The 57,671-nt window shown below is 53.9% G+C and carries 54 protein-coding genes (1 of these 54 running past the window's edge); 29 read left to right on the top strand and 25 right to left on the bottom strand.

Translation table 11 applies throughout. The features are described 5' to 3' along the window. From pdhA to OEZ10_02260, 11 genes are all read left to right on the top strand, one after another. Positions 1–140, top strand: the final stretch of a protein-coding gene (pdhA, locus tag OEZ10_02310; GenBank protein MDH5631808.1) for a pyruvate dehydrogenase (acetyl-transferring) E1 component subunit alpha. The gene continues 874 nt to the left of window position 1, outside the view; only the last 140 of its 1,014 coding nucleotides appear in the window; its start codon lies beyond the left edge, outside the window; it ends in the stop codon at positions 138–140. A gap of 17 nt (positions 141–157) precedes the next feature. Next, on the top strand, positions 158–1,138 hold the full coding sequence (locus tag OEZ10_02305) for an alpha-ketoacid dehydrogenase subunit beta (GenBank protein MDH5631807.1): 981 nt from the start codon (positions 158–160) through the stop codon (positions 1,136–1,138). A gap of 52 nt (positions 1,139–1,190) precedes the next feature. Continuing rightward, complete coding sequence (locus OEZ10_02300; protein MDH5631806.1) at positions 1,191–4,247, top strand: FAD-dependent oxidoreductase; 3,057 nt, start codon at positions 1,191–1,193, stop codon at positions 4,245–4,247. Between the two features lie 1,228 nt (positions 4,248–5,475). Beyond that, positions 5,476–6,057: a hypothetical protein gene (locus OEZ10_02295; protein MDH5631805.1), complete on the top strand. Its 582-nt coding sequence runs from the start codon at positions 5,476–5,478 to the stop codon at positions 6,055–6,057. Between the two features lie 786 nt (positions 6,058–6,843). Then, complete coding sequence (locus OEZ10_02290) at positions 6,844–7,044, top strand: cold-shock protein (protein ID MDH5631804.1); 201 nt, start codon at positions 6,844–6,846, stop codon at positions 7,042–7,044. 82 nt (positions 7,045–7,126) lie between these two features. Beyond that, positions 7,127–7,396, top strand: coding sequence for an RNA-binding protein (locus OEZ10_02285; protein MDH5631803.1), 270 nt, complete (start codon positions 7,127–7,129; stop codon positions 7,394–7,396). A gap of 31 nt (positions 7,397–7,427) precedes the next feature. Continuing rightward, positions 7,428–7,670 carry a hypothetical protein gene (locus tag OEZ10_02280; protein MDH5631802.1) on the top strand — a complete coding sequence of 81 codons (243 nt, stop codon included), beginning with the start codon at positions 7,428–7,430 and terminating at the stop codon, positions 7,668–7,670. Positions 7,671–8,262: 592 nt separating this feature from the next. Continuing rightward, the gene (locus tag OEZ10_02275) at positions 8,263–9,342 is read left to right on the top strand and encodes a beta-eliminating lyase-related protein (protein ID MDH5631801.1); all 1,080 of its coding nucleotides are present in this window, start codon (positions 8,263–8,265) and stop codon (positions 9,340–9,342) included. Positions 9,343–9,657: 315 nt separating this feature from the next. Beyond that, complete coding sequence (locus tag OEZ10_02270; protein ID MDH5631800.1) at positions 9,658–11,700, top strand: hypothetical protein; 2,043 nt, start codon at positions 9,658–9,660, stop codon at positions 11,698–11,700. A gap of 256 nt (positions 11,701–11,956) precedes the next feature. Beyond that, a complete protein-coding gene (locus tag OEZ10_02265) occupies positions 11,957–12,400 on the top strand; it encodes a hypothetical protein (GenBank protein MDH5631799.1) in 444 nt (147 codons plus the stop codon). An 8-nt stretch (positions 12,401–12,408) separates the two neighbouring features. Beyond that, complete coding sequence (locus OEZ10_02260; GenBank protein MDH5631798.1) at positions 12,409–13,020, top strand: TetR/AcrR family transcriptional regulator; 612 nt, start codon at positions 12,409–12,411, stop codon at positions 13,018–13,020. 82 nt (positions 13,021–13,102) lie between these two features. Here the strand turns inward: OEZ10_02260 and OEZ10_02255 are convergent, their stop codons facing one another. Together OEZ10_02255 and OEZ10_02250 are read right to left on the bottom strand one after the other, a co-directional pair. After that, positions 13,103–14,665 (bottom strand): HAMP domain-containing histidine kinase, encoded by a 1,563-nt coding sequence (locus OEZ10_02255; GenBank protein ID MDH5631797.1) that lies wholly within the window; start codon positions 14,663–14,665, stop codon positions 13,103–13,105. A 167-nt stretch (positions 14,666–14,832) separates the two neighbouring features. Further along, positions 14,833–15,708: an AEC family transporter gene (locus OEZ10_02250; GenBank protein ID MDH5631796.1), complete on the bottom strand. Its 876-nt coding sequence runs from the start codon at positions 15,706–15,708 to the stop codon at positions 14,833–14,835. 163 nt (positions 15,709–15,871) lie between these two features. Between OEZ10_02250 and OEZ10_02245 the strand changes: the two genes are divergently transcribed. From OEZ10_02245 to OEZ10_02225, 5 genes are all read left to right on the top strand, one after another. Next, on the top strand, positions 15,872–16,273 hold the full coding sequence (locus OEZ10_02245) for a DUF2784 domain-containing protein (GenBank protein ID MDH5631795.1): 402 nt from the start codon (positions 15,872–15,874) through the stop codon (positions 16,271–16,273). A 22-nt stretch (positions 16,274–16,295) separates the two neighbouring features. Beyond that, the gene (locus OEZ10_02240; GenBank protein ID MDH5631794.1) at positions 16,296–16,892 is read left to right on the top strand and encodes a hypothetical protein; all 597 of its coding nucleotides are present in this window, start codon (positions 16,296–16,298) and stop codon (positions 16,890–16,892) included. Positions 16,893–16,985: 93 nt separating this feature from the next. After that, positions 16,986–18,254: a hypothetical protein gene (locus OEZ10_02235; protein ID MDH5631793.1), complete on the top strand. Its 1,269-nt coding sequence runs from the start codon at positions 16,986–16,988 to the stop codon at positions 18,252–18,254. Then, on the top strand, positions 18,254–18,868 hold the full coding sequence (locus OEZ10_02230) for a DUF2238 domain-containing protein (GenBank protein MDH5631792.1): 615 nt from the start codon (positions 18,254–18,256) through the stop codon (positions 18,866–18,868). Before OEZ10_02235 ends, OEZ10_02230 begins: the two co-directional genes overlap by 1 nt. 192 nt (positions 18,869–19,060) lie before the next feature. Further along, positions 19,061–21,094, top strand: coding sequence for an EAL domain-containing protein (locus tag OEZ10_02225; protein ID MDH5631791.1), 2,034 nt, complete (start codon positions 19,061–19,063; stop codon positions 21,092–21,094). On the opposite strand, the gene OEZ10_02220 is transcribed toward OEZ10_02225, so the two are convergent. The 5 genes from OEZ10_02220 to OEZ10_02200 all read right to left on the bottom strand — a co-directional run bounded on the left by OEZ10_02220 (position 21,087) and on the right by OEZ10_02200 (position 28,039). After that, the gene (locus tag OEZ10_02220) at positions 21,087–21,698 is read right to left on the bottom strand and encodes a hypothetical protein (GenBank protein ID MDH5631790.1); all 612 of its coding nucleotides are present in this window, start codon (positions 21,696–21,698) and stop codon (positions 21,087–21,089) included. The two genes, OEZ10_02225 and OEZ10_02220, sit on opposite strands and share 8 nt — an antisense overlap. After that, positions 21,695–22,870: an exo-alpha-sialidase gene (locus tag OEZ10_02215; protein ID MDH5631789.1), complete on the bottom strand. Its 1,176-nt coding sequence runs from the start codon at positions 22,868–22,870 to the stop codon at positions 21,695–21,697. Before OEZ10_02215 ends, OEZ10_02220 begins: the two co-directional genes overlap by 4 nt. Beyond that, positions 22,871–24,916, bottom strand: coding sequence for a sulfatase-like hydrolase/transferase (locus OEZ10_02210; protein MDH5631788.1), 2,046 nt, complete (start codon positions 24,914–24,916; stop codon positions 22,871–22,873). Between the two features lie 183 nt (positions 24,917–25,099). Then, positions 25,100–26,560: a cobalamin-dependent protein gene (locus OEZ10_02205; protein MDH5631787.1), complete on the bottom strand. Its 1,461-nt coding sequence runs from the start codon at positions 26,558–26,560 to the stop codon at positions 25,100–25,102. A 12-nt stretch (positions 26,561–26,572) separates the two neighbouring features. Continuing rightward, positions 26,573–28,039 carry a UbiD family decarboxylase gene (locus tag OEZ10_02200; GenBank protein ID MDH5631786.1) on the bottom strand — a complete coding sequence of 489 codons (1,467 nt, stop codon included), beginning with the start codon at positions 28,037–28,039 and terminating at the stop codon, positions 26,573–26,575. Between OEZ10_02200 and OEZ10_02195 the strand changes: the two genes are divergently transcribed. After that, the gene (locus tag OEZ10_02195; protein ID MDH5631785.1) at positions 28,038–28,673 is read left to right on the top strand and encodes an SCP2 sterol-binding domain-containing protein; all 636 of its coding nucleotides are present in this window, start codon (positions 28,038–28,040) and stop codon (positions 28,671–28,673) included. The genes OEZ10_02200 and OEZ10_02195 overlap by 2 nt on opposite strands. Before the next feature lie 36 nt (positions 28,674–28,709). Here the strand turns inward: OEZ10_02195 and OEZ10_02190 are convergent, their stop codons facing one another. From OEZ10_02190 to OEZ10_02180, 3 genes are read right to left on the bottom strand one after another with little or no spacing between them, the layout of a single operon-like run. Further along, the gene (locus OEZ10_02190) at positions 28,710–29,630 is read right to left on the bottom strand and encodes a U32 family peptidase (protein ID MDH5631784.1); all 921 of its coding nucleotides are present in this window, start codon (positions 29,628–29,630) and stop codon (positions 28,710–28,712) included. Positions 29,631–29,640: 10 nt separating this feature from the next. Further along, positions 29,641–30,651: a U32 family peptidase gene (locus OEZ10_02185; GenBank protein ID MDH5631783.1), complete on the bottom strand. Its 1,011-nt coding sequence runs from the start codon at positions 30,649–30,651 to the stop codon at positions 29,641–29,643. Next, positions 30,648–31,592, bottom strand: a complete 945-nt coding sequence (locus OEZ10_02180; GenBank protein ID MDH5631782.1) for a TIGR01212 family radical SAM protein — start codon at positions 31,590–31,592, stop codon at positions 30,648–30,650. The genes OEZ10_02185 and OEZ10_02180 overlap by 4 nt, the downstream gene beginning before the upstream one ends. 321 nt (positions 31,593–31,913) lie before the next feature. Here OEZ10_02180 and OEZ10_02175 point away from each other — a divergent pair, with 321 nt between their 5' ends. The 7 genes from OEZ10_02175 (at position 31,914) to OEZ10_02145 (ending at position 37,691) form a co-directional block, all read left to right on the top strand. Continuing rightward, on the top strand, positions 31,914–32,987 hold the full coding sequence (locus OEZ10_02175) for an OmpA family protein (GenBank protein MDH5631781.1): 1,074 nt from the start codon (positions 31,914–31,916) through the stop codon (positions 32,985–32,987). 89 nt (positions 32,988–33,076) lie between these two features. Further along, positions 33,077–34,300 (top strand): argininosuccinate synthase, encoded by a 1,224-nt coding sequence (locus OEZ10_02170; protein ID MDH5631780.1) that lies wholly within the window; start codon positions 33,077–33,079, stop codon positions 34,298–34,300. Between the two features lie 3 nt (positions 34,301–34,303). Continuing rightward, complete coding sequence (gloA, locus tag OEZ10_02165) at positions 34,304–34,699, top strand: lactoylglutathione lyase (protein MDH5631779.1); 396 nt, start codon at positions 34,304–34,306, stop codon at positions 34,697–34,699. Positions 34,700–34,701: 2 nt separating this feature from the next. Next, positions 34,702–34,929, top strand: coding sequence for an RND transporter (locus OEZ10_02160; protein ID MDH5631778.1), 228 nt, complete (start codon positions 34,702–34,704; stop codon positions 34,927–34,929). After that, positions 34,893–35,633 carry a TIGR04283 family arsenosugar biosynthesis glycosyltransferase gene (locus OEZ10_02155; protein MDH5631777.1) on the top strand — a complete coding sequence of 247 codons (741 nt, stop codon included), beginning with the start codon at positions 34,893–34,895 and terminating at the stop codon, positions 35,631–35,633. Before OEZ10_02160 ends, OEZ10_02155 begins: the two co-directional genes overlap by 37 nt. Next, positions 35,623–36,285, top strand: a complete 663-nt coding sequence (locus OEZ10_02150) for a TIGR04282 family arsenosugar biosynthesis glycosyltransferase (protein ID MDH5631776.1) — start codon at positions 35,623–35,625, stop codon at positions 36,283–36,285. Before OEZ10_02155 ends, OEZ10_02150 begins: the two co-directional genes overlap by 11 nt. Before the next feature lie 65 nt (positions 36,286–36,350). Beyond that, positions 36,351–37,691, top strand: coding sequence for a sigma 54-interacting transcriptional regulator (locus OEZ10_02145; protein MDH5631775.1), 1,341 nt, complete (start codon positions 36,351–36,353; stop codon positions 37,689–37,691). 56 nt (positions 37,692–37,747) lie between these two features. Here OEZ10_02145 and OEZ10_02140 read toward each other — a convergent pair whose 3' ends face one another. The 11 genes from OEZ10_02140 to OEZ10_02090 form a co-directional block, all read right to left on the bottom strand. Then, positions 37,748–38,404 (bottom strand): rhodanese-like domain-containing protein, encoded by a 657-nt coding sequence (locus tag OEZ10_02140; protein MDH5631774.1) that lies wholly within the window; start codon positions 38,402–38,404, stop codon positions 37,748–37,750. Between the two features lie 58 nt (positions 38,405–38,462). Next, a complete protein-coding gene (locus OEZ10_02135; protein ID MDH5631773.1) occupies positions 38,463–38,684 on the bottom strand; it encodes a hypothetical protein in 222 nt (73 codons plus the stop codon). Between the two features lie 238 nt (positions 38,685–38,922). Next, positions 38,923–39,897, bottom strand: a complete 975-nt coding sequence (arsS, locus tag OEZ10_02130) for an arsenosugar biosynthesis radical SAM protein ArsS (protein MDH5631772.1) — start codon at positions 39,895–39,897, stop codon at positions 38,923–38,925. Positions 39,898–39,906: 9 nt separating this feature from the next. Beyond that, positions 39,907–40,512 carry a DoxX family protein gene (locus OEZ10_02125; GenBank protein MDH5631771.1) on the bottom strand — a complete coding sequence of 202 codons (606 nt, stop codon included), beginning with the start codon at positions 40,510–40,512 and terminating at the stop codon, positions 39,907–39,909. 133 nt (positions 40,513–40,645) lie between these two features. Further along, positions 40,646–42,178, bottom strand: a complete 1,533-nt coding sequence (locus OEZ10_02120; protein MDH5631770.1) for an FMN-binding glutamate synthase family protein — start codon at positions 42,176–42,178, stop codon at positions 40,646–40,648. 45 nt (positions 42,179–42,223) lie between these two features. Beyond that, positions 42,224–42,988: a putative DNA-binding domain-containing protein gene (locus tag OEZ10_02115; GenBank protein ID MDH5631769.1), complete on the bottom strand. Its 765-nt coding sequence runs from the start codon at positions 42,986–42,988 to the stop codon at positions 42,224–42,226. Continuing rightward, on the bottom strand, positions 42,975–43,823 hold the full coding sequence (locus OEZ10_02110) for a DUF692 domain-containing protein (protein MDH5631768.1): 849 nt from the start codon (positions 43,821–43,823) through the stop codon (positions 42,975–42,977). The genes OEZ10_02115 and OEZ10_02110 overlap by 14 nt, the downstream gene beginning before the upstream one ends. A gap of 5 nt (positions 43,824–43,828) precedes the next feature. Next, positions 43,829–44,176, bottom strand: coding sequence for a hypothetical protein (locus OEZ10_02105; protein ID MDH5631767.1), 348 nt, complete (start codon positions 44,174–44,176; stop codon positions 43,829–43,831). A 268-nt stretch (positions 44,177–44,444) separates the two neighbouring features. After that, positions 44,445–45,557 (bottom strand): FIST C-terminal domain-containing protein, encoded by a 1,113-nt coding sequence (locus OEZ10_02100; GenBank protein MDH5631766.1) that lies wholly within the window; start codon positions 45,555–45,557, stop codon positions 44,445–44,447. Beyond that, the gene (gene nth, locus OEZ10_02095) at positions 45,554–46,189 is read right to left on the bottom strand and encodes an endonuclease III (protein ID MDH5631765.1); all 636 of its coding nucleotides are present in this window, start codon (positions 46,187–46,189) and stop codon (positions 45,554–45,556) included. The genes OEZ10_02100 and nth overlap by 4 nt, the downstream gene beginning before the upstream one ends. Continuing rightward, positions 46,186–46,800 carry an RnfABCDGE type electron transport complex subunit B gene (locus OEZ10_02090; GenBank protein MDH5631764.1) on the bottom strand — a complete coding sequence of 205 codons (615 nt, stop codon included), beginning with the start codon at positions 46,798–46,800 and terminating at the stop codon, positions 46,186–46,188. The genes nth and OEZ10_02090 overlap by 4 nt, the downstream gene beginning before the upstream one ends. 161 nt (positions 46,801–46,961) lie before the next feature. Between OEZ10_02090 and OEZ10_02085 the strand changes: the two genes are divergently transcribed. Further along, a complete protein-coding gene (locus tag OEZ10_02085) occupies positions 46,962–48,251 on the top strand; it encodes an adenylate/guanylate cyclase domain-containing protein (protein ID MDH5631763.1) in 1,290 nt (429 codons plus the stop codon). A gap of 24 nt (positions 48,252–48,275) precedes the next feature. Here OEZ10_02085 and OEZ10_02080 read toward each other — a convergent pair whose 3' ends face one another. Next, positions 48,276–51,299 carry an EAL domain-containing protein gene (locus OEZ10_02080; GenBank protein ID MDH5631762.1) on the bottom strand — a complete coding sequence of 1,008 codons (3,024 nt, stop codon included), beginning with the start codon at positions 51,297–51,299 and terminating at the stop codon, positions 48,276–48,278. A gap of 219 nt (positions 51,300–51,518) precedes the next feature. Then, complete coding sequence (gene metG, locus OEZ10_02075; GenBank protein MDH5631761.1) at positions 51,519–53,576, bottom strand: methionine--tRNA ligase; 2,058 nt, start codon at positions 53,574–53,576, stop codon at positions 51,519–51,521. A gap of 269 nt (positions 53,577–53,845) precedes the next feature. On the opposite strand from metG, the gene apbC reads away from it, so the two are divergent. After that, complete coding sequence (apbC, locus tag OEZ10_02070; GenBank protein MDH5631760.1) at positions 53,846–54,937, top strand: iron-sulfur cluster carrier protein ApbC; 1,092 nt, start codon at positions 53,846–53,848, stop codon at positions 54,935–54,937. Between the two features lie 113 nt (positions 54,938–55,050). On the opposite strand, the gene OEZ10_02065 is transcribed toward apbC, so the two are convergent. After that, positions 55,051–55,233 carry a hypothetical protein gene (locus OEZ10_02065; GenBank protein MDH5631759.1) on the bottom strand — a complete coding sequence of 61 codons (183 nt, stop codon included), beginning with the start codon at positions 55,231–55,233 and terminating at the stop codon, positions 55,051–55,053. Positions 55,234–55,485: 252 nt separating this feature from the next. Further along, positions 55,486–56,034: a hypothetical protein gene (locus tag OEZ10_02060; GenBank protein ID MDH5631758.1), complete on the bottom strand. Its 549-nt coding sequence runs from the start codon at positions 56,032–56,034 to the stop codon at positions 55,486–55,488. A 188-nt stretch (positions 56,035–56,222) separates the two neighbouring features. Between OEZ10_02060 and dcd the strand changes: the two genes are divergently transcribed. From dcd to OEZ10_02045, 3 genes are all read left to right on the top strand, one after another. Further along, a complete protein-coding gene (gene dcd, locus OEZ10_02055) occupies positions 56,223–56,789 on the top strand; it encodes a dCTP deaminase (protein ID MDH5631757.1) in 567 nt (188 codons plus the stop codon). Between the two features lie 13 nt (positions 56,790–56,802). Then, on the top strand, positions 56,803–57,003 hold the full coding sequence (locus OEZ10_02050) for a hypothetical protein (protein MDH5631756.1): 201 nt from the start codon (positions 56,803–56,805) through the stop codon (positions 57,001–57,003). 484 nt (positions 57,004–57,487) lie between these two features. Continuing rightward, positions 57,488–57,671, top strand: a 184-nt coding sequence (locus OEZ10_02045; GenBank protein ID MDH5631755.1) for a transposase, incomplete at its 3' end; no start/stop codon positions are given.

Raw genomic sequence — 57,671 nt, 5'->3', positions numbered from 1 at the left:
AAAAGGAAATCGACAACGAAATCGAAAACGATATCGTCAAGTTTGCCGAGGAAAGTCCGGAACCGAAGGTTGAAGAACTGGATCGTTACGTACTTGATGATAACCCCGATCCGCGCTGGATCGGCCCGCTGCAACAGTAAGGACGGGAGATATAAATATGGCAGAAACAGCATACTGGGAAGCGATCCGTCGTGCCCATGACGAGGAAATGGCAAACGACAAGATGGTCATTGCCATGGGTGAGGATATCGGCGTTGCCGGCGGTACCTACAAAGCCACTTCTGGCCTGTGGGAGAAGTACGGCGCCGACCGCATTATCGATACACCGATTTCCGAAAACTCCTATACCGGTATCGGTATCGGCGCTTCCATGATTGGTATGCGCCCGATCATTGAAATCATGTCTATTAACTTTGCGCTGCTGGCGCTTGATACCATTGTTAACGCCGCCGCCAAGATTCGCTATATGTCCGGCGGCCAATTGCAGTGCCCGATCGTATTGCGCACCCCTGGCGGTACAGCGCACCAGCTGGCGGCACAGCATTCTGCACGACTGGCGCGCATGTTCATGTCCACCTCCGGCCTGCGTGTGGTGACACCACGTGGCCCGCTGGATGCCTATGGCATGCTCAAGTCAGCCGTACGCTCCAATGACCCGGTCATCATCATCGAGCATGAGCGCATGTATAACCTGAAGGAAGAGATTCCTGATGAAGAATTTTTCCGTCCGCTGGAAGGCGCGGAGATCGTGCGTGAAGGTACCGACATTACGTTGATTGGTTACAACTATTCGGTTCACCTGTGCCTGGAAGCGGCCAAGCGTCTGGAAGCGGACGGGATCAGCGCCGAAGTCCTGGACCTGCGCTCACTGAAGCCGCTTGATCGCGAAACCATTCGCCGTTCCGTAGAAAAGACCCATCGTTTCCTGGTTGCTGAAGAAGACGAAGCACCGGTGGGCGTGGGTGCGGAAATCATGGCAACTGTGATCGAAGACTGTTTCTATGCACTGGACGCACAGCCTGTGCGTATCCATGCTGCCGACGTTCCTGTCCCGTTCAATGCCAAGCTGGAAAAAGCCGCCATTCCCGATGCGGATGACGTCTACCAGGGTGCATTAAAGGTAATGGGCAAGATTTAGTAGCCGGTTGTTTGCTAACTGCTAACTAAACTGAAAGGTTGTGAGTCAGAAAATGGCAGATGAATACATTATAAAGATGCCGCAGCTCTCCGATACGATGGAAGAAGGTACCGTCGTAAGCTGGGAGAAGCAGGTCGGCGATTACATTGAGCGTGGCACGGTTGTCGCCACTGTCGAAACTGACAAGGCCATCATGGATGTCGAGGTGTTCCGCGAGGGCTATCTCTCCGGCCCGCTGGCAGCCGAGGGCGACGTGATCCCGGTTGGTGGCGCCATGGCCAAGCTGGTGGCATCGTCTGATGCTGTTATTGAGGGCGGTAATGTACCGGTGGCGGCGGCCGAACCGGAAGTGTCCGAACCGGTAGCAGAAGAGCAGGGTGCGCCGACAGAAGGCGCCTATGCCATCAAGATGCCGCAGCTTTCTGACACCATGACCGAAGGTACCCTGGTCAGCTGGGAAAAGAGTATCGGTGATTTTGTTGAGCGTGGCACGGTTGTCGCCACGGTGGAAACCGACAAGGCGGTTATGGACGCTGAAGTGTTCCGTGAAGGCTACCTGTCTGGTCCTTTGCTGGAAGTTGATAGCGTAGTGCCTGTTGGCGAGCCTATTGCCTATCTTGTCGAGAACAAGGACCAGGTGGTAGACAGTTCCAAGACAGGCGCTTCCGCTCCAACCCCGGTTGCCCCGACCGCCAAGCCCAAGTCCGAGCCCCATGGCACGGCCAAACCCAAGACCCGTATTCCGGCCATGCCACACGGCGCTTCACCGGCACCGCGTCCACGTAAAGGCAAGGCGACACCCTACGCACGGCAACTGGCCGGTGCCCACGGTATTGACCTGAACGGCCTTGCCGGTAGCGGCCCTGGCGGCGTGATTGTCGCCGCTGACGTCATGAACAGCAGCATCCAGAAGGGTTCTACCAAGCGTATTCTGCAGGTGGCCGGTGAAGGTCGACCGATGACCGCCATGGAAAAAGCGGTATCGCACAACATGGAATACTCACTGTCCATGCCGCTGTTCCGCGTTACCGTCAATATTGACGAGTCGGCACTGAAGACAGAATCCAAGGCCAAGGGTGTATCGTTGACCGTTGCCCTGGCCAAGGCATCCGCCCTGGCTATCGAACAGTTCCCGGGCGTTAACTCCGTGTACCAGCACGAGGACCGCATCGTCGAGCGCGACCAGATCGATGTGGGTATTGCCGTATCCACTGAAGGCATGGGCCTGGTGGTGCCGGTACTGCGTGATGTATTGAACAAGGACCTCGGCCAGTTGAGCGCTGACTGGGCTGACCTGGTTGATCGTGCCCGCGCACGTCGCCTGAAGCCTGATGAGTATTCCAACCCTACGTTCACCATTTCCAACATGGGTATGCTCGGCGTGGCGCAGTTTGATGCGATCCCGACACCGGGTACATCAGCGATTTTTGCTATTGCCAGCGCCGGCCCGCAAGGCATGCCGGTTACCATGACGGCTGACCATCGTATTATCAACGGTGCCGACGCGGCCAAGTTCCTGGGTGTGTTCAGGCAAATTGTTGAGCAGCCGGTATGGCTCAGCGGCCAGGCCCCGGTATTGGCAGTTACCAAGGCGCCAGCGCCGAAGGCAGCAGCAGCTGTTTCTGCGCCCGCTATTGCCCCGGTTGAAATACCAAAAGGTAGCTGGGATTACGATGTTGTTGTTATCGGCGGCGGTCCGGGCGGTGAAGACTGCGCCCGCGATCTTGCCCAGCATGGCAAGAAAGTGGCCATGATTAACGACGCGCCGTTCCCCGGCGGTGAGTGCCTGTGGCGCGGCTGTATCCCGTCCAAGGCCTGGCGTGCCGGCGCTGATCGTGTACGCGATCGTGCCCATGACTCGCACCTGGGTGTGCAGGGGACCAACAAACCGACCCTGTCCTGGGCGAAGCTGGAAAAGACCCGCAAGTCTGTTCTCGAAACTCGTGGCGACATGGCCCTCAAGACTGACAAGGGTGTGAAGATTGACGTCATCCAGGGCTTTGCCCGGTTTGAATCGGATCATTCAGTTTTTGTTGATACCGGCGGCAATTCTGATGATCCGCATGCTCGCGCGATTCCCGGTGATGGCAAGAAAGGCAAGTCCGTAACGTTCGGTGTCGCGGTTATTGCCACCGGTGCGCCACCGTTTGTGCCGCCTATCGATGGCCACGACAACAAGGGCGTGCTCACATCTGATACCGTCTGGTCGCTGAAGAATGCGCCCAAGCGTCTCGGTGTCATAGGTGCCGGCGCGATTGGTCTTGAGATGGCGCAGATCTTTTCCGATCTCGGTGCCAAGGTCACGGTACTGGAAGCGGCTGATCGGCCACTGAAAGAAGTGGAGCCGGAAATTGCCAAGAACCTGACCGCGCTGCTCAACGAAGAAAAGAACCTGACCCTGGAAGTATCTGCCAAGGCCAAGAAGATTTCCGGCAAGCCCGGTGATATGACACTCAGTTATGAAAACGCCGAGGGCAAGACCAAGAACTTCAAGTGTGACTATGTCATTGTCGCTACTGGCAAGCGCCCGGTACTGGAACCGTTGCTGCTGGACAAGTGTGGCGTCAAGGCCGAGAACGGTGTTATCAAGGTCGATGAATATTGTCGTACCAACGTGCCGCATATCTTTGCCGTGGGCGACGTTATCGGCGGCCTGATGCTGGCCCACACGGCCGGCCAGCAGGGACGCGTTGTTGCCGATCTTCTGACCGGTCACCCGTTCCCGTATGACGATGCCAAGGATTGCGGTGTGATTTTCACCCGTCCGCAGGCCGCGTTTGTCGGTTTGTCGGTTGATCAGGCCAAGGCTCGCGGCATGAATCCCGTTGAAGTGAAAGCGCCCATGGCCATTGATGCCAAGGCCATGATCACCAACGAGACTTCAGGCATGATCAAGATCGTCGCCGACAAGGATACGCACCGTATCATCGGCGTACATTTCCTTGCTGACCATGCTGATACGCTGATCGGCGAAGGCGTGATGATGGTTGCCGGTGACATGACGCTGGAGCAGGTGGCGCGTGCCATTCATCCGCACCCGACCCAGACAGAAATGTTTGGCGACATGGCGAGGAGGCTGTTGTCCCGCCTGCGGCGGAGCAAGCGTTAACCTGACGCTAAAATGAGATCACCATCTCGAAATATACGGCCCCTTTCGTGGGCCGTTTTTTTTGATTGGCCGGAATGAAGCCGGACCATCCTGGTTGCGCGCGAGCCTGGCCGGGAAGAGACTGGTCCCGAAGCCGGAAAAAATCATAATTCCGCCTGGCGCGACTCAGAATCCCCGTCTGTTGCATCATGGCGGGGGTAAAAAAATGAAAATGTTCAGATTTTGATAGTCCCGGGGGTACAGGCTATTTGCCTGGAATGGCAAAAACAGCGTTCCCGGCAAAGATGTTGCGACGGAGTACCGCGATGGCGAGATGTAGTCGTTGACGGCATGCGGTTACTGCAAGGTGAAAAGAGAAGCATTATCCAGGGAGTGACTTGAACAAATACGATGTGGTGCTATGGCGCGCCATTCTGGATATGTGTCTCACCATGATGCCGTACAACCTGGATGCGGCCAGAAAAGAGTTTTGCCGGACTGGGCGCCTAATAAATGCAGAGACCATGGTGAACCAGGGTTAAAGATCAGGGTCAGCAAAAATATAACTGCGCTGTTACGTTTTGGTAATCAATTCGCCCGGCATAATGGTTGCCCGTAGCAATAAAGCGAGACCTGTACGACTCTTGCCAGAGCAGTGTAGCAGATTCCAGTCTTGTTATTGCAGGTATACTCATATCCGTAAATATACCCATTTGTACGCGGCACAAGTTATGAAATTATTCCGGTTGTCTGCCTAAAATTATGTATATTAAGATGATATTATGGCAACCAAAATCGATCAGGAGTACGTGGAATGACTATCCGGGAAGCATTAAATCGAAAAAAGAGAATATTTTCCGTACTTATTGATATTTGCATAATCTTGGGATTGGTCCTGCCGTTTGTTTCGGAGAATATAGTTGTTTCCGTGGCGGTCGGAGCCTGGTCTATATTCGGTATTTTCTTTTTCTTGATAATCGGTTCCTTGTTTTTTATCCGTTGCCCGGCATGCAATGGTCAATGGGGTGTTATCGCCATGTACGCGGGAAGCCCGTTCTCGGTCAAAAAGTCCCTGAAATATTGCCCGTATTGCGGGAACAATATTGATGAAGAAATTCCCGGTTCGTAAGGAATGTATCAGGTACAGGGCTTGATGATTTATATGAACCTGGAGTGGAACCAGAAAGACGTCTGGCTAATCTGGATAATTCAGAGACCGGGTTGAGCTTAAATCAGGGAGTGTTTGGTTATGAAGTCGTCGACGCCAAAGAAGGTAGCTGTACGAATTCTGGTAATTGTGACCATGAGTATCGTGTTACTGGGGTCATGTACCGGGATGGGTGTGCTGTATGTGAAAAGCCCGTATCTGGATATCAAGGATCTGGATCAGCAAGGCACACTCCCGATGTTTTTTGTTGCGTTTATGGCAAAGGAGAAATCACATACGCCGGAATTGCATGTGGTTCCATATAGAACCGACGACGCAGAGCGGTACAAAACCAAGTATCCAGACCTTGATTTCCGTGTGCCGGAAAAAGAAATGAGTTACCGGTGGGAACCGGAAGGCGAGGCCTATGCAACCGTGAAAGTATTGAAAGATAGCGGTGATTCACAGGAAGTGGAAATCTTTATGGCGGGAGACAGTGGGTTCAGTTCTGTATCAATCTACAGGGTGACTGCCGAAAATTCCGTAGTTCCTCTTAAGTCCGGTCATTCCATGATTCTGTTGTTGGTGGCGATATTTTTTGTTCCGGTCCTGGTGGTATATTTTTTACAGAAACCGGTAACCAGGGTTGTCTACAGACTTGTCGGAATACAAACAAAAATATGAAACAGTTCGGGTTCCGGAACAAGGCAGCCCGTTACCGACCACCACAGCCCGGCTGGTGCCGTATTCAATGAATGAAGGCCAATAGCTAATTTTTAAGTCGGAATCAGGTATTTTTGGAAACCCGCGTTACCAAAAACTCGCACAGCCTTGCCGCATTCTGGATAACAGCAAGCCTTGTAAATATTCTGCCAGGTGTGGACCGGGCTGATTTGCCATGTTTTTACGCCGGTTTATTGGAACAAGGCAGCAAATCAGGGCGAATTGTATCCAGTAGCGGCCGGAGTCAGTATTGCGAAATGAGTCAAGCTGAAGTTATTCAGAAGTCTTAAAGGACCATGCCACAGCGGGGAAGTGCCTTGTCCTGAACAGTTACGGGAATTATGCCCGCCCTTGGGGGGTAGCGTGTTTTAATTAGGCGGAAATGAGTGACACGAAACACGCAAAAAGGGATGGCGTCGACTGTATTACGGACACGACAACGTCAATTAAGCCTTCAACAAATCGGCTTAGTGCAGACGAATTCAAGCCGTGGATAACGGTAGCCAGTGCCCGGGTTGGCCCGGATTTTGGTAAATTTTTGTAGTTTTTCCGGTTTTTTCCCAAAACAAACCGAAAATTGTCCCGATTTGGGCTTGTCAGGCTGTCTATTGATCCAATTTTGCCGTAGAATCTCCGCCACTACATACTCTCCTGGTTCTTGTCAGAAGTTCTTCCCAATGGTTTCTCCTGCTAATAACCTCGTCAGTTTTGTATTGTGTTCAATTCAATTTTCTCAAGAGGTTTAAAATGGCAACAGGAACCGTTAAATGGTTTAACGAATCCAAGGGCTTCGGCTTTATTACCAATTCTGATGGCAGCAAGGATGTATTCGTACATTTTTCCGCTATTGCCAGCGATGGTTTCCGCACCCTGGCAGAAGGACAGCAAGTGACATTTGATGTGGAAGACGGTCCCAAGGGTCCGCAGGCTTCCAACGTCAGAGTCTGACCTGGCCCGCAGTACTACAAGGACAACCCCGCGCCTGCGGGGTTTGTTTTTTCCGGTAGGTCAATGCCAATGAGGGTTTGTTATGAAGACACTGTTTATTGGCAATCTCGCACGAGGAACCACTGAAACCGGCCTGGAAACGCTGTTCTCCGAATTTGGCAAAGTGCGCTCCGTCAAGCTGGTGAAGGATATCTTTTCCGGTGACTGCAAAGGCTTTGGTTTTGTTGAGATGGAAGGGCACGAGGCACGAAACGCCATTTCCGGCCTTGATGGAAAAATTATTGACGGAAAAACACTGCAAGTCAGGCACGAGAAACCTGGCGGCAAGGGGCGAAAGTCGGCTCGCCGGTAGACCTAATTTTCCAATTTATGGAGTCAAATGAATGGAAACCTTGAATCAGCCAGCTTCACCTGAAGAGTCGTATCACGTCCTGTCAGTAGAAAAAGCTGAGCGGCCGGCAGGAATAAAGGACGGCAACTGGTATCGTTATGAAATTGCACTGGGTCGCAATACCCTGGTAGGGAACCGCAGGGGAACGTTACAGCAGGTAACGCAGTATGCTGAAGATTGTGCGCGCAACATGAGTGAGCGCATCGCCCGAGGCAAGCGCAAAAAAACCGGTTAACAAGCAACCCGTCGACCCGTCCAGCTTTGGCGCCAAGCACCCTCCCCGGCGCAGTATATAGAGACAGAAAAACCTGCCCAGTTCCAGGCTGATTCCACGACAGGCTGGCCGGTATCAGTTCTGGCCACAGGTCTTTGCAGGTACAGGTCCTGCCGTATCGGCCTATGGCAACCGTGGTTGTCAATAACGGGCTGCGCAACCGGAAAAAAGAGTGGCGCACTCGGCAAGTCATTCCGCAATAAGTGACCCTTTCCGGATCGATAAAGAACAGATTCCCCGTGCGTACTACGTGTATCAGCAATATTTCCCCGAAGTGATGCCAACTGATGCCAGTAAAATGGCAAGTATTTTGTCAGCGCTGATGATTCAGGTTTATGCCCGGTGCGAACCGTGTATCGCACAAAGATGTTTCAGGAGCCGATTCATGGCACAGACTTTTTGGATTCCCGGAACCGTTGTAGTATTCGAACCCGGAAGTTGATACCGGTTATATGTATTGGATGTGCCCCGTGTTTTCGCCCGTTGCTGAAGCTATCCAACGCAGATACTTTTGCCGGGGAGGGCGCACAAGAAATATGGTGACATCGTAGATATGAGTGAGATATTAAAGAATTGCACTGACATACTGCCAGGCCACGGCTCAAGACTAAACGTCAAGGAGATGTTGTCATCCCTGGCTGAAGTCGTTGACGAATCTGTAGCGCCGGATGTTTACGGCGCAGGAGAATACATCAGCGAATTTGAGGCTGAAGTCGCGGGGATGTTTAACAAGGCATCGGCCGTATTTATGCCATCAGGCACCATGGCGCAACAGATCGCCTTGCGCATCTGGTGTGATCGTGCTGCTAATCTGACTGTAGCCATGCACCCGGAATCACACCCGGAAATCGCGGAGTATCTTGGCTACCAGTATCTGCACGGCCTGCGCCGTATCCAGTTCGGCGCACCGGAAGCCATGCGGCATCGTGTAATGAATTTGACTGATCTCGAAAGGCTTGGCTCAAAACCGGCTGCTGTATTGATAGAGTTGCCAATGCGCATGATTGGTGGTCAGTTGCCTGACTGGGATGAGCTGGTAGCGATGAGCCGGTGGTGTCGTGAAAGAGAGATTGCCATTCATCTTGATGGTGCGCGCATCTGGCAGTGCCAGGATTATTATGGCCGGAGCCTGGGCGAGATCGGGGAGTTGTTCGATAGCATCTATGTCTCGTTCTACAAGGATATCGGCGGCATGTGTGGCAGCATGTTGCTTGGCAATGAATCTTTTATCCAGGAAAGCCGAACCTGGCAGCGGCGTCACGGCGGCAATCTGTATACCCAGGCCCCGTTTGTTGTTTCAGCGCGGACGCGTATGCACGAGGTGTTGCCACAGATACCGGCCTGGAATGTCCGTGCGCGTGAGCTGGCGGGAATATTTTCGGCTCATGACCGGGTTATCGTGAATCCCGATCCACCGCAGGTGAATTTCTTCCAGCTCTACCTGAAAGGCGATGCAGTGACGTTGATGGAACGGCATCAACAGCTGGCTGAAGAGCAGGGCATATTCCTGTTTAACGCACTAAACCCGTCAGCAGTACCCGGTTACGCCTGCACGGAAATACATGCCTGGGAGAATGCCGCCAGGTTTGACATTACGAGGCTCGAAACTTTTCTCGATATGTTACTTGGGTAATTGTACGTGTTGTCCTGATAGTGAAACAAGACGTCTTAAAATTGAATTAAAAAAATCCATCCATCTTTTGTCTCAACTGTTAATACGAAAGTATTGCCGCCTGTTGCATTTGTCATGATGAATTATAAAACGATATATGAAACCATGTTGTTCACGTATATAGTTATCATCTCGGATATGTGATCAAGATCACTTTGCAATCAATAATCATTAACTAATATTGGTTTTGTACCCTGTGACCGGATGCCGGCGGGGTGAATCAGTGTTGCGGGTGGCATCAAAACAGACGGATCCAAAGGTGAGAGGAAATCGTGTATGAAAATCTTCATGAAGCCGGTAGCGAAAGCTGTTACATGCATGCTGGTTATGACGGTTGTTTCGGCTTGTGACGAAAACGGTAATCTTGATATTGATGTTCCTGATGTAGTGGATCTCCGGTTCCAGCAGACGCCATTGAAAAATCAGGGGGGAAAGCGTACCTGTATTACTTTCTCGGTTGTAGCAGCCATGGAGGCAGCGTACAAAGAGGCCGGCTATGGCGATCTGAATCTGGCCGAAGATTTCGTTAACCACATGGGAAAAACCATGTGGATTCATCCAAATTGGGGCAATCCTGAAGACAGGGACGGAGATGGGGTCGTTTCAGACCTTGACGGGGATGGAATTCCTGATGAGAGCCCGGCAACGCTTGGTCCGAATTTCACTGAAACACAAGTCGCGGCATTCGGCGGAGGCACCGGGTTGTATTATCTCGGCGCGCTACGGAACTGGATGAGGGTGCCGTCCGAAACGGATATGCCGTATGTTTCGGGCAACCCGGATTTAACCCCCTATTGCGCGACGTGCGGTGACTGGGCTGATCCATACTGGAAGAATCAGCGCAACGCCAGTGATTATAATCTGGATCCCGCCATTCTTCCGCGCACAGCCGTGACGGCCGGAAACTATTACTCAATCGGCTCGTTTCGAAAGCTGGCGACCGGCAATACACCGGCAGAAATTGAAGCGGCGTTATTGATGGGGCACGAGGTGGTCTGGGATTTTCTTGTTGGTGGTAACCGTACTGGCGGTGTCTGGGTTCCCGATAGCTCTACGGCATTGGACGGCCATTCAATGCTGATTGTCGGGTATGATCGATCCGACCCGGCCAACCCTTTCTTCATAGTCAAGAATAGCTGGGGAATAAACGGCGCGGGGGCGGACGGCTGGACTCGTATTTCCTACAATTATCTGAGTACCTATGGAACAAGTGGCGGTTATATCGAAACCGTTAATGTGCCCACGCAATGGCCGGAACTGGCCTTTGTCGGGAAGTGGAATTTGTCATTTGACGGACATCATGGAGAGTTGCATGTTTATCATATGCCGGGTGCATCCCGAGCATTGTTTGATGAATATCCCAGGGTAGCCGGGGTTGCGGATAAGCGTATTGGCACATTTTATGATGCTGCCGGGAATGCCTATCGCGTGAATGGCGTAATCAGCGGGAGATCGATGACCTATTACATTGACTGGGCAAATCCAAACCTGCGGTGGGACCAGTTGCAGGGAAGAAGATTTGAATACCAGAATTTCACCTACGATGATATGACCATGGCCGGCCTGCATTATGACGGCAATGCCACGGTTTGGGGCGGGTATGCCAGGCAGTCCGCTTTCTTGGCATCAGCGTATGACAGCGCCCGGCCTCTCGCTCCCGAGTCGTACCTGGGAAGCTGGCGTGTTAATTACAACGGTGAGCTGGGTACGCTGGTGCTGGACCATCGTGATGATAACCTTGTCAGCCGGGCAGGTAGCTGGGCAGCGCTGGGAGGAACATTTGTGGCAGACGCGGTGACGCCTGTAATCGTTGATGCCCGTGCAGAGGTGTCACTTGCTGACAGGAAACATGTGATTATTTCCACCGGCCAGCAAGGCGCGAACTTTCTTGATGGCATGCATCTATCATGGGAAGGCGTCATAGCAGGAAACTTGGGTACCGCGCCAGGAGGTTTTTATGCCGAGAGGATATTCGCGTTCAATTACCCGCCGTTTGCGGCAATAAGTGCGCCACTCGCAGGACAGGGCTTCGCAGCATCTTTGCAAGACACATCAGGATGGTATGCCTCGGTAAATATTGCCGGAACCGCAACTGATACTGAAGACGGACTGCTCGGCAACAAGAATTTCACCTGGACAACGTCTATCAACGGCCAGGCAGAATCAGTACTGGCTGCGTTTGCGGGAAGCCTGACGGCAAAATTGTATGCGCCGAATTGTGGCGCCAATACACATGATCTCCGCTTTTATGCCCGGGACAGCGGGGGGATGTACCATTTCGACAGTGTGTCGGTATCGGTAACCAGAACCTGTCCTTGAGTACCGATTGCCCGAATAGGCTCGCGACCGGGAACGGCGCGGGCCATTTTCTTTTTGCCGGCGGCAAAGAACTGTGCCTGTCGGCGGAACAGTTCGATAAATATTGTTTGCTACTACTCATAATATTCTGAATTATAACAATAAAATAGAGGCTGGCTGTCGCTGCTCGCGCCTGGCGTGTCGAAAGAGCGACTGGAACGATCGTTCCAAACGTGTTAGTGTCGTTTGGAACGATCGTTCCAATAAGGAGACAGGTGTGAATCTGCATTACAGTTATTTTTCTGTTCCAAATCCGCTGCATATTCTCGACAAGCTGCTGCACCCGTCTCGTTACCAGCAGCAGGTGAGCTTGCGCAATAAGCCCGTGACGGTGCGCTGGACCCGCAGGGCTGCCAGGGAGCTGGCCCGTCGTAACCAGCCGTTGCTGATAGAGTTGCAGCTCTATTTCACCTGCGTGGTAAAAAAGCGGGCGCTGTTCCATGATCCGGGCGAGATCATGGGGCTGGAGCCGATCAAGGTGAACCAGGACATTGAGTTGGCGTTTCGTACGGTTCAGGCAGCCAGTTGCGATCCGGAAGAGTTTGCCCGAAGTTTCCCGGTAAAGCAGGAATTCAGGTCTGGCGCGGCCATGAAAATGGCGCCGCGTGATGTATTGCTCGATTTTACTTCTGGTGGATGGGTTGCCGATTTTTCAATCTAGGAATTTTTATGCCTTCACAACCGCAATTCAACATTGACGAGACCCTGGCCAAGGCGGTGTGTCAGTTCTGGACGCATGGCTACCATGCCACGTCCATGAGCAATCTTGTTGATGTAATGGGCATCAACCGGGCCAGTATCTACAATACCTACGGCGACAAGCGTACATTGTTCATCCGGTCCCTTGAGCAGTATCACGTGATGCTGCGGGAGGTCAGGCTGGAGCGTCTTGCAGAACAATACGGTGCCCTGGAACGCATAACTGCATTATTCGACCTGGTTGTAGCAGATGCCGAGTCAGAAGATGTAAGGCGCGGCTGCCTGGTAATGAACACTGCGCTGGAATTGGCCGCGCATGAGCCTGATGTGCGTGAAGTGATACTATCGGCCCAGAATACCATCAAGAAGTTTTTTCGGGATTCCCTGGCTGAGGCCTGCGGCAAGCGACTGATTGCCGGGGAACTGGATGACGAGGCTCAATTTCTGTTGACCCTGCTGTCAGGATTCCTGGTGCAAGTCAGGAATTGCGAGAATCCCGGTGACATGACTGCAGTAACCGGACGTATTTCCGGCTATTTGAACAATCTTTTGCATCAATCCGGCAAAGAAGAGAGTTGTTGACGGGGCCAGCAACTCCTCTGGTTTGATGAATGACATCCTCCTGGCCGGGTTACCGTTTGCCTGACCAGGCAAGCTTCGGCTCTTATCTGGCCAGGGGTAGCGATACCCAAAAGCAGGTGCCGATACCATCTCCGGTTTCAAAGCCGATATCACCGTTATGTTCCTGGATAATGGCCTTGGCAATGTAGAGTCCGAGACCGGTGCCTTTTATAACCGGTTCGCGTTTGTGCCCTGACTGCTCAAAAGCCTTGAATAGCCGGTGACGAAAGTTTTCCGGTATGCCCATGCCGTGATCGGTAACACTGATGCGTGCGCTGGCATCGTTCTTGTCCAGATTGATAATAACTTCATCGTTGTCCTTTCCGTATTTCACTGCATTGGACAACAAGTTGGCGAGTACCTGCTCGATCCGACCCGGATCGGCATGCACGATGCAGTCCTGGCAGGAACTGGTAAAGCGCAAGTGCGCGTTGAATTTTCCGGCATAGCTCTGGTAGCTGTCCATCACATGCCTGATAACAGAACCGAGGTCGACCAGCTCCTTGTGATATTCAAGCTTGCCGGAACTTAATTTCTGCACATCAAGAAAATCATCGACAAGCTGGCTGAGATGTTCGGCGTTGTTCAGTGCCATGCGGGCCAGTTCAGTGGTTTTTCCGCTTATGCTGTCGGTAACGCCACCGGCAATAAGGCCGAGACCACCCCGTATCGCGGTCAGGGGTGTGCGTAGCTCGTGGTTGATAAGGGAAATAAATTCGTTCTTGATCTTTTCGGCTTTCATGCGTTGTTTCGCTTCGTTGTGAAGGCGGTACAGGGCGACAGCAACGAGAATGGAAAATCCCGAGAACAACAGGCCGGATTCAAAAAAGATCTTTCGTATCTGGCTGCTGAACAGGTCCTGATCGTGTAGTGAATACACATGCCACCTGCTGTTGACGACTGGAGTACTGACCAGCACCCTGTCGAGTTCTTCCCTGGGCATCCTGTAGTCATCGCGTAACCAGTTTATGCGTGAACCATCCGGCGTGACCTCTATAAGATGATCTGCAGACTTGTCCGCCAATACAAGCTTGTGCCCGGGTATCAGTCGATTCTTCAGTAATCGCCCGAGAAAGTCTGCGTGAAAACCGATTAACAACGCGCCGTTTGTGCCGTTGGTCTGCCATGGACTGGCAACATCAAAATGATAGGCGGCGGGATTGGGATGTATGCGCGTATTGTATCGCCCGGATTCAAGTGCAGCGCGCGTGTCCTGCAGGCAAACTTCCCCAATGAGTCCGTCAAAGTCGTCAATGATCGGATCAAGGTCCTGGTCCAGGATAGTGAGCGCAAAGTAATCCGGAAAATATCGCTGTGCCCGCTCATGAAGGTAGGCGATGTTTTTGGCGATGTGTGCCTCGTTTGCCGCCGCTGAGGATATCTGCCGAATATGATCCATGGTGAAAATATTCACCAGGCGTTGTTTTTCGGTTATGAACCGTTCCACTTCGGCCGCTACACCCCTGGCAACCGTTGCAGCATTCGTGGTCTGGAATTCGCGATATTGTCGGTACTGGGTATAGCCGTCGTAAATCAGCAGAAATGCGACGAGAGCCAGAAAAAATCCAAACGCCAGAACGGAAAGTCGGAAACCGCGGTCGATCATGAAGTTGTTCTTGCTAAAGCCCGGAACGGGCGTTAAGAATTCCGATGTGCATGGTTGAAGTCATATCTTACACGATGCGCAAGTGTGAAAAATGTACGAGTTTAATGAGGAAACTGGCGTGGCGCCGGCGAGGTAACCTGGCGGTACGCGGTGTTTTGCAGGGGTTTTTACAGTACTCGTGCCAGCACAATCGGTAACGTGATTACAGCCATCAGGTTGGCAATAAACACGATCGATGCGACTTTTTTGGGTTCCTGGTTATACTTCTCGGCCACCATGTAGTTCAGCACTGCGGGCGGCAGGCATGCGAACACGTACAGGCACGCTTGTTGTGTCGGATCCAGGTTCAGAAATGGACTGATCAGCCAGGCCATCGTCAGGCCGCTTGCCGGGGCCAGGATACCGGCGATAATGCCAAGACGGGCGTCACTGAAATCGGCCTGCACCATGCGTATTCCCAGGGTGAACAGCATGAGCGGAATAGCGATCTGGCCAATCATATCCACCGGCGCGGAAATGGCGCGCGGCAAAGTGATGCCCGTGAGACTCACGACTATGCCGGCGATACTGGCGAGAATCATGGGCGTACGCAATACGCGCAGAAAACCGGCCCGGTGATTCAGCAGGTACATGCCCAGGGTGAAGTGTAGCGTATTTTCCGCGAGGAACAGTATAATGGCTGCCGGCAATACATCACTGCCAAAAGCCAGTAGCAGGATCGGAATGCCCATGTTACCGCTGTTGGTGAACATCATTGGTGGTACAAAGGTCTTCCACTGCACCCGAATCAAGGGCAGGAATGGCAATACCAGCAGGCCAGAGCCCAGCACCACGGCAATGCCGGCCAGCATCAAGGCCTGGTACGAGGCAATATCAAAACCTTTCGCCGACAGCGCGGAAAAAATCAAAGCCGGGATGAATACATCCATGTTCAGCCGGTTCATGTTTTCGATATCAGTGTCAAACCTGCGGCCATAGAAGTATCCCAGTGCGGCAATCAGGAAAACCGGCAGAACTGTTTCGATAACGGGCAGCAGGGGCATTGTCCGGACAACATTGTAATAAACGTGGCGCTATTACACCCGCTTGTTCCGGTACGGTCAATGCGCTGTGGCCTGTTATTCGCGCCAGCAAAACAAGCAGGTCACAGACAGTGATTTTGGCGCTATAGTGGCGATTGGCTATCAGTACAGGAAACCCGCAGCCATGACCTGGTCTTTTCTCGCTGATGTAGTGTTGCTGTGCCATCTCGCGTTTATCCTGTTTGCAATACTGGGCGGACTACTGGCTCTTGGCTGGCATCGTGTTGCCTGGGTTCACGTACCGGCCGCCTTGTGGGCGGCAGCCATCAATCTGTTGTCGTTTCCATGCCCATTAACTGCCTGGGAGCAGCGCTTGCGTCAAATGGCCGGCGAAGCCGGCTATGGCGGCGGGTTTATGGATCACTATATCGTGCCGCTGGTATACCCGGGACCGCTTTCCGGGCGGGTTATCACGTTGATGGCGGTCGCGCTGTTGATGTGGAATGGCGTTGTTTATGGTTTTGTGGTTTATTTTGCCAGGCGCAAACGGCAATTGTGCAGTTCGCGACTGGACTCGATAAACTGAACCGGCTGGAATACACAATCGAATGATCGATACCCATATCAAGCTGATCCTGAGCGTCGTGGCAACGATCATTACACTGGTCATTTTTGTTCCCTATGTGCGATCAATCCTTCGTGGTGATGTGCGGCCCCATGTGTTTTCATGGATTATCTGGGGCCTCACCACGTTTATCGTGTTTCTTGCCCAGATTTCTGATGCCGGCGGAGTTGGCGCCTGGCCGATAGGATTGTCCGGAGTGCTGACTATTGTGGTCGCGGTGCTTGCCTGGCACAGGCGGGCGGACATTTCCATTACCAGGGTAGATTGGCTGTTTTTCGCAGCTTCGCTGGCGTCATTGCCGCTGTGGTACCTTACCAGTGATCCGGCGATGGCAGTCATCATTCTGACCTCCATTGATGTGCTGGGTTTTGGTCCGACAGCAAGAAAGACCTACGACCAGCCGTATTCCGAGTCAATGCTGTTTTTCTTCATGTTTTCGGTGAGAAATGCCGTTGTGCTGCTGGCACTTGAAAACTACAGTGTTGCGACCGTACTGTTCCCGGCGACAATTTCCGTAATATGCCTGCTGCTGATCACCTTGGCCTTGTGGCGACGTCGGGCGATGCCAGCCCCGGCTTGAGAAAACCAGCGGCCTCGTCCATGAACATGCAGCGAAAAAATGTCTTGTCGTTGTACGCTTGTAACTCATAGCACGCCAGGGAGGAAGTGATTCGTGAAAAAGGAAACCGGGTTCGCCCAAACGTTTTTTGTTGCCATTGTCGGCCTATGTCTTCTGCTTGTGAGTGCTGATGGTGAAGCAATTGATCGACGTCGTGACCAGTTTCAGACCGAATCCGGTTATTACGTATTTCCGTTTCCTTACAGTTTGCCCGGAGTCGGTGACGGCGTCGCCCTGTTGGGTGTTGTGCCCAATGTTTCGGAAACCCACGCTGATATTTTTGGTTATGTATTACAGGGAGACTTGAAGGGTGTCGGCGTGACGGCGTCGGACATCCACCTTGTTGATCGACATCTGATCATGGATGTGAGCGGAAGCTCGTTCAACAAGGTCAGTCTCCAGGCATATAACACCCGTGGCATCAGCGGTGACAAGGATGACTACCTGATCATGGAAATGGATGACAATGATTTTTTCGGCAGCCGTCTCACCGCTACCTGGCTTGATCGCATGTTCGAGTTTTACTTGATGGGTTATACCGGCTACTGGCAACTGTCGGCAATTCGTGACAAGGATGGTGAGCTGATCCAGGCTACCGACAGCGCTGATCGCGAGGATTTCCAGGCCTATGCCGCCGGAAGCCGAATTGACTATACCGATGACTATCTGAACCCAAGGGTTGGCCTCAGGTTTGACCTGACTGCCCGACACAGCCCGCGTCGCGAAGATTACGCGCCGGACCAGTTTGCCATGCAGTATAACTTTACCGGCTATTACCCGTTCCGGCGCTGGGATACGCTGGTGTTCAACTACTACCAGGCTGACGCGCATGTGCGCAAGGAGGGTGAGACCGATCCACTGGCGGTGCAGGGTATCATGGGCCTGGATTGTACACTCGGCACTGCTGACCAGCAGGCTGACTGCCTGAAGCTGGTCGACAATGTCGTTGCGGGCAACAAGTACGGAACGGTTGATGGTCTGGGTGGCACGAGTCGATTGCGATCCTATCCCATGGGGCGATATAACGCGGCGCATACGCAGTTCGCCGGCATTGAGTATCGCTGGAACCTGACTGATGAATCCACGCCGTTTGATATTTTTATTGCCAAGGATGTCCGCAGTGCTTTGCAGCTGGCATTCTTTTATGAAATCGGAACAGTGGCCGATCGGCGCAGGGACCTGGGCGAAAAAATGCGTCATAGTTACGGCATTGGTGGCCGACTGGTGACAGAGTCCGGAATGGTGATTCGCGCTGACGTAGCCCATGGGCGTGAAGGGCTTGGCGTGACCATTATCGCCGGGTTTCCATGGGAGTCATTCTGATGAAGCCAGAGAATCGCGGCCAGGTCGTGCCACATGCTCTTCTTGGTCTGTACCTGATCGTGTTTTCGATTTGCGCGGTCGAGCCGTATTCGCGTGATGTCTGGTGGGCGGAAAACATCCCCGTCATCATCATAGTTTCCCTGCTGGTATACAGTTACCGTCATTTCCGGTTTTCAGCCATGGCTTATAGCCTGATGTCGGTGTTCATTATTCTTCACACCATAGGCGGGCACTACACGTTTGAGCGCGTACCATTTGATTTTGTCAGCAACCTGTTCGGTTTTGAGCGTAATCACTATGACCGGCTGGCGCATTTCAGTGTCGGCTTCTACGCCTATGCCATTGCCGAGCTTCTGCATCGAAAGCGACTGGTACGATCGCGCTGGCTGTTATTCCTGTTCCCATTGTTCTCAATCGTAACGGTGGCAGGTCTTTATGAAGTTATCGAATGGCAGTACGCCATCAGCGTTGATGCCCAGGCGGGTATCGCGGTACTGGGCTCCCAGGGTGATATCTGGGATGCACAGAAAGACATTACTGCCGATACGCTGGGCGCCCTTTTCGTGTTAGGAATATACATATATATCAATATCTTGCGAAAAAAAATGGGTTGAATCGGGGTCAGGAGTTGTTCTGGAATCCTTCCAAAACCCTCGGTATTCGCGCCTTGGCCAGACACCACAATCGGTAAGCCAATTCTTCCATTTCCCCAAATTTTCTACTATGGTTAGCGGATAAATACTAGAAAAACGCCCGAAAAGGCGTGACGACTCCTGGTTGTCAGTGATTGTATTTTGGAGGAGTGAGTGTCGGTGTCCGCTACGCCTAACGATAGTACTGTTAGGGGTTTTTCGCATTTTCGTCTGCCGGCGGAGTTGCAGAACTCGATCGATTTTTTTCGTCAGCTGCTCAATTCAGCGCCTGATCCCATGCTGGTAATTGACGAGCCGGGTGAAATCCTTATTGCCAATGCCCAGTGTCAGGCCTTGCTTGGCTATAGCGCACGTGAACTTGTCGGCAAAACAGTAGAAATACTTATACCCGAATCATTGCGACATCATCATGTCGAATTAAGACAGTATTACCGGGATAATCCCATGCCGCGTCCCATGGGGTCAGGGCGCGAGCTTCAGGTATTGCGAAAAGATGGATCGGTTATAGACGTGGAAATCAGTCTCGGTTCTATCGAAGCAAATGACCGTTTGCTGGTAACTGCCGCATTGCGTGATGTCAGCGAGCGCAAAAAAATCCAACAGGAAATCAATTATCTTGCATCCTACCCGCGATTGAGCCCGATACCTATCGTCGAGATGGGTAATTTTGGTGAAATTATCTATTTAAACCCGGTGGCGGAAGCGGCATTCCCCGAACTGGTAACCGACAATACGCACAGCCATCCGGTTACCGCGGGTATTGTTGAATTGTTTCCACACCTGCGAAATGGTTCTGCTGCTGTTACTCGCAATATTATTGTGGGCGAGAAGGCATTTGAGCAGCAACTGGTGTACATACCGGATACCGATCGGGTTCGTGTCTATTCCTGGGATGTCACCCGGCTTAAGGCCATTACCGAGAAGCTGGTCTATCAATCCCATCATGACGTGTTAACCGGTCTTGTGAACCGTCAGCATTTTCATGCTCGTCTCGACCAGGCTGTAGCAGTGGCGCAAAATAATGGAGTCACATCTTCCCTTGGTTATATCGATCTTGATCAGTTCAAGGTGATCAATGACACCTGTGGGCATAAGGCAGGTGATGTATTGCTGAAGTTGCTTGCCAGTGAACTTAAAACAAAGTTGCGCACCAATGACGTGCTGGCCAGACTGGGAGGAGATGAGTTCGGTTTTCTGCTGGATAGCTGCCCGGTATCGGTGGCCCGGGACGTGGCCAACAAACTGAGAAAGACAGTTGAGGATTTCCGTTTTACCTGGGAGCAGAAAGTTTTCGGGCTTGGCGCCAGTATTGGTCTCGTGGAAATCAAGCCTGACAGCAGCAGTTCCGCAAGCCTGTTAAGTGCCGTGGATGCAGCCTGTTACATGGCAAAAGAAAAGGGACGAAACCAGGTCTATGTGCACGAAGACAGTGATACCACGTTGCAGTCACGCACCCGGGAAATGAACTGGACCCGCAAGATCCGGTCGGCAATTGAGGAAAACCGTTGGGAGCTGTACTTCCAGAAAATTGTCAGCATTGACAGAAGCAGGACCAATTACGAAGTGTTATTGCGCATGCGCAATCGCGCCGGGGAGCTTGTTTTACCGGGACAGTTTGTTCCGGCCGCGGAACGTTACGGGATGATGATGAACCTTGATAGCTGGGTGGTACAAAATACGGTAGAGGCTATTCAGCTTGGACGATTTGGCAGCCAGGGACATGTGAGCATTAACCTGTCAGGCCAAACCCTGGCCAATTCCCGGGTTATGCAGGAAATCGTCCGGAAGATCGATGAACTGGATGAGCCTTCCAGGATTTGCCTGGAAATTACCGAAACGGCAATGATCAGCAATATGTCGCTGGCTGAGCAGTTCATCAAGGCATTGCGTGAAAGGGGCTGCAAGTTTGCGCTGGATGATTTTGGCAGCGGCTTGTCATCATTTGCCTATTTGAAACTGTTGCCCGTTGACATGCTGAAAATAGATCAAATGTTTGTGAATGAAATTGCCTACGATCGTGTAAGTTGGGCAATGGTCGAAAGCATCAACCAGGTCGGGCATGTCATGAACCTGTCCACGGTCGCGGAAGGCGTGGAGAACGACGAGACCATCAGGTGTTTACAGGAGATCGGCGTTGACTTTATCCAGGGGTACGGGATTCATATGCCGGAACCGGTAATCAGATGAGCTGCCTGTTTTTGCCGGCGTCAGCATGTTTGAGTTTTCGGACAACAGGGAACAAGGCATACACGAACACGGCAGGATCCAGCAGGTAGTCCCACAGGTTGCGGGATTCCATGGCCGGAATACCGGCGAGCAGCACGGCAACGACTAGTAACGAGGCCGCAAACCACGCTTCTTTCAGGATCATAAATACAGTCACCAGTAATACCGCTACGGGCAAGGCAAGTCCGGAAAATCCCCATTGATAGCTGTCAATCGGCCCGAGTCCCAGCGCAGCCGGGTACAGCACAATACCGGCAACTACTATCACGGGGTACAGCCAGCGATGGCTGTTGAAGTCGACCAGGTTCTTGCCAATAACGTGAGCGACAACCGTGGCCAGTACCAGGCCCTGGCTGACAATGCTGAGGTCACCGATGATTCCGCGAATGTAGTTATAAACCGGGAGGCCGTTAACGGGAAGCGCAAGCAGCGGCAACGCGGCCACGGGCAGAAACCGACTGATGTAGTTGTCGGTACGGGTATAACGAAGTGTTACAATGATGGCCAGTGACATAACGCACCCGGCGCTGAATATCGCCAGCATTTGTTGCAGGACGCCGCTCATTTCAGTTTTGACTCCAGCCATGCCCGGTTAAAGCTGACATGCTTGATTACGGTTTTGTTCCAGGTGTAGCTGACATGGTACATGCCGAGACTGTCGCGAATCAGGTGAGGATAGGAAAAGCGATGCTCTGTTAAATCGTTGCTTTCATTTTCAACCTGGTGCAGAACTTTCCAGTGTATGCCGCGGTCGTCAGAAGCAGCCAGAGACAGGTCGTTGCGGCCGTGTTCTTTGTTATTGAACGCGAGCAAAACACCGTTATTGTCCAGGCACAGGGCGCTGACAGCCGCGTTGGGATTGGGCAGGCCAGTGGCTGTCATGGTGCTCCAGCTCAACCCGCCATCGACAGTACCGGAATACTGGATACGCGGTTCGGCCTTGCCAGCGTAGCGCAACAGCGCAACTGCATCCTTGTCGTTAAATGCCACTACCGAAGGCTGCAGGCTGGCGCGTCCCTGGCTGATGCGACGCTTGTCGATCACGCCTTGGCTGGTATCGATATACAGCATTTCACCAAATTTTCCCGCCAACTCGTGGTATACGGGCAGGGCAATGACGCCGTTTTCCAGCAGCAGCGGCTGACCCTTGACCAGGGTGCTGAGGTTGAAAAATGGCGAACTGATCAATCGTCGCGCGACACTCCATGATTCTCCATAATCACCGGACTGGATATGATTGATGCTGCTTCCGGACCAGCCGCCCAGGGATACGGAAACATAAAACAGGTGAATGCTGCCAGCGCGGTCTCTAATCATAACCGGGTTACCAACCTTCTTGATGTACCGGGATACTGAAGCACCGGTGCGAAAGCGATCACTGATGGCCCGGGCTTCAGACCACCTGTTTTGTTCGGGACTGAAACGGGCAAGGTAAATGGCGGAATCCTTTGATCCCTCGTAGCTACCCCCGTACCAGGCGGCGAGCAGTGCCCCGTTGCCAATATCGAGCAGTGCCGAGGCATGGGTTTGTCGTGTCAGGCCGGCAGGATGAACGTCGATACTGCGGTAGACGGGCAGTTCGCTGCCGGAGTCAGCCGCCGTGGCGGTGCGACACAGTTCTTCCTTCGCAAAGACCGGTTTCAGTTCGCGGTCTTCAGCCAGTCTTTGGGAGAACAGGCCGCCAAAGCTGATGCCCATGGCTGCCAGGGCGATCAATATCCGGTGTGCGAGGGTCATCTAGCGTACCACCTTGTTGTTCTTGTCCTTGTACTTGGCGCCGTTGTTTCGAAGCATGTACTTGGTGGATTCGTAAATGGCCCAGGTGATCTCTTCCATGCGCCTGGCCTTGTCCGGGAACTGGTCCTTGAAGTCGGCAAACGGTTCTTCCGATTGCAGGTCAAACAGTGATTTCTCGCTGCCATCGGCAAACATGCGGAAGTAATAGCGATCACCAATGACGCCGATACGCAACGGTGTACTGTGCCACAGCGCAAAGGCATAACGCTCACCGTCATACTTGTCGTCGAAGAAGTTTCGGCCCAGCGTGGTGTTGAGGTGTGTAATACCGGCCAGACTGGCAATGCTGGTCATGACATCAAGCGAGCTTGTGACCCTGGTAATGGTTTTTGGTTCCGTGATCAGGTGTGGCGCGTATACAAGCAGCGGAATGTGATGCCGGGTGATGTGCAGCGGCTGCTCGGTTTTGGGCATGTGCGCACCCGGGTTGCCGACCAGCAGGCCGTGATCCGCATAAAATACAAATATTGTATTTTTGAAAAATTTCTTCTTCCTGGCATGCTCAATAAAATAGCCGATGGAATGATCCATGAAGCGGAACGAATTGTATTCCTTGTTGGATACAAAACCGTTGGCTTTTAATACCTTGCTCTCCTGCGCGTCGTATTTGAATCCCTTGTTGTCATCAGTAATGTTATAGGGTCGATGATTGCCGGATGTCTGGAGCACGGCGACAAAAGGCTTGTCCTGCTTGTCCAGGACGTCTGCGGCTTCCTCGAACAGGTGAATATCGGAAATGCCCCAGGCGTCGACGCGTGGCGCACGGTAGCTGCCTTCCTCGAAGATGGTCAGGTCTTCGATATTGGACGATATCACGCCACGTATGTTGCCCCAGTTGGTGCTGCCGCCCAGGAAATAGAACTTCTTGTAACCATCATACTGATCCAGGATCAGGTTCTGGTTTACGATTGTCGGGTTACGCGAGGACGTGGCCTCGGTTTCAATGTCAGGCAGGCCGGTAAGCAGGGCGAATACATTGCGCGCCGTGCCATTATGCGGAACGTAATGATTTTTGAACATCAGGCCGTCGGCGGCCAGCCGGTCAAAATTGGGAGTCGGGTTCAGTGTATTGCCAAACACACCGGTTTTATAGGCGGCAAAGGATTCAAGAAATACCAGCACAACATTCGGTTTCCTGCCATTGATGGCGACTACCGGGTTTACCGGCGTAACCAGGCGGCGATAGTCCAGGCCGGGCTTGTCAGGACTGGGAAGCTGCAGGTAGTCAGCCATGACATCGTAATGTTGCTGCACTGACTCTTCCGTATAGGAGATCTTCTGGTTCTTGAACGTTTCGCCGTAATAGATCACCGGGTTCAGGGCGATGGATGATGCAAACGGGTGAGTACTGAAAAAAGCATTGCTCCAGCGTAGCGGGTACCAGGAAAGATTGCCGTAACAGCCGGCCAGGAAAACAAAACTTGCAACCGTGGCCACGACAGCTTTTTTCTTCTTTGTCGGCAGTTCCATGCCCGGATGCTGTGCGGTGTAACAGGATAGCCGGTAAATCAGCCATCCGGCAGCGCCGGCAATCACCAGCAACGCCAGCGTGCCACTTATAACAGGATAGGTTTCCCAGGCCATTTGCATGGATGTTTCAAAGTCGGCCAGGAAGCGCAAGATGGTGGCATCCATGCGTGTGCGCAGGTAGGCAAAATGGGCCCAGTCCAGACTGTAATGCACCAGAAGGGCAAGACTGGCGATACCGAAATAAATGGCCCAGCCCTTGCGTGCGGTTTCATTCCAGGTGGGGCTCAGTGTTTTGATCCAGCCCAGGAACAAGGCCGGCGCTATGACAAACATGGTCAGGCGCAGGTCGAACTTGTAACCGATATAAAATGATTCGAGCATGACATCGGCGGGAATATTGTCAGCCGCGTCGCTGAAATACAGCCAGAATGCCAGGCGCAAACCGCTGAACAGGACGATATAGCCAATGGAGACGAAAAACAGGAAGCGCAGCAGCGCGGGAATTTTATGAATCATAGAGTCGTATTGGTGCCTAATGCCGAGCGGGCTGAATGGTGTTACTGGTTAATCACTGTCGGTATCTGATCAAACTTTTTTAAAATCAAATACTTGTAAGGCTACAGGCTGCGTATTATGCACGGCTGCCCAAGGCAGTCAAGGGCATCCGGGGCTCGCCCGGGCGCGGGGCGATACCCAGGTTTATCCAGCGGATTGCCGGCTCGCGGCCCGTGCCCGGAGTTTGGGCAGCGGCGGTATTCTTAACACATGGGGCAGGAACCGCCAGTAGGGCGGCGCAGCGCCGAGACTGTTGGCCAGGCGGTAAACGCCACCTGTAATCCGGCGCGAGACAGGGTGGCTGTCTTCGGCGGCATGAACGATGTTGGGTTGACGGGCAATGGTTTGGCACACCCTTCGAAGCATCCAGGCTTCGGACACGGTCGGGGAGAAATAGAACACTGGCTGCTGGAATTTCTCATCAGCCTCGAAATATCCTTCATCCACTGCGCTTTTTGCAAGCTCGGTACCGGGCAACACCCGGATACCGGTTGTGAACATGGACAAAAAGCCTTTGTGCGGCAGCATTTGTTCAACAAAGGTCATGGTGTCGTTCACGGTGGCGCGGGTTTCGCCGGGCGCCCCAAGCATGAAATACCACATGCTCGGGATACCGGATTGACGCGCAAGCTCGGCACTGCGGTAGACCGCATCGCTGGCAAATCCCTTGTTCATTTTTTCAAGGACAACATCACTGGCGCTCTCGGGCGTGATCATCATCGAGTTGAAACCGGCGCGCTTCATCAATGCAAGCAGCGACCGGCTGATGCCCAGCGGGTTAACGCCCATGGCGGTCAGGTTTACCCGCAGGTTGCGTCGCAGTATTTCCTCGCACAGGGCTTGCGCATGGGATGGTGGCAGATTGAACGTGGAATCGACAAATTCAAAACAACGCGGGTTGATAGTGCGTGATACGTGTTCGATTTCATCGACCACGTCCCTGGCATCGCGCTTGCGAATACCGCAGCCTTCGACGGCAGAGTAGGTGCAATAGCTGCACGAAAGCGGGCAACCGCGCTTGCTTTGTATGGGCCAGGTGGCACCGCGGCGCTGGTAAGCCTGCCAGTCTATCCATTGTTCCAGCCCGGAGGCGCCAAACCGGGACAGAGTGGACGGATTGTTGTCATAGATGTTGCCATCAAATCGATAACACAAGCCCGGGATGTCCCTGTAGTCAGCTTTTTGTTCCATGCACTGTAACAGCCGGGGAAAGGAATATTCGCCTTCGCCGACAATACAGAAATCCGCATCAAGGTGCTCCAGTGCCGCCTTGCCGAGTATGGAAATGGCCGGCCCACCAAGAACAATCGGTGCATCGCTGCATTGCCTGATCATGGCAATCTGCCGAGTCAGTACATTGAGATGTGATGTCAGTCGCTGATGCACAAGGTTGTCGATGTTCCTGACCGATATACCGACTGCGTCCGGCTTGAATTCATCAATATGGTTGCGCAGCAGTTGTTCGCCTTGACTGTTAATCAGCAAGTCCAGGAAGCGTACATCGTGACCGGCATTGCGAACGGCAGTGGCAACATAGGCCAGGCCGATTGGGGGTGCCGCCAGCAATTCGCCCAGGCTGTTGGAATAAACAAGCAATACGCGCACTGAGAAATCTCCTTACAGGCCGAGTGTTTTCCAGATGTTGTCAACGCGCTGTCGAGTTGCTTCATCCATGACGATGGGTTTGCCCCACTGGCGGCTGCTTTCTCCGGGCCACTTGTTGGTAGCATCTATACCCATCTTGGACCCCAATCCCGGTTGCGGGCTGGCAAAATCGAGATAATCGATAGGCGTGTTTTCAACGGTAAAGCTGTCTCGTGCCGGATCAACCCGGGTGGCAATGGCCCATATCACCTGTTGCCAGTCACGGGCATCGATATCGTCATCAACAACAATGACGAACTTGGTGTAGGTAAACTGGCGCAGGTAGGACCAGATGCCAAACATGATGCGCCGTGCATGTCCGGCATAGGCCTTGCGAATACTGACCACGGCCACCCGGTAGGAGCAGGCTTCAGGCGGCAGGTAGAAATCAACGATCTCCGGGAACTGGTGCTGGAGCAGCGGAATGAATACTTCATTCAATGCCTGCGCCAGGATTGAAGGTTCATCGTGTGGCGAGCGTCCCATGTAAGTGCTGTGATAAACGGGTTGTTCGCGATGGCTGATGCGGTCAACGGTAAAGACCGGGAACCGTTGTATACTATTATAGTATCCGGTGTGATCTCCAAAGGGTCCTTCATCTGCCTCTTCGCCGGGATGGATGTGGCCTTCCAGTACGAACTCTGCCGAAGCCGGTACTTGCAGGTCATTGGTTCGGCACTGAACCACGCGTGACCGGCTGCCGCGTAACAGGCCGGCAAACTGGTATTCGGAAATGGTGTCGGGAATTGGTGTTACCGCGGCAATTATTGTTGCCGGATCAGCTCCGATTACCACGGTTAGCGGGAACGGTTTGTCCGGGTAGCGTTGCAGCCAGTCGCGGTAATCACCAGCGCCTCCCCGGTGATGCAGCCAGCGCATAATCAGCTTGTTGCGACCAATCAGCTGTTGCCGGTAGATGCCGATGTTTTGTCTGGCCTTGTCTGGCCCGCGGGTGATGACCATGCCAAAGGTAATCAGCGGCCCGGCATCTTCCGGCCACTGGGTCATGATTGGCAGCGTCGACAAGTCAACGTTACCCGCTTCGGTGCCGCAGTCCAGGCACGGTGCGTGATCCAGCAGTTTCGGCTTGCTGTCGATCAGCTTTTTCAGTGATGGAATTTTGCCAAGTGCGTCGGCCATGCCGTTGGGCAGTTCCGGCTGTTTCATGAATGCCAGCATCCGGCCCAATTCGCGCAGTTCCTTGAGCGAGTTCCGGCCGATAGCCGTGGCCACGCGGTCAGTGGTGCCGAAAAGGTTGGTCAATACCGGGATCGAAGAGCCCGTGGGTTTTTCGAACAGCAGGGCGGGACCCTGGGCCTTGAGTACACGCTGACTGATTTCGGTCATCTCCAGCTGTGGGTTGACAGGCACATGAATACGCTTCAGTTGTCCGCGGGTTTCCAGTGAATTGATAAAGTCTCGCAAACTATCGAAGGCCATGGGAAACGAATCTCGGTTAATGATTTGCCTGCAGCTTTTTGACCGGGATCAAATGATCCGACAGTTTGTCCCGTACACTCTTGATTTTGATCAAGGTTCTTATGCCATGCTGAAACAGGTTATCAGGGTTCTCGAAGTACCGGCACGACTGGTTCCCGCTGTTGTCCATAATGAAATTACCGCCAGGCTGTTCAGCCATCTTGTTCGGGGACAGGAGATTCGTGACTCCCTGCGTGAACTCAACGGCAGGACTATTCGTGTACACATCACCGATATGAGCATGTCGCTGTATTTTGTTTTTGATGAAGGCAGGGCCAGGCGTGGCGATTCGCATCATTGGGATGTCAGCATCAGTGGCATGTTCGAGGACTTCATTGCCCTTGCTGCCCGCCAGGAAGACCCGGATACCTTGTTCTTTAATCGCCGCCTGTGTCTTGAGGGCGACACGGAGGCCGGCCTGTATTTCAAAAACCTGCTTGATGCCTTTGAGTTTGACTGGCAGGCCCATGTCAGTGATGTCACCGGGAGGCCGGTGCCTGGTATTGTCGTGGATTTGGTCGAGTCCGGTCTGCGCCGGACCAGCGCGATGCGGCGTAACCTTGAGGTGAGACTGAAAAACCTGCGGCACGCCTGAACAATATACATCGCTGCAACCGGGGTTCATTGTCGTTCAGCCTTGCCCGGCAATTTTCAGCTCATGACTGTCCCCGGCCAGGTCCATGCCGGGTCGGCCATGCCAGTAACCGTCACACAACTCGTATTCGACGAATTCCTCCAATGCATCCATGGCTTCGCCCGGACGCATGTTATTGTCCAGGAGCTGGCGGATGATATTGATGATTTCCGGCATTCCTTTTCGCTGCGGGGAGATACGAATTGCGTCAACGCCTTGCTGTTTCATGAATTCCAGGTCATCAAACAGGCAGTAGGTCTTGGCTGACTGCACCTGTGTGCCGTTAAAGGAAAGAAACGATTCCTGGTCTCGCGTTTTCATCATCAGGCCGTTGTCGTAATCGCCACAGCGAAATTCGCAATCATCCTTGCCGGTGTTGTGCGCGCGGGCAGTGTAGCAGCGTGCAGACAACGCCAGCGGCAGGCGCCCGAATACGAACACCTCGGTTTCCATGCCGGTAGGCCGGTGTTGATGAATGTCTGCCAGGCTGTCCCGGTCCATTTCAAACGGCATGATCCATCGCGTGGCGCCGCTGGCAGCAAGTTGTGCGAGCGTGTAACTGTTGTAGGTATTGATATGCGGCCCGACGACAAATGGTGAGTATTCATCAAGCATGTTGACGGCTGCCATATCGTTGGCTTCCACGAGGTAGCGGCCGTTTCGACAGATATTTTTCATTTGCAGCAGTTCGGATTCCGCTTCTATCAGCGCCATGGTTGACAGTACAACCTGTTTGCCGGCGGCTTCCAGCATGGCTGCTGTATCCAGCCAGTCGTTCAGTCGCATTTCCCGTCGTTTTGAGCAAACAATCTCGCCGAGATAAACAGTGTCAACAGGCAGGTTGGCTACCTGCTCATAAAACGCCTGCACTTCAGGTTTCTTCCAGAAATACTGTATTGGACCCAATGCCAGTTTCATCTTGGCCTCCTTATTGCCAGGGTCGGTGCAAGGCGCCAAGCGTATGACGACTGCCTTCTGCCATGCGATCCAGCTGGTGCAGCCAGCTGTCTTTCGCCCGGTAGGACCCGGGATTAGCCAGGCAATGGTCAAGCGCCTGTCGCAGAATCGCGGTGACTTGCGCCACGTAGGCCGGGCTGCGCTGGCGTCCTTCTACCTTGATGGCGCTGACACCGGCATCAACCAGGTCCGGCAACACTTCGAGCACATTCAGGTTGGTGGGTTCTTCCATGGCATGGTAAGGCGCGGAACCGCAGAGATAGCGACCCTTGCACAGGGTCGGGTAACCGGCAGCTTCATCCTTGCTGTATTCATCAATGAGTACACCGTTGAGTCGTGACCGCCTGCCGTTGGTTGTTTCCTCCCAGCGTACTGCTTCGGCAGGCGAGCATACACCGTTGGAGTTGGGTGATTTTCCGGTGACATATGAAGACAGGGTGCAGCGGCCTTCGACCATGACACACAGGCTGCCGAAACCGAACACCTCGATTTCGATGTTGGTGTGTTGAATCACCCGCCGTACCTGTGACAGTGACAACACTCTCGGCAGTACTGCACGCTTGATATTGAAATGACGGGCGTAGTATTCAATGGCCTGGTGATTGGTGGCAGACCCCTGTACCGACAGGTGCAGGCGCAGGTGCGGGTGGGTTTCGCATGCATAGTGCATCAGCCCGGTATCGGCCATGATCAGCGCGTCGATATCCTGGCCGGCAGCAATATCCACGGCCCGGGTCCAGGTCTGCCACTGCCGTGGCCGCGGGTAGGTGTTGATTGCCATGAGTACTTCGACGCCGGCATCATGCGCATATCGTATGCCTTTTTTCAGTGTTGCTTCGTCAAAGTTAAGCCCGGGAAAGTTGCGTGCGTTGGTGCCATCGCGCAACCCCAGGTAGACCGCGTTGGCACCATTATCCACGGCAGCCTTGAGTGCCGGCAGGCTGCCGGCAGGGCAGACCAGGTCTATGCGTTGTGTTGTCATGGGCAGTTCACCGTCAGTTTTTGTTGTTGTATCCCGCATCCCTGGCTGCCGCCTCGCCGCGCCAGTTCTGATTCTATGGCATTCAGCACGCGCCACTTCCGGTTGCACCAGTCGGGTGCCAGCAGAATCTGTTTTGATGCCGTGGCGGTAATGCGATGAAAGCAGATCTCCGCGGGCGTGTGTTCGATGATATCTGCCGCGACCTGGATATAATCTTCAAGCAGCAAGGGCTGATATTGCTGCCGTCGCCATTCGTTGGCCAGGCGTGTGCCCTTGACCACGTGTAGCGGGTGCAGCTTCAACCCATCAACCCCCAGATCCAGCACGCGTTGATGAGAGGTCATGTAATGCGACCGGGTTTCACCGGGCAAACCGATGATCAGGTGTGTGCATACCGGTATGCCTCGTGCCCGCGCGGCAGTAACAGCCTTGCGGTATTCTCCGAAATGATGTCCCCGGTTGATTCGATCTAGTGTTGCATCGAAACTTGATTGCAGCCCGAGTTCCAGCCATACCTCGTAACCCTGGTCCCGGTAGCGCGCCAGCAAATCGATGACCGGGGTCGGCAGGCAGTCCGGTCGTGTTCCTACGGAAAGACCGATGATGTCTGTTTCATCCAGCGCCTGGTCATACAGGGTTCGCAGATAGTCGATATCGGCGTAGGTATTGGTATAGGCCTGGAAGTAGGCAATGTATTTTCTTGCGCCAGTGCGCTTTCGTATGACCTGCCGGCCGGCTTCAAGTTGCCGGCTCAGCGGGACAGGCTGTCTGCCATTGGGGCTGAATGATGTGTTATTGCAAAAGCTGCAACCACCATGGCCCTTGCTGCCATCGCGGTTGGGGCAACTCATTCCGGCATCAATCGCAATCTTGTGTACCCGTTCACCATGGCGGTTCTGCAGGTGCTGACCAAAGGTATTGATGTAAACCGGAAGCGACACGTTGCAGGATTCTGTTACATCGTTGGTTACAGGATGCGCACATTGTATAGAAGCATGAACAAATAACAACACGACAAACCATTAATGATTGCTGTTGGTAATGGGACTCATAATCATTCAAAAGTGTAATGAGTATAAAACATAATACGAGTTAGCGGTTGCGACATTTCAGATTGCGTCAGGGCGTCGAAGTCGCCGTGATTTGCCGACAACAACACCCTGCAGGCCTGGCAGGGGCCCGGTGACGAGCTGGTTCAAGTTGTGACCGGGATTTGCCGATAATCAGGCAATACCGGAGGCCATACCGGAAAAAACCTGACTATGGATGGTAGTAAAATGCGTGCCAGCTTCCCGAAAATCCTGTTGCTGTTGACCCTGGTGCCGACCAGTATGTTGGCGTGGTCGGCGACTCACGAAAACGAGGTGGGCGGGGATGCGTCTGCCCGCGAGGATACGCTGGCGGATAACCTGAACGGCCATGCGGTGCTGGTGGAGCCAAGGCGGTACGGTCCGCGCCTGATCGAGGCCAACTGGGAACTGGAAGAAAAGGACGGCCGCTGCCTCATGCGCCAGGATATCCCTTATTACGGCAAGGCCATGTTCGTGCGCACCCCGGAAGAAATGTCGTTCCTGCTGCATACGGATCAGGGGCTGGAAGCTGTTAGCAAGTCGACGGCGACGATCCAGGCAATGCCGGCCGTGTGGCGCCACGATGACAAAATGGTCGTGCTTCCTGAAGTGGGCGTGGCCGGGAACCATACCGCTGTGGCCATGGGCAATATCCCGGCTCGCATCCTGCTGTCCCAGCTGGAGGCTGGACGCTCCCCGGAATTCCGCTTTCACGAGTTTGAAGGTGAGCACGGCGCGTTGGCGGTGTCGGTGTCGGCAGTAAAATTTCTGCCAGTCTATGCAAAATTCCTGGCGTGTGAAAAACAGGTACTGGCCAAGGCCGGCGTGCTCGGTGTGCATGCTCGCCTCGGCCAACACCCGGACGATGGCGAGGCTGAAGTGCAAGTGGCTGACCTGGCGCTGGATGTGACCGGGGAACCGAACAATGCCATCATGAAGGACATGGTGCATTTTGATACCGGCAAGTGGGAGCTGAAGCCGGATGCCCAGAAGGCGCTCAACGACATGATTTATTACCTGAAAGTTCACCCGGAGGTGAAGACGGTACTCATCAGCGGCCATACTGACGCCGTTGGCGGTGCCGGCAGCAATCTCAAGCTGTCCCTCGACCGCGCCCGCTCGGTGCGTCGCTACCTGACAACAGCCGGCATTCCGGAAACCAAGATTCGTACCCGGTTTTTTGGCGAATATTTGCCCCTGCGCGGCAATGAAACCGCGCCGGACCGCGCCATCAACCGTCGGGTCCGGGTACACCTGATCCAGTAGTCCCGGCCACCCGCGTACCTCGACAACAGGCGCGCAATCGCCCGGGTTTTGGGTATAATCGCGCCTCGTTTTTGTGCGAGGAAGCAAACATGTCGAAGTCTGATGTCCGCAAGGTGGTGTTGGCCTATTCCGGAGGCCTGGATACCTCGGTTATTCTGAAATGGCTCGAAGAAACCTACGGTTGCGAGGTGGTGACGTTTACCGCCGATATCGGCCAGGGCGAGGAAGTCGAGCCGGCTCGTGAAAAAGCCAAGGCCATGGGCATTAAGGAAATCTATATCGACGACCTGCGCGAAGAATATGCGCGTGATTTTGTTTTCCCGATGTTTCGTGCCAATGCCATTTATGAAGGCGAGTACCTGCTCGGTACCTCTATTGCCCGGCCGTTGATTGCCAAGCGCCTGATCGAGATTGCCAATGAGACCGGCGCCGACGCCATTTCCCATGGCGCCACCGGCAAGGGCAATGACCAGGTACGATTCGAGCTGGGCGCCTATGCCCTGAAGCCGGATGTAAAAGTCATTGCGCCCTGGCGCGAATGGGATCTGAACTCTCGCGAAAAACTCATGGCCTATGCCGAGCAGCATGGCATTCCCGTTGATTTCAAAAAAGGCAAGAAGTCGCCTTATTCCATGGATGCCAACCTGCTGCACATATCCTACGAAGGCGGCATTCTCGAGGATCCATGGTCAGAGCCGGAAGAAGACATGTGGCGCTGGAGCGTATCACCGGAAGCGGCACCGGACCAACCAACCTATATCGAACTGACTTACGAAAAGGGCGACATCGTTGCTATTGATGGCAAGGCCATGTCACCGGCGACAGTGATGGAGACCCTGAACAAGCTGGGCGGCGACAACGGCATCGGTCGCGATGACATTGTTGAAAACCGCTATGTCGGCATGAAGTCGCGCGGCTGTTATGAGACGCCTGCGGGCACCATTATGCTCAAGGCGCATCGCGCCATGGAATCGCTGACACTTGATCGTGAAGTGGCTCATCTCAAGGATGAACTGATGCCGCGTTATGCCAGCCTGGTCTATAACGGTTACTGGTGGAGCCCGGAGCGTGAAATGATGCAAACCATGATTGATGCATCACAGGTCGGCGTCAACGGCAAGGTGCGGGTAAAGCTGTACAAGGGCAATGTCATTATTGCCGGCCGTGAGTCTGCCAGCAACAGCCTGTTTGACCCGGAAATTGCCACTTTCGAGGATGATGCCGGTGCCTACAACCAGGCAGATGCCGGTGGCTTCATCAAGCTCAACGCCTTGCGCATGCGTATTGCTGCCAAGCTGAAGGCGAGGAAATAAGTCATGCGCATGCTGCATACCATGATTCGTGTTGGTGACCTGGACAAGTCCATCACCTTTTATACCGAGGTGCTGGGTATGCAGTTGCTGCGTCGCAAGGACTTTCCTGACGGCAAGTTTACCCTGGCATTTGTCGGCTATGGCCCGGAAGACAAACACGCTGTTATTGAGCTGACGCACAACTGGGATACCGACAGTTATGATCTTGGCAACGGTTTTGGTCACGTGGCGCTGGAAGTGGAAGATGCCTATGCCGCCAGCGATGAAATCAGGAAGCGTGGCGGCAATGTTGTGCGCGAAGCGGGCCCGATGAAACACGGTTCAACCGTGATCGCCTTTGTCGAAGACCCGGACGGCTACAAGATCGAGTTGATCCAGGCCGGAACGCGGGGAGCCTGAACATGTTCAAGTGGCTCGACAAGCTGGACCTGTTTACCATTGCCTTGCCGGCCATACTGCTGGGGTTGGCGCCGTTCCAGCCCGAACCACACCTGTGGGAAAAGCTGAAAATGCTCGCAGCCGGAACCCTGTCCAGGCCCATTGATATCTTCGACCTGTTCATGCATGGCGCAGGCCCGGTATTGTTGCTGGTATGGCTGATTCGCAAAAAGCTGCTGAAGATCAGTTAGCCCGCAAAACACCGGCGATCAGCATCGTTGTGCCGGTGCTGAACGAAATCCGGGTCATCAAATCCCTTGTTGAACACCTCCTGTCACACCAGAACAACGCGTGTGAAATAATCATTGTTGATGGCGGCAGTCATGACGGCACACTCGAACTGCTGGGTCAGTATGTTGCCAATGACAATATCAGCCTGGTGCGCGCAACCGCCGGGCGGGCAAACCAGATGAATGCCGGGGCGCGATGTTGTCGCGGTGATGTCATTGTATTTCTTCATGCCGATACCCGGTTGCCGGATGATGCGATGAAGCAGATCAGCAGGGCGATTCTGCAAGGAAGTGAATGGGGCCGCTTTGACGTGCGTTTCAAAGAGGACCGGTGGCTGCTGAAACGGGTAGCGTTCATGATGAACCTGCGTTCCTGTTTGACCGGTATTTGTACCGGCGACCAGGCCATGTTTGTGCGTCGTGATGTATTTGTGATGCTGGACGGCTTTGCCCCGATCATGCTGATGGAAGATATTGAGATGAGCGCCCGCCTGCTTGGAGTAGGTGCGCCCGCCTGTATTCATGAAAGCGCCACAACTGATGCGCGGCGTTGGCTCAATCGAGGTATCACACGAACGGTTGTGCAGATGTGGTGGCTGCGATGGCGTTACTGGCGCGGTGCAGCACCGCAGCGGCTGGCAGCCAGGTATTTGCATGAGCGCTGAGCATAAAGCCGAGCTGGTTATTATGGCCAGGCAACCGTTACCAGGTATGGCCAAGACGCGTCTCGCCCCGGTGTACGGCGATGTCGGTGCTGCCGCCATTGCCGGATTTCTGTTACGCCAGACCGTAGAGCAGGCAACCGCAACCTGGCCGGGCTCGGTAGTGCTGGCGGTATCACCGGATTGCCGGCACCCGCTGGTTGAGCAGTTGTGTCGCCAATATGCGCTCGAATGCCGTCCCCAGGTGGAAGGCGATCTTGGCAATAAAATGCAGCAGGAGCTGGTGCGCAGCCTGGTTGCGCATGAATTTGCGGTGATTATCGGGACCGATAGCCCGTATGCACTGGCCGGAGTCTTGCCCCTGGCGTGGCAGGCCAGTATTACGGAGCAGGCGATCATCGCGCCAAGCCTGGACGGCGGATATTATTTGTTAGGATTGCGAAAGCCGCGACCACGGCTGTTTCTGGGCCTGCCGTGGGGTGCGGCATCCGTATATGCCGGGACCATGGAACGATTCCGGGAGCTGGGCATGTCTCCGCTAGTACTGCCGGAGGCCCAAGATATTGATACGTATGAGGATGTGGAGGAAATTGTGCCCCGGTTCCCCGGGCTGGCAGCATTCATCGAACAACTGTCAGTGACATCAAAGGTTTAAAACCCCGGCTTATTGGCCTATTATTTGTTGTATATTACTTGAATCAATGAATTCGAGGGTGTGCAATGGATAGAATGGTCAAGCCGTCCTGCGAGCAGATAATTGATATTCTGCCCGAACCATTTGTGGTTATGGATCGGAACTACCGGATCCTGGCGGCAAACCGCGCATATCTCGAGCGTTTCCAGAAATCTGCTGATGAAGTCGTTGGCCAGTGCTGTCACAAGGTCTCGCATCACTCCGATGTGCCATGCAGTCAGCATGGTGAATTGTGCCCGCTGGAGGAAGTGTTTCGTACCGGCAAATCCACCCAGGTTATGCATATTCATTATGACTGCGAAGGACACGAGGAATATGTCCAGCTTCGCGCAGCTCCCATTGTCGGTGAAGACGGCGAAGTGCTGTACATGGGTGAAACCATTCATCCTGTTGCCCATACCACCAAGGAAGCCTGTGGCCTGGTCGGCCGTTCACGCCCGTGGTTGCACCTGGTGGGGCTGCTGCAAAGGGCGGCGCCTACTGACGCCACGGTGTTGTTGCAGGGAGAAAGTGGTGTCGGCAAGGAATGCGTGGCGGAATATATTCACCAGTTTTCCAGGCGCACGGTCGGACCGTTCATGGTTCTTGATTGCGGCGCAATCAACGACAGCCTGATTGAGTCAGAGTTGTTCGGTCACGAAAAGGCCGCGTTCACCGGTGCCGACAAGCGCAAGATCGGTTTGTTTGAAGCCGCTCGTGGCGGAACCCTGTTTATTGACGAGATTGGTGAAATGCCGCTGGCCATGCAGACGCGTCTATTGCGTGCCCTCGAGACCGGCAAGATACGACGAGTCGGCGGTACGGAATATATTGATGTTGATGTGCGTATTATTGCCGCTACCAATCGTGATCTCCGGTTCATGATCCAGGAGGGACAGTTCCGCAACGACTTGTATTACCGGTTGAGCGCTTTTCCGGTGCAGATACCGGCCTTGCGTGACCATATCGATGATATCCCGGCGCTCACGGAGACGTTCCTGTCAGTCTTGCCGGACGGTGATCGGTTATTGCCGTTGTCACCCGAGGTTATTGAATCATTGCTGGGTTACGACTATCCCGGGAACGTTCGGGAGTTGCGGAATATCATTGAGCGTGCGGCGATACTTGCGGGTAATGAACCACTCAGGCCGGAACACCTGGTGTTTGGCGGCGATCAATCGGTTAATGTCTCCCGGGCAGGTCGATGTGCGCAACTGAGTAGCGATGCCCTGTTGTACAAGCAAAGACGCCTGAACGAAGACGAGGTGATGCAGGCGCTGGCACAGGCCGGTGGTCATCGGGGCAAGGCAGCTTCGTCGCTGGGCGTGGGTGAGCGCACCCTTTATCGCTACATCAGCCGGATGCGAAAAAAAAATCCCGGGGCATGATTTGCCCCGGTATAACTTCACATATAGTGGAGGGAATCGTAAATCGTGTTAGAGGGCTATTTCCCTTTTACCGTGGACAAGCCCAGAATTTCCCAGTCCTGCATGCCGCCGCGGTACCATTTGATCTTGTGTTCCGGGTAGCCCAGTTTCAGCATATTCTTGATGTTGTTGGGTGACTGGCCACACCACATGCCATTGCAGAACATGACCGCTGTTTTTGCACCGCTGAAATCAAGCAGGCCTTCGCGTTCCTTGACACCAAAATGCTTCTGAAGAATTTCGGACACGGAGATCGGGTCAGCACCCTTGTCCATGTTCATGAGCTTCCACGGGATATTGATGGATCCTGGAATGGTGCCTTTTTCAACCCAGTCCGGTGTACGTGAATCCACCACGATGATTGAAGTGTCACCGTCTTTCATTTTCTTCAGGTATTCCAGCATTTCCAGTTCAGCAATGGTTTCCACGCCCGGCGCCAGTACCGAGGGTTGAATGCAGAACGGCGGGCACGGCCGGGACGTCTTGGCGAAATCGGGGTTAACCGTCGCCTTGTTGTCCTGGTTGCGCGCAATACTTACATTCTTGCCATTGTGCTTGACTGTTACCGAGGCGACATCCGGGCTGATATTGACCTTCCCGGATTTTGCGTTGACGCTGTTGGACAGGGAAATTGCCAGGGTAATACCGATTGTAATCACGGTGAGTTTTTTCATTCTGCGGTCTCCTCCTTATTAAAGAGTAGTTTTTGGAGCGTGTTTACTGGTTGGGAAACTAGTCGTCACAGTTGTCTTCCGGGTTCGAGCCATCACCGGATGGTTTGGGCTTTTTGCCATCTTTCTTCTTGGCGGAGTCTTCTTCTTCAAAGACCAGTGGTCCGCACAAAGCGGAGTTTTGCGCGGCAAGAGAAGCCCGGGAGTTGTCGTTTTGAACGGCGGCGTTGGCAGGCAGAGCAAAACAGCCGAGCACGGCTGAAAGAATAATTCGATTCAACATGGTACATCCCCTCTACACTATGTTTGTTGAAGCAGGTTCGATCCCTCAATGCCCGGGCTTGCACGGTATCTCGCCCGCCATCGGTAATCGTTATATGAATGAATTACTGCAATCGTTGTGCCAGAAATGAATAGCGCAGATTATCAACGAGTTATCGATAAACTTCGGGCTGGCTGGCTGGCCTTGTGGCAGAAGTGGCAGTAAATGTGGCAGAAGTGGCAGAAGTGGCAGTAGCCAATCAGGCGAGACTGCCACCGCAACTGCTGCCGGCGCCGGCAGTACATCCGAGGCAATGGGAGTCGGTGGCAATGATGGTTTCGTACAGCATGTCAGGGTCAATATCCCAGAGCCGGGTATTGCGTCGATAGCCGAGACCAAGACCCAGTATCTGGTTGAAATCGCAATCATACACGCGCCCCTGCCAGTCAACGCTGACCAGGTGACGGCACATTAGCCCGTCGAGCGTATCCGGGTTGAAGTTATCCTTGAGCAACTGCATGTAGCTTTCGCACTGACCGGTACGTTCGAGATAATGTGCAAACCGGCTGATAGGAAGGTTGCTCAATACCAGCAGGCTGGAAAACCGAATTCCGAAATCATCAAGCAGTCGTTTCCGGTAGTCATGTTCCAGAGAGGGCTGGGATGGTGGCAGGAAGGCGCCACCGGGGTTATACATCAGGTCAAGTTGCAGGGTATCACCGTAACCCAGTGCATTCAGGGTTTGCAGCATGCGAATGCTCTTCTCAAAGACGCCCTTGCCGCGCTGGCTGTCGACGTTGATTTCACTGTAGCAGGGCAGGGAGCAGACCAGGCGAACATTGTTTGTCGCATACCATGATGCCGTGTCTTCCTGTCCTGGCTCCTCCAGTACGGTCAGGTTACAGCGACTGGTAACTGCCACGTCCTGTTTTCTGCAGGCCTCGACCAGGCGACGGAAATGCGGATTGAGCTCCGGCGCACCACCGGTGATATCAACAGAGCGCATGTTATGTGTGCCGATCCAGTCGATAATACGATCGACTGTTTCAGCAGACATGATTTCTGTCCGCCTGGGTCCGGCATCTACATGACAATGATTGCACGCCTGGTTACACAGCCAACCGATGTTGATCTGCAAGTCTCGAAGCGGGGCGCGTTTCAGGCGGCGGGTATCATGCCGGGCCAGCATGACATCAAATTCATTGGCAGCCGGTGATGTGTTTGTACATTGCATGCGGGGATTTTATCGGTATTGGCGGTTTATGCTAAATCTTTTTTTCAGCCAGTAATCAATGCTGACATAACGGCCAGCGCCGACAAAAAACAATACCAGCAACATCAGGAAATAGGTGGCAGCAAATTCGATGCCGTTATTAAGTATGACAAAGTCCCCGTTTTCAGTAAGCCATTCATAGTTGCCATGCTCGCGAAGAATGTCCCTGGCGCGCGCCAGTCGCTCTGCTGCAGCTACGGTGCGGTCAGTGGCGAACAAGCCACCGCCAGTCGCGATCGCCAGCCAGCCGTTCTGCCAGTGAACTGTAACAGCCGCCACAATCATGGTTATCATCAACGGAACAGATATCCAGCGCACGCCAAGACCGGCCGCCAGGGCAATGGCACCAACCAGTTCTGTAGCCGTTGCCAGTGCCGCCATCAGCCAGGGAAATGGAAGACCCAGGCCCCACTCGGTATTGCCGAACCAGCTGACGGTATCGCTAAAACTGCTCCACTTTTGAGTTCCGGCCATCCACATGACCGGAGCCAGGTACAGGCGCAAAAGTAGCGGGGCGAGAAAGTCCGCGGACTGACTTTGACTCATCAGTTCATTCAGTTTCTTGATGTAGCGCATGGGTTCTCCTGTATGTCATCACCTCGGTCGCGGGCTGGCCCCGGGCGCCCGCGTTGGGTTACGTGTTATGACTGTATCGATGCCGGGAAGTTCCGGATATGTGTTGAGCCCGGGTGTGCCGGGTTCTGCAGAATCAGGGATTGATGCGGCTGATATTGCCGTGTTGTACGGGCACTTCCGGGTCCGGGTACAGTTCGGCCAGGGAACTGGATCGGCCGGTGCCAAGTGAAATGCGTGCGTGATGTCGCTGGAGTTCTCGGGGATCGCTGACACCACATGAGTGAGCAATGACGCCAATCTCTCGCAACATGTTTTGCGCGTAATTGTTGACCCGGCGTGCCTTGGATTCGGGAACCAGGCCTTTTTGCAGCCGAGGATTGTGGGTAGTGATACCGGTCGGACAGGTATCCTTGTTGCATTGCAGGGCCTGGATGCAACCCAGGGCAAACATGAATCCGCGCGCGGAGACGACAAAATCGGCACCGATGCAGATTGCCCAGGCGACATCCACCGGTGTAATCAGCTTGCCTGAAGCAATAACACGAATGCGTGGCCGCAAGCCGTATTCCTCGAGCTTGTTTGTCAGCAAAGGCAGGGCTTCGCGTAGCGGCAGGCCCATGTTGTCCATCAGGCTCATCGGTGCCGCGCCGGTACCACCTTCAGCGCCGTCCAGGGTAATAAAATCGGGCGCTGATTCGATGCCTCGTCGACCGATTTCTTCGCAAAATTCGTCTAGCCAGCCGTAAGCACCCAGTACCATTTTGAAGCCCGTTGGCTTGCCGGTGGCGCGCCTTACGCGGTCTACCATGTCGAGCAGTTCGCTGGTGGAGTTGACCTCTGCATGACGGCTCGGGCTGATGGAATCCTGGCCGGCAGGAATTCCCCGTATTCTTGCGATTTCCGCGGTAACTTTTGCGCCGGGCAGAATTCCGCCCTTGCCGGGTTTTGCGCCCTGGCTGAGCTTGATCTCAAACATGCGTACCTGTTCGTGGGCGGCAACGCGACGCAGTTCGTATTCGTTGAGACTACCGTCTTCGTTGCGTACGCCATACTTGGCTGTGCCAATCTGGAAAACCAGGTCGGCGCCGCCTTCGAGATGATAGGGTGATAAACCGCCTTCACCGGTGTTCATCCAGCAACCCGCCATGCGGGCGCCATTGGACAGTGCCAGGATTGCCGGTTTGGAGATGGCCCCGAAACTCATGCCGGAAATGTTGAACAGGGACTTGGCATGAAACGGTTTTGAACAATGTTCGCCTATTACCAGTGGCGCAGAGTCGTGATTGTCATCCAGCGACGGAAATGGGCAGTTAACGAAATATATCGTTCCGGCCGGGCGCAGGTCGCGGGTGGAGCCAAAAGGTACAGTGCTGTCGATATTCTTGGCGGCGCGGTAAACCCAACTGCGCTCGGCGCGATTGAACGGCATTTCTTCGCGATCCTGGGCGAAAAAATACTGACGAAAAAATGTGCCCAGGTGCTCGAAGAAATACCGGAATCGACCGATTACCGGGTAATTGCGGCGAATGGCCTGTTGCGTCTGGGTAACGTCAAGAATGTAAACAATGACTACCCACGCCAGCCCGGCGCCAATGACGATGAGGAACAGGCTGGCCAAAAGTTCCAGCACCGGTAGCGCCCATTCCTGAAACAATCCTTCATTCATGGTGGATTTATCGGATTATTGTTTGTTGTCTTGAGTTATCCCTGATTAAAGTCCAGTTCCGAGCAAAATGCCACGTTTATGCATATCGTCCAGTATTTCCATGCCGCCGGATTGAACCACGCCAGGATCGAACTGCGGCAGTGCTTCCGCCAGCGACGCCAGCATTTGTCCGCCTGTGTGTTGCGCAACATTGTCGCTGATCATTTGTAACAGGCTCCAGGTAAGTGCATTGATTTCCAGGAAGCACACGTCATCCTTTCGGTCCCGAAATACCAGCAGGTAGACAGGGGTTTCTGAAGGCTCGCCAGGGATAAAATCAGCGCTGATCCGGTGAACCGGGTATTGACAGGACAGCATTCTCACCAATGGTGAGATAGCAGGTACCCCACCAAGCAAGTCGCCATTGGTATTGATACGGCTCATATCGGGCGTGTCATCAGCGGACGCCAGTTCAATTTCAACCCATTCGTAGTGGGCAAGCTCACGAATAAATGGCGGATCACCCGGCGCGGCGGAATATTCGTTGTCCGGGTAATCCAGGAATTCTGCCGGCATCTTCGGGAACAGTGGTGTATGTGCCTGGTGTCGCGCGAAGTAATCCTTGATCAGCGTCATCCAGCGGCTTTCACCCAGAAGCTCATGCAATACCGGGTAGCTGTTGGACATGAAGTCTTCGACATTATTGAAAAACAGATCGCGATAAACCTTCATGCGCCGCAGTTCTACATCTGCCGGTGCCGGATGGCTGTCGGGATTCCGGATGTAGCCGGCAAATCCGAATTGCGTGGCTCTGAAATCAGCCCGCGACATGGTGTCGGCTTTCGTGTTGTTGCTGAATCCGGTTGATGTGAACCACTTCTTCCAGCAATTCAGCGATCGGTGGAATATTGAAATCCCGCTCTAGCATCGTTGGCATGACACCAAACAGACGATAGGCTTCATCAAGCAAGCCCCAGACATGATCGACGACGGTGGCGCCATGGGTATCAACCAGCAGATCTTCATCTTCCCTGAAATGACCCGCTATATGGCAATAAGCCACGCGCTCTCCCGGCAGTGACCGAAGAAACTCGTGGGCATTGTACTTGTGGTTTATGCTGTTGACGTAGATGTTGTTGACGTCCAGCAGCAGCTGGCAGTCGGATTTTTCAAGTACCGCGTTTATAAATTCTATCTCGGGGATTTCCTGTCCCGGCGCGGCGTAATAGGAAACATTTTCCATGGCAATGCGCTGACCGAGAATGTCCTGGACCCGCATGATACGTTCGCAAACATGGTTCACTGCTTCTTCGGTAAACGGTATCGGCATCAGGTCATAGAGGTGACCGCCGTCACTGCAATAACTCAGGTGTTCGCTGTAACAGCGAATATTGTGATCCTTCAGAAATTTGCCGACCTTGTGAACAAATTCCTCATCAAGTGCATCTGGTCCGCCGATGGAGAGCGACAAGCCGTGGCAAACAAACGGGTGACGCTCGGTATATTGACGCAGTTTCTTGCCCCATCTGCCACCGACGCCGATCCAGTTTTCAGGTGCCACTTCGTAGAAGCTGACCACAGAGCTGTCGGTTTCGGCAAGCGGACCCATAAGGGTCCGCTTTAAACCGAGGCCGGCACCACTAACCGGGTAGTTGTGCACAGGCATGGCGTTTATTTCTTGCCGCCACACTTGCCTTCGCCGCAAGCGCCTTCTTTCTTGTCGGATTTCTTGCCGCCACACTTGCCTTCTTCGACAGCTTCTTTCTTGCCGCCACACTTGCCTTCTTCGGTGCCTGCTTTCTTGCCGCCACACTTGCCTTCGCCGCAAGCACCTTCTTTCTTGCCGCCACACTTGCCTTCGCCGCAGTTGCCCTGGGCTGCTACCTTATAACCGGTACCCAGATCAGTCATTGCAAAAGGATTGGCTGCAGCATTGGCAGCTGACATGCTGGCAAGGCCGGCGACAACAGATACACCGATTGCCTTGGCCAAAGGTGTCAGCTTCTTGTTTTCAGACATATAATTCTCCTGTAAGAACATTATGGTGGATCAGTAAATAGCTAGGTAGTGAGACTGACACAGCTGCCTGCTGCCGGTTTCCTGACCGGCAGATGAAAACGTTGCCTTTTTCCGGAACGGGGAGCGGTAATCAATCGGCACTCGGTTTTCTATGACCCGCATTTGTAGGAAAAGTTTCCGGGTTCCATAAAAATCCGCAGGCATTGTTGCAGCCACGCCAGAAGCTGGCAAGTCGTCAGCTGATGACCGGCTTGAAAATATCGACAAATCAATGACTTGACTTGAAAAGACTGAGAATGGCCGAGTACTGGTAGAGGTGGTTGCTGCCATCCAGTGGGCCGATTTCGCCGTTACCGTAAAATCCGATCACCGGCATGCCCGGGAACCGGCTCTTGAGCAGCTCCAGGTCCCGGTCGCGGTTACCGTAAAAGTTGGGTCCACGACCGACACAGGGAAACAGCAGGCCAAAATCCGGTTCAGTTCGTAGTTGTGCGACGGTTTGTTCAATGGTGCGTGCCATCTCCCGCTCGGCGGTAAGCGTGTTGCGCATCGCCCAGAACAATCTCTCGCCACGATGAAGTGGCTGTGACAAGGTGATGGACTGCTCACCCGGGTTGGCTGAAACGATATGAGCAAGTCGGTAACGGCCTTCGCGAATGGCGGTATCCGGGTCGCCGAAAGTGACACCGCCAGCAAGCAGGTGATAGGGCAGTGAACGCAGTTGCCGGACTTCTTCGGGCAAGGACTGGATTAGCACATTGAGCGCCGGGTAATTGCCGATCTTCAGTACGTCCAGGCCCTGCACTTCGCTGATTTCAATTGGGGCAGTCAGTGCGTGAATGCCCTGTGACGCCTGGGCCGCGCCGTGAGCGCCCTCAAACAGGGTGTCGACCTGGCCGGATTCTGAAACCCGGCCGTCGCTCCAGACCTTGAACGGACCATGACCAAAACTGTCAGCGGAGATGCCGCCAACACGGGGAGACGGCAGATCCAGCCATTCGGCAACCAGGCCCGCCGGTGTGCACAGGGACAGAACCGGTTGCTCGGCACAGCAATTTTCCGGGACGCGGCCAAAACGAATATCGCCACCAAAAACCATGGCTGCTGCACCCGGGCCATCCAGGATCCACTCCTGCTCAGTGAATACACCGGCACCGGTACAGCCAATGACCTGCAGTGTGCCGGCGACGCGCGCAGCAGCGCGAATAGCAGCGGTCGGGTCATTGGCAAATTCTTCGGTAAGGAACAGGATGACGCCGTTGGCGCGATCAATACCGGCGCTCTCCATGGCCTGGTTGACGGCATTTGAAGCATGTTCCGCCTGAACCGGTCCACCATGGCTGAGGCCGGTGGCCACGGGAATGGGTTGACGATCAGTCATTCATCCACTTTAGCGTCATATTCACATAAATCATAGATGGCGCAGCTGCCACACCGTGGTTTGCGGGCAATGCAGGTGTAGCGGCCGTGGAGAATTAGCCAATGATGAGCATCGTGCATGAATTCGGGCGGAACGTTTTTGACCAGGTTGCGTTCCACTTCCAGCACATTCTTGCCTGGCGCCAGGCCTGTACGGTTGGACAGCCGGAATATATGGGTATCAACGGCAATCGTGGGTTCGCCAAACGCCGTGTTGAGCACGACATTGGCGGTCTTCCGGCCGACACCGGGCAAGGCTTCCAGCGATTCGCGATCGCGCGGCACTTTGCCCTTGTGATGATCAACCAGCATGCGACAGGTTTTCATGATATTGGCGGCCTTGGTATTGAAAAGGCCAATGGTTTTGACATGGGTTTTGAGCTTGCGTAGCCCCATGTCCAGAATATCCTGCGGTGTTTTTGCCAGGCTGAACAAGGATGCGGTCGCGGCATTCACACCCTTGTCGGTTGCCTGGGCGGACAGGATGACTGCAATCAACAACTGGAAAGTATTGCTGTAATGCAGTTCTGTCGTCGGCTTCGGGTTTGCTTGTTTCAGCCGGACAAACATTTCCGTTCGCTGTTTTCGATTCATGACGGGTTACGCCTGGCTCTTACACGCGCCACGGCAGCAGCAATATCATCCTGCATCTTTTTCTTTGAATCGGGTTGTGGTGATAGTGATTCGGGCCCGGTCTTGCCGGCACTGAGTCGTCGCAACCGGTTACGGCTCCGACGTCGGGCCTGTTCACGGTCGGCAAGTGAATATTGCGGCCATGCTGAATGTGGGTCTTCTTCGCCTTGCCAGGCGACCAGCTCAATGCAGGACATCGGGCACGGCGGCAGGCAAAGCTCGCAGCCGGTACATTCCGCCGTGATGACTGTGTGCATGTGCTTGGCGGTGCCAAGAATGGCGTCAACCGGGCAGGCCTGGATGCAAAGTGTGCAGCCAATACATTGTGTTTCATCGATGATTGCCAGCAGCCTGTGATGATAGGCCGCTAAACTGCTGTCCAGGGGCAGTGCAGGAGTATTCAGCAGGTCGGCCAGTTGACCGATTGTCCGGTCCTGTCCCGGCGGACAACGATTGATGCCGGTGTCACCGGCAAGCAAAGCGCCGGCGTAATCTTCGCAGCGGGGATAACCACAACGCCCGCACTGGGTTTGCGGCAAACAGGCGTCAATATCGGCGAGACTGGCTGGCATGTGTGAGCGGGTTTGAAGACAACAAGAGTCGAGTATGCCAAGTCCGGCCGGATTTTCAACCGCCTTGTTACCGGCAAAACCCGTTCGTGTGTGTGTCCCTAAAACCGTGTTAGACTCGGCCCGGGCAGGGGATACCATAACAATGATGCACGGTAGCTAATATGCATGACACCAGAATACTGACAGGCCTGGTTCGACAGATTCAGAAGACCCGAAAGCCGGCCACCATTCTTTTTACTGATATCGAAGGATCGACCAAGTACTGGGATCGACAGGGTGACGTCAAGGGTCGGCTGATGGTCGATCGCCATAACCGCTTGCTGTTCCCGGTAATCAGAAAGTATCGTGGTCGCGTGGTCAAAACCATCGGCGATGCGATTATGGCGGTGTTTCGTTATCCCGAGGACGCAATTCACGCGGCGATTGGCATTCAGCAGATACTGGCTGATGAGCGTGCCCGCGACCGGCGTTTTCAGCTGAATGTCAGGGTCGGAATTCATACCGGTCACGGTATTGTCGAGCGTGCCGATGTCTTTGGTGACGTCGTGAACGTGGCCGCGCGTGTTGAGTCAAAGGCCAAGGGTGATGAAATCCTGGTATCGGGTTCTACGGCTTCACGGGTCAAGAATGCCGAGTTTGCATTGAGTCGGCAAGGTCAGGTCATGTTAAAGGGCAAAAGCAAGCCCATGACATTGTACAAGTGTCAATGGAAGACCATGCCCAGCAAGGTGTTTGATATCACGTTCAGCTCTGCCTTGCCATTGATTGGCAGGCAGAAAAAGGAATTCCTGGTCTACCTCGTTTCGGTGATTGGCCTTGTTTACGGCATCTATCACACTTACCTGCGTTACCTGTTGTCGGATTCCGAAGACCGCGCCTTGCTGGCGCTCAATCCGACAGACATTCTTGCAATTCACCCGGCGCTTAATATTGGTATGACTGTTGTTGCATTGTTCGTGCTGGTGTTGTTGTTCAGGGTGCAAATGATTTCTCATCGCATGCTTCGCGCCATCAAGGGCGGGTTTGCTTTTTCGCTGGTATTTTTCATCTATGTTGCCGCGCAAAATTTTGTCGACATCCCGTGGCCGGCCAGGGCCAACAAGGTCTTGTACAGTTCGGATCACCTGTTTGTTGAAGTGCTTGAGGATGACGCACGGGTGACTGTTATGCCGAGCCTCGAGTCCGAGGTTATACGAAAACCAGGCAGGAAGGCGCTGCTGTTGCTGACCGATGTGGGTTCCGCCAATGATATGGTCTGGAACAAAGTGCTGGTGGGTCGTTCGGAATACGGCTGGATTCCCAGGATAGTTCCGGCACAAATCGGCGAACCGGAGAAACGTGTCAGCATGGCCTACAAGTTTTACTTTCGCAGCCGCGACGGGGTCATGATGGTATTGGGGTTGATCGCGTTTGTCCTGGGTTGGCGTGACTTTCGTATCAAGCCGGCCTGATGCAGGCAAACCTGTCTCCCGTTTTCAGTTTGGTACCGACGCAGCCTCAATGGGTTCAGGCAATGCCAGGCCATTACCCTGGCCAAATTCAATACCGCGCTGGATAAGTGACTGCCGGATTGTCTCGTTTTCCACGTACTCGGCAATGGCGGCAATGCCGAGCGCCCGTGCAGTATGATGAATCGATTCAACGATGGATGCGGATACGGGATCGGAATCAATATCCCTGACGAATACGCCGTCGATCTTTATGTAGTCCACCTTCAGGGTCTTCAGGTAACCGAACGAGCTGATACCACTGCCAAAGTCATCCAGCGCAAAACGGAAGCCCAAGGTCTTCAGTGAATCGATCATGTGCATGGCATGAGGAAGATTGGTGATTGCCGCTGTCTCCGTGATTTCGAAGCAGATGTTGCTGCAGTCAAAGTCATGTCTTCGTGCTTCCAGGACAATGAAGTCCAGCAGCTCTTCGTCACAAAGTGATTGCCCGGAAAGATTGATACTGTAACGCCTGCCATCCGGGTGTGAGCCGACAATTTCAAATACTTTACCGATGACCCATTTGTCTACCTTGGTCATCAGGTTATAGCGTTCAGCTGCGGCAATGAACTCAGCCGGCCGGGTATGGGTACCGTCAACACCGGGAATGCGCAGCAATACTTCGCTAAATGCTATGCTTGCAGGATGTTGTCGAAAATCGAAGATCGGCTGGGCATACAGCACCAGCGTATCATGATCCAGTGCCTGCCTCAGGCGCGCCAGCCATTCGAGTTCACTGCTGCGGGAAATGACGGCAGCGTCATCCTCCTCGTAAACGTGAATCCGGTTCCGGCCAAGATCCTTGGCAATGTAGCAGGCGGAATCCACCGACTTCATCAGCTCGGTCTGGCTGACACTGTTTGCGTTGACCGCGATCATGCCGATACTGGCGCCGATCTCGAACTGGCGCCCCTCCCAGAAGAACCGGTAGCTTCTTACCAGTGACAACAGCATGCTGATTTCTTCCCTGGCTTCCGCGATTCCCGTGTCGCGGTACAGGATGCCGAATTCATCGCCGCCAAGCCTGGCCAGTGTGTGCGGCGGCTGTATCTGTGATTGCAGCAGGCTGGTCAACTGTTTGAGCAGTTCATCGCCGGCGATATGACCGCAGGTATCATTCACCATCTTGAACTGATCGAGGTCGATATAACACAAAACATGTTCCGACCGGATCCGGAAGGACTCTTCCAGTGCCTCGGTCAGCCTGTCATCAAACTCGGCGCGATTAATAAGCCCGGTCAATGCATCGTGCGATGACAGGTAGGCCATCTTCCTGGCCATGGATGTGGCTTCGCTGATATCGCGTATGATCAGCACGGCACCACCTATGGACCCGGACTGGTCCAGTATCGGTGAGATAGTGCATTCGATATCGAATTCCTTGCTGCTGCCTTTTTGCCTGAGAAAAATGTTGTCGGACAGTTTCAGCGATGCGGAACTGCTTATGGCTTCAACGATATCCCGGGATACGGGCTTCCTGTCAGACTCATTGTATATATCCAGGATGTGTTCAATGGATTGCCCCTTGGCATCTTCCAGGCCTGTGCCGGTCAGTTTTTCGGCGACCGGGTTCAGGTAATAAATCTTGCCGCCGGTTGTCGTGGTGATGACGCCGTCACCGATGGATTGCAGTGCGATTTGGGCGCGCTCGCGCTCCTTGTTAAGCGTGCTCTGAAGGCCATGTGTCTGGATGACCAGTGCGGCCTCCCGGGCCAGGCCTTCCATGAAGCCGCGATCGTGAACGCTGTATGTGCGCGAATATGACCGGGTCGAGGATATCAATATACCGATAACACTGTTTTCGATAATCAGTGGCGCGGATATGGCAGAACGAATATCAAAAGAGTTGACAATATCCGGCTTGCAGCGCGAGTCATTATTGGCGTCTTCCGTTGATATGACCGATCGGGTTCTGAACGTGTAGGCGGCCAGTGACTGTTCGTCGATACTGATCCGGTAATAACCTTCGGCGTTGAACTTCTCGCCCGTGTGGCAGACGCCGACCAGCTCATCACTGTTCTTGTCCAGCATGAGCAGGAAGCACATTTCGTCGCCGGTGGCATCGAGACAGGTTTCAACAATGATTTCCAGTGCTTCTCCCTGGCTGGATGCCTGGTCGATCTCGCGATGGATGTGGTTGATCAGCTCAATGACATAACCCTGCGCACGCAACTGCTCAAGAATGCCGCGAAACTTGAGTGTCAGCAGGCCCGGCTCATCCAGCGAGGCCGGGTTGAGCCCGGAGAAATCAAGATCACCAAAGGAACCGGTTGGCTGTATCAGGTATTCCAGTGGCTTCAGCGAGCGGGAGAAGCTGCGCGCGAACATGATTGCACCGGCAACAGCCAGGGCTTCAAGTGCCAGCCAGATGACGAAGGTTTCCATGCTGAAGTAACCGGTGCGGGTCCAGAAGTACTGGATCAGCATGGTATCGATCAGCAGCGGCATCAATGCTGCGATCAGGAAGATCTTGGTCTTGATGGTAAGTAACGGCCTAGTGAACACGGCGCGCGACAGGCCATGGCCGAGCAGGTCGAAGATAGCGAAGAATAGCGGCAGGCCGACAACGATGGATACGATCAGGGCAACAAGGTGTATACGAAACCAGTCCACCGGCCGGGCAACAAATCCGGAATACAGCTCGGCACTGATGATGACAGTCGATGGCGCTACCAGCAGGTACAGCAGCAGCAAAACCCAGTACTCGGCAATAAAGCGCCGCGTCCGTGAAAGTGCAAATGATTCATTTTCCGGGTTAGGCTGGTCAATGAACCGGGCAACCGGAATGCCCGTGCGCCGGTCATAAAACCAGACCGCCAGCAACAGGCTGCCGACGATGAACAGGCTTTCCAGTGGCGACAGGATGACGCTGACCATCTGCTCCCGGGTCAGCAGTTCGATATAGAGAATAAATGACAGTCCGACAACGGCAGGCAAGGTCCATGTCAGAATAATCAGGTTTCGGAAACGTTTTCTGAATTCGTTGCCGGACATAGCGATTGCGGACATCCCGGTGATGGTTGATGCAGGCGTGACTGCTTGTGGCCTGGTTACTGCAACGACGTACCTTCAGGCAATCAATGATACTGACACGCGAAAACGCGACAAAACCTGCGGGTCTACTGCTACTTATAGCACAGCAACTGGTCGGGGCCAGATGATGAGGAGCGGTTGCGGGGCTGATCCGGCCCAAAAGCCGGATCAGGAAAGAGGTTATTTCTGGCAGGACTATTTGATTTTCATGCCTGGTTGGGCGCCGTCATCCGGATTAAGCACCCAGATGTCCTTGCCGCCGGGACCGGCTGCCAGCACCATGCCTTCAGAGACGCCAAAGCGCATTTTGCGTGGCGCCAGGTTGGCTACCATGACGGTGAGCCGGCCTTTCAGTTCTTCGGGCCTGTAAGCAGACTTGATGCCGGCGAATACGTTGCGGGTTTCACCGCCCAGGTCCAGCGTCAGCTGCAGCAGTTTATCCGCGCCTTCCACGTGTTGGGCATCAACAATTCTTGCTACGCGCAAATCCACCTTGGCGAAGTCATCATAGTCGATGGTATCGGCAATGGGGTTATCTGCTAATGGCCCGGTGGCCGTTGTTTTTTCTTCAGTCATGTTCAAACTCTCTTTCGATGCGTCCATCATGGCGTCGACGCTTTCTTTTTCGATGCGCTTGGCCAGGTGCTTGAAATTATTCAACGTGGTCGGGAATGCCGCTTCGTCCAGGTCGGCCCAGGTAAATGTTTCCTGCTTGCCAAACAAGTCCCTGGCAACGCGTTCTGTCAGTGCAGGCAATACCGGTGCCAGCAGAATGGACAGCGCATGGAAGCCGTGCATGATGCGGGAACAGATTTTATGCAAGTCATGCTTGCGTGACTCATCCTTGGCCAGCTTCCAGGGTTCGCTCTGATCAAAAAATTCGTTAATCGTGTCAGCCATGCGCATGATTTCGCGTATGGCGTGACTGTATTCGCGATCCTGGTAGAACTGCCTGATCATGTCGGCACTTTCGTTCAGGTTGCCAAGGTACTGATCTTTTTGTTCAGGCTCGAACTCGCCAACAGTCAGCAACTTGCCATCAAGCTGCCTGGTAATAAAGTTGGCCGTGCGGCTGGCAATGTTCACGTACTTGCCAACCAGGTCGCTGTTAATGCGGGCAACAAAATCATCCAGGCTGAGATCAATGTCATCAATACTGTCGGATAACTTGGCCGCGTAGTAATAACGCAGGTACTCGGGATTGAGATTGCTGTCCAGGTAGGTGCGGGCATTGATAAAGGTGCCGCGCGACTTGGACATCTTCTGGCCGTTCACGGTAAGAAAGCCATGCACATAGATGGCCTTCGGTTTGTGGTAGCCGGAGCCTTCCAGCACTGCCGGCCAGAACAGCGTATGAAAGCGAATAATGTCCTTGCCGATGAAGTGATAAATCTCGGCCTTGCTGCCCTTGTCCCACCAGTCGTCAAAGTTCAGCCCGCGCTTGTTGCACAGGTCCTTGAAGCTCGACATGTAGCCCATGGGTGCGTCCAGCCAGACGTAGAAATATTTGTCCTTGGTGCCCGGGATTCCAAAGCCAAAGTAGGGTGCGTCGCGGGAGATATCCCAGTCCTGCAGGCCGGCCTCGATCCATTCGTTCATCTTGTTGGCCACTTCCGGCTGCACATGGTCTTCGAGGTACTGCTTCAGCATGTCGGTAAAATCACCGAGCTTGAAAAAATAGTGTTCGGAGGACCTGGTCACCGGCGCCGCGCCACTGACCACCGAGCGCGGGTTTTTCAGCTCAGTCGCATCGTAGGTAGCGCTGCACACTTCGCAGTTGTCGCCGTACTGGTCTTCGGCACCGCACTTGGGACACGTGCCTTTGACGAAGCGGTCCGGCAGGAACATTTCCTTTTCCGGGTCGTACAGTTGCTCGATGGTGCGTACGTCGATGTGGCCGGCGTCGCGCAACTTAATATAGATACTCTGCGCAAACTCGCGGTTCTCGTCGGAATGGGTGCTGTAATAGTTGTCATAGCTGATGCCAAAACCGGCAAAATCCGCCTGGTGTTCGGCGTTCATTTTGTCGATCAGCTGTTCCGGCGTAATGCCTTCGTTTTGTGCGCGCAGCATGATGGCTGTGCCGTGGGCATCGTCGGCACACACGAACCAGGTCTCGTGTCCCTGCATGCGCTGGAACCGGGCCCAGATGTCGGTCTGGATGTGTTCTACCAGGTGCCCCAGGTGCATTGAGCCATTGGCGTAGGGCAGGGCACAGGTAATCAGGATTTTTTTCTTGTCGCTAATGGTCATTGGCCTTGAATTCGGACGAAAAAGGCCGCACCCATAGGTTTCATTCGGGGCGCGGCCGGATTTCGCGTAACGTACCAGTTTTGCCGGACTCAGGCCAGTTTCAGGCGGATTCAGCGCAACGGTGCTTGTCCAATCGGGTGCTGTGGGCGGCAGGCGGAATCTGGTAATATCCGCCCCCTTCGTGTGTATTTGGTGTCATGACATTTCACTGTTGCGGGTGTAGCATGGCGCCCCTCAAAAATAGTTGACTAGTTTAGTGGAGAATTACCATGGCTGAGGTTTCGCAGCAGCAAGTCGAAGCGGCGTTAAAAGAAGTGGTGGACCCGTACCTGGATTCAGACCTGGTAACGGCCAAGTCGATCAAGAATATTGCAGTGGACGGCGCCAAGGTGACCGTGGACGTAGTCCTGGGTTATCCCAACAAGGGTGTGCGCGATGAACAGATTGCAAACCTGAAAGCCAAGCTGGAATCCATCGACGGTGTTGATGAAGCGGTCATCAACATGAGCAACGAGATCAAGAGCCACGCGGTACAGCAGGGCGTCAAGCCCATTGATGGCATCAAGAACATTATCGCCGTTGCCTCGGGCAAGGGCGGTGTCGGCAAGTCCACGACATCGGTCAACCTGGCGCTGGCACTGTCAGCCGAAGGCGCCTCGGTCGGTATCCTGGATGCCGATATTTATGGTCCAAGCCAGCCACGCATGCTCGGTTCCAGCGCCAAGCCGGAATCGATCGACGGCAAGACCATGGAACCTGTTGTCAGCTACCACCTGCAGAGTATGTCCATCGGTTACCTGGTGGATGCCGAACAGCCGATGATTTGGCGTGGCCCGATGGTGACCCAGGCGCTGGAGCAGTTGCTGCGCGACACCAACTGGAAGGATCTCGACTACCTGATTATCGACCTGCCGCCGGGCACCGGTGATACCCAGCTGACGCTGGCGCAGAAGGTGCCGGTCAGCGGCGCCGTGATTGTTACTACACCCCAGGACATCGCCCTGCTGGATGCGCGCAAGGCGCTGAAGATGTTCGAAAAGGTGGAAGTGCCGGTACTGGGTGTTATTGAAAACATGAGTACGCATATCTGTTCCAAGTGCGGTCACGAGGAACATATCTTTGGCCAGGGCGGTGGTAACAGCATGGCGGAAGACTACGACGTACCGTTCCTGGGTGGCCTGCCGCTGGATATCCGCATTCGCGAAGAAACAGACAACGGCAAGCCGACGGTAGTGGCCGAGCCGGATGCACCGATCAGCAAGACCTATCGCGATATCGCCCGCCGGGTTGCCGCCAAGCTGGCGCGCAAGAAGAAGGATTACTCCGGCGCATTCCCCAATATCGTGATTCAGAATACCTGATCAGGCTGTACGGCCAGGACAAAAAAAGAGGGGCTCTTGAAGAGCCCCTTTGTTTTTCGTCGCCGTCTATTGCGCCATATGCTTTTGTGTTGTTGCTGTCCGTCCCTGCTGTATTAACGCATGACAATGGGCTGGCAGGGAAGCTTGTTCCCCTGGCTCTTTTGGTTGTCCGCGTTGTCCAGTGACTTCCGTGAAATCTTGCCGGCTGCATCTTTGGTGACCAGGGTAAAACCCCGCAGCTTCGACAACTCGGTGTCATCCAGCGCGCCGAGGTCGCTGCTGGTAGCACCCATCATTGTGTCCTGTATGCCAGCTGTTTTACTGTGACACTGGTCAAGTTCAGGCAGACCATGAGGGTCGCGACAGCCAACACAATACCTTTTTGCTGCGTCCCGGGCACGGTTTTCATCGCATCATCCTCTTGCAAGGAGACCCTTGTTTAAGACTAGCGTCTTGGGTGTAAGTTCCCTATGCCCCTGATCGGGTTATATGTCGTTTCCGGCGGAAGTCGGCATTGGCTGGTAGCGGCCCCGGCGAGGTCAATCTGGCTATTTGCCCTGGATATAGGGAAACTTTGATTCGGATTTTGGGCTGTTTTGCTGTTTTGCCGTGCTGCCGGATTTCTTGTTCTGCAGCGATATCGTCGGCACCTTAATATAGCCTCGTTCCTGGGCTGCCCAGCCGCCGATGCGAATCTTGATGGAATTGCCCTTGTTATCGGACAAATGCAGGTACGCCTGGTTCAGGCTGTCGCGGTCTTCACCTTCGAGCGTATCCAGGGGCAGCTTGAAGTGTCCGCCACTGACTGTCGTGGTGACGCTGAGCATGACGTCGTCCACATCCACCAGTTTCACCGTGCCATTGACGATGGGAAACCCGCCGGCAGTGACAAACCGGCCGCTGATGTAATTGCCCTTGAGTACCGTTTCTGCCTTGGCAACAGGCATAATGACCGGGAGTACTGCCAGTCCCAGTGCGATGATCAGGTGCAGCGTTGCGCTGCCCGGATTGATGCGCGCCTTCCTCACCATGAGTATCAGTCCTGTGTCACGGATATTTATAGTAGTAATGTACAGAAAAACTAACAGATTGGGCACGTGGTTACCAGCAATGATCTCAGTTTCGGCCGATTAAACGCCAATTAAACTACTGTTTTACAAGGTAAAATCGTTAAGGTCATGCCCCCGGTTTGGCCGAGCCCGCAGGGGTTAGTCATTTTGCCGTTACCTGATATGATAGCGCCCGAATTTTTCCCGATAAGAATCACATTAGCAGCAGACTTTCTATGAGCATCAAATCAGACAAGTGGATTCGCCGAATGGCCGAGTCCCAGGGCATGATCGAACCATTTGAACCCGGACAGGTTCGCGAGAATGACGGCGGTCGCATTATTTCCTACGGCACCTCGAGCTACGGTTACGACGTGCGCTGCGCCGACGAGTTCAAGATATTCACCAATATCAATTCCGCCATCGTCGATCCCAAGGATTTTGCTGCCGCCAGTTTTGTCGACGTGAAGTCTGATGTTTGCATTATCCCGCCCAACTCGTTTGCGCTGGCGCGTACGGTTGAATATTTCCGAATCCCGCGCAGCGTACTGACCGTGTGCCTGGGCAAGTCCACGTATGCCCGTTGCGGCATCATTGTTAACGTCACACCGCTGGAGCCGGAATGGGAAGGTCACGTGACCCTGGAGTTCTCCAACACCACACCGTTACCGGCCAAGATCTACGCCAACGAAGGCGTGGCGCAAATGCTGTTCTTTGAATCCGACGAGGTCTGTGAAACCTCGTACAAGGATCGTGGCGGCAAGTACCAGGGCCAGACCGGCGTCACCCTGCCAAAAACCTGATCCCGCAGCTGGTGTGACCACACCCCGGTTCGATACAGAACTTCCCGCCTGGGCCCGCTGGATCGCCACCGATGCCGATGGCGCCGTCTGGGCCTATGAAGCTGAACCCTTGTTGCATGATCATGGCTTCTACGAAAACGAAGTCGGACGACGGTTGTTGCTGGGGCGTGTTGCGCCGAGTGATGATTGGCGGGAGAGCCTTACCAAGGTTTGATGTTTCATCTTTGGGAGTTCGGTCGAGCTGTTGTTTCGGCCTCGTCTGTCATTTCGCCCGTTGTTGTCATTCTTGTGCACGCCTGGAACCGGAGGTGAAGGTGCGCATAATGAAGCACGAAGTGGTTCTATGCGTTCAGGAATCCAGGGATTTTTTCTTTTTGCTGCTACGCAGCGTACTAATGGGGTTTCGCCCCCAAACGACGAGTCCATTTCTTTTGCTCGTCCAAAAGAAATGGACGAAAGAAAACGACGCCCCGCTGTCCGCAACCATCCTGATCATCGACCCATTAGCCGGGCAAAGCGTGGTCAGAACTCGCCGGTCGCAATAGACGCGACTCGGGCTCGAACAGGCTGACCCGCTTTCCGGCTAATACGGGTCTTGCCCAGGATGCGGACAGAAGGGGAGGAAAGGGTAATCACCCCCAAAATTAACTGTCATCATAAGTGGAATTTTCTCATAATTACACAAGAGGAGATTCCCCATGAGAAAATCACGATACAGCGACAGCCAGATCCTGGGGATTCTGCAACAGGCTGAAGCCGGTACACCGGTACCCGAATTATGCCGGGAACATGGCATGAGCAGTGCGCTTTTCTACAAGTGGCGAGCCAAATACGGGGGTATGGATGCGTCACTGATGAAGCGCCTGAACGAGCTGGAAGCCG

The sequence above is a fragment of the Gammaproteobacteria bacterium genome, assembly GCA_029880545.1.
Classification (GTDB): Bacteria; Pseudomonadota; Gammaproteobacteria; order Acidiferrobacterales; family SZUA-150; genus JAOUOD01.
The sequence above is the reverse complement of the archived record's forward strand: the minus strand, read 5'-3'. Positions and strand labels throughout refer to the sequence as shown.

Bases quoted from the DNA above. Each gene is read 5' to 3' on its own strand.
- OEZ10_02305 (MDH5631807.1), top strand. From the start codon at position 158: ATGGCAGAAACAGCATACTGGGAAGCGATCCGTCGTGCCCATGACGAG.
- OEZ10_02300 (MDH5631806.1), top strand. From the start codon at position 1,191: ATGGCAGATGAATACATTATAAAGATGCCGCAGCTCTCCGATACGATG.
- OEZ10_02295 (MDH5631805.1), top strand. From the start codon at position 5,476: ATGAAGTCGTCGACGCCAAAGAAGGTAGCTGTACGAATTCTGGTAATT.
- OEZ10_02290 (MDH5631804.1), top strand. From the start codon at position 6,844: ATGGCAACAGGAACCGTTAAATGGTTTAACGAATCCAAGGGCTTCGGC.
- OEZ10_02285 (MDH5631803.1), top strand. From the start codon at position 7,127: ATGAAGACACTGTTTATTGGCAATCTCGCACGAGGAACCACTGAAACC.
- OEZ10_02280 (MDH5631802.1), top strand. From the start codon at position 7,428: ATGGAAACCTTGAATCAGCCAGCTTCACCTGAAGAGTCGTATCACGTC.
- OEZ10_02275 (MDH5631801.1), top strand. From the start codon at position 8,263: ATGAGTGAGATATTAAAGAATTGCACTGACATACTGCCAGGCCACGGC.
- OEZ10_02270 (MDH5631800.1), top strand. From the start codon at position 9,658: ATGAAAATCTTCATGAAGCCGGTAGCGAAAGCTGTTACATGCATGCTG.
- OEZ10_02260 (MDH5631798.1), top strand. From the start codon at position 12,409: ATGCCTTCACAACCGCAATTCAACATTGACGAGACCCTGGCCAAGGCG.
- OEZ10_02255 (MDH5631797.1), bottom strand. From the start codon at position 14,665: ATGATCGACCGCGGTTTCCGACTTTCCGTTCTGGCGTTTGGATTTTTT.
- OEZ10_02250 (MDH5631796.1), bottom strand. From the start codon at position 15,708: ATGCCCCTGCTGCCCGTTATCGAAACAGTTCTGCCGGTTTTCCTGATT.
- OEZ10_02245 (MDH5631795.1), top strand. From the start codon at position 15,872: ATGACCTGGTCTTTTCTCGCTGATGTAGTGTTGCTGTGCCATCTCGCG.
- OEZ10_02240 (MDH5631794.1), top strand. From the start codon at position 16,296: ATGATCGATACCCATATCAAGCTGATCCTGAGCGTCGTGGCAACGATC.
- OEZ10_02230 (MDH5631792.1), top strand. From the start codon at position 18,254: ATGAAGCCAGAGAATCGCGGCCAGGTCGTGCCACATGCTCTTCTTGGT.
- OEZ10_02220 (MDH5631790.1), bottom strand. From the start codon at position 21,698: ATGAGCGGCGTCCTGCAACAAATGCTGGCGATATTCAGCGCCGGGTGC.
- OEZ10_02215 (MDH5631789.1), bottom strand. From the start codon at position 22,870: ATGACCCTCGCACACCGGATATTGATCGCCCTGGCAGCCATGGGCATC.
- OEZ10_02210 (MDH5631788.1), bottom strand. From the start codon at position 24,916: ATGATTCATAAAATTCCCGCGCTGCTGCGCTTCCTGTTTTTCGTCTCC.
- OEZ10_02195 (MDH5631785.1), top strand. From the start codon at position 28,038: ATGGGAAACGAATCTCGGTTAATGATTTGCCTGCAGCTTTTTGACCGG.
- OEZ10_02200 (MDH5631786.1), bottom strand. From the start codon at position 28,039: ATGGCCTTCGATAGTTTGCGAGACTTTATCAATTCACTGGAAACCCGC.
- OEZ10_02190 (MDH5631784.1), bottom strand. From the start codon at position 29,630: ATGAAACTGGCATTGGGTCCAATACAGTATTTCTGGAAGAAACCTGAA.
- OEZ10_02185 (MDH5631783.1), bottom strand. From the start codon at position 30,651: ATGACAACACAACGCATAGACCTGGTCTGCCCTGCCGGCAGCCTGCCG.
- OEZ10_02175 (MDH5631781.1), top strand. From the start codon at position 31,914: ATGGATGGTAGTAAAATGCGTGCCAGCTTCCCGAAAATCCTGTTGCTG.
- OEZ10_02170 (MDH5631780.1), top strand. From the start codon at position 33,077: ATGTCGAAGTCTGATGTCCGCAAGGTGGTGTTGGCCTATTCCGGAGGC.
- gloA (MDH5631779.1), top strand. From the start codon at position 34,304: ATGCGCATGCTGCATACCATGATTCGTGTTGGTGACCTGGACAAGTCC.
- OEZ10_02160 (MDH5631778.1), top strand. From the start codon at position 34,702: ATGTTCAAGTGGCTCGACAAGCTGGACCTGTTTACCATTGCCTTGCCG.
- OEZ10_02155 (MDH5631777.1), top strand. From the start codon at position 34,893: ATGGCTGATTCGCAAAAAGCTGCTGAAGATCAGTTAGCCCGCAAAACA.
- OEZ10_02150 (MDH5631776.1), top strand. From the start codon at position 35,623: ATGAGCGCTGAGCATAAAGCCGAGCTGGTTATTATGGCCAGGCAACCG.
- OEZ10_02145 (MDH5631775.1), top strand. From the start codon at position 36,351: ATGGATAGAATGGTCAAGCCGTCCTGCGAGCAGATAATTGATATTCTG.
- OEZ10_02140 (MDH5631774.1), bottom strand. From the start codon at position 38,404: ATGAAAAAACTCACCGTGATTACAATCGGTATTACCCTGGCAATTTCC.
- OEZ10_02135 (MDH5631773.1), bottom strand. From the start codon at position 38,684: ATGTTGAATCGAATTATTCTTTCAGCCGTGCTCGGCTGTTTTGCTCTG.
- arsS (MDH5631772.1), bottom strand. From the start codon at position 39,897: ATGCAATGTACAAACACATCACCGGCTGCCAATGAATTTGATGTCATG.
- OEZ10_02125 (MDH5631771.1), bottom strand. From the start codon at position 40,512: ATGCGCTACATCAAGAAACTGAATGAACTGATGAGTCAAAGTCAGTCC.
- OEZ10_02120 (MDH5631770.1), bottom strand. From the start codon at position 42,178: ATGAATGAAGGATTGTTTCAGGAATGGGCGCTACCGGTGCTGGAACTT.
- OEZ10_02115 (MDH5631769.1), bottom strand. From the start codon at position 42,988: ATGTCGCGGGCTGATTTCAGAGCCACGCAATTCGGATTTGCCGGCTAC.
- OEZ10_02110 (MDH5631768.1), bottom strand. From the start codon at position 43,823: ATGCCTGTGCACAACTACCCGGTTAGTGGTGCCGGCCTCGGTTTAAAG.
- OEZ10_02105 (MDH5631767.1), bottom strand. From the start codon at position 44,176: ATGTCTGAAAACAAGAAGCTGACACCTTTGGCCAAGGCAATCGGTGTA.
- OEZ10_02100 (MDH5631766.1), bottom strand. From the start codon at position 45,557: ATGACTGATCGTCAACCCATTCCCGTGGCCACCGGCCTCAGCCATGGT.
- nth (MDH5631765.1), bottom strand. From the start codon at position 46,189: ATGAATCGAAAACAGCGAACGGAAATGTTTGTCCGGCTGAAACAAGCA.
- OEZ10_02090 (MDH5631764.1), bottom strand. From the start codon at position 46,800: ATGCCAGCCAGTCTCGCCGATATTGACGCCTGTTTGCCGCAAACCCAG.
- OEZ10_02085 (MDH5631763.1), top strand. From the start codon at position 46,962: ATGCATGACACCAGAATACTGACAGGCCTGGTTCGACAGATTCAGAAG.
- OEZ10_02080 (MDH5631762.1), bottom strand. From the start codon at position 51,299: ATGTCCGCAATCGCTATGTCCGGCAACGAATTCAGAAAACGTTTCCGA.
- metG (MDH5631761.1), bottom strand. From the start codon at position 53,576: ATGACCATTAGCGACAAGAAAAAAATCCTGATTACCTGTGCCCTGCCC.
- apbC (MDH5631760.1), top strand. From the start codon at position 53,846: ATGGCTGAGGTTTCGCAGCAGCAAGTCGAAGCGGCGTTAAAAGAAGTG.
- OEZ10_02065 (MDH5631759.1), bottom strand. From the start codon at position 55,233: ATGATGGGTGCTACCAGCAGCGACCTCGGCGCGCTGGATGACACCGAG.
- dcd (MDH5631757.1), top strand. From the start codon at position 56,223: ATGAGCATCAAATCAGACAAGTGGATTCGCCGAATGGCCGAGTCCCAG.